The 57,069-nt window shown below is 70.1% G+C and carries 48 protein-coding genes and 1 tRNA gene (2 of these 49 running past the window's edge); 30 read left to right on the plus strand and 19 right to left on the minus strand.

Features of this window, described 5'->3' with window-relative positions; translation table 11 throughout:
- Positions 1–961: the 5' portion of an energy transducer TonB gene (locus tag L3V18_RS07020; RefSeq protein WP_237053968.1), read on the minus strand. It extends 47 nt beyond the left edge of the window; only the first 961 of its 1,008 coding nucleotides appear in the window; it begins with the start codon at positions 959–961; its stop codon lies beyond the left edge, outside the window.
- Between the two features lie 356 nt (positions 962–1,317).
- Here L3V18_RS07020 and L3V18_RS07025 point away from each other — a divergent pair, with 356 nt between their 5' ends.
- From L3V18_RS07025 to L3V18_RS07050, 6 genes are all read left to right on the plus strand, one after another.
- Complete coding sequence (locus tag L3V18_RS07025) at positions 1,318–1,749, plus strand: hypothetical protein (RefSeq protein ID WP_237053969.1); 432 nt, start codon at positions 1,318–1,320, stop codon at positions 1,747–1,749.
- 78 nt (positions 1,750–1,827) lie between these two features.
- The gene (locus L3V18_RS07030) at positions 1,828–3,147 is read left to right on the plus strand and encodes a TolC family protein (protein ID WP_237053970.1); all 1,320 of its coding nucleotides are present in this window, start codon (positions 1,828–1,830) and stop codon (positions 3,145–3,147) included.
- 38 nt (positions 3,148–3,185) lie between these two features.
- The gene (locus L3V18_RS07035; RefSeq protein ID WP_425493490.1) at positions 3,186–4,187 is read left to right on the plus strand and encodes an efflux RND transporter periplasmic adaptor subunit; all 1,002 of its coding nucleotides are present in this window, start codon (positions 3,186–3,188) and stop codon (positions 4,185–4,187) included.
- Between the two features lie 10 nt (positions 4,188–4,197).
- Positions 4,198–7,419 (plus strand): efflux RND transporter permease subunit, encoded by a 3,222-nt coding sequence (locus L3V18_RS07040; protein WP_237053972.1) that lies wholly within the window; start codon positions 4,198–4,200, stop codon positions 7,417–7,419.
- A gap of 247 nt (positions 7,420–7,666) precedes the next feature.
- Positions 7,667–9,028 carry an amidohydrolase family protein gene (locus tag L3V18_RS07045; protein ID WP_237053973.1) on the plus strand — a complete coding sequence of 454 codons (1,362 nt, stop codon included), beginning with the start codon at positions 7,667–7,669 and terminating at the stop codon, positions 9,026–9,028.
- A gap of 115 nt (positions 9,029–9,143) precedes the next feature.
- Positions 9,144–9,380, plus strand: coding sequence for a hypothetical protein (locus L3V18_RS07050; RefSeq protein WP_237053974.1), 237 nt, complete (start codon positions 9,144–9,146; stop codon positions 9,378–9,380).
- Positions 9,381–9,633: 253 nt separating this feature from the next.
- On the opposite strand, the gene L3V18_RS07055 is transcribed toward L3V18_RS07050, so the two are convergent.
- The 3 genes from L3V18_RS07055 to L3V18_RS07065 form a co-directional block, all read right to left on the minus strand.
- Entirely contained in the window at positions 9,634–9,852 is a 219-nt protein-coding gene (locus L3V18_RS07055) for a hypothetical protein (RefSeq protein WP_237053975.1), read from the minus strand.
- Between the two features lie 431 nt (positions 9,853–10,283).
- Positions 10,284–10,359: transfer RNA gene (locus tag L3V18_RS07060), tRNA-Ile, on the minus strand.
- An 89-nt stretch (positions 10,360–10,448) separates the two neighbouring features.
- Complete coding sequence (locus L3V18_RS07065; protein WP_255783802.1) at positions 10,449–12,806, minus strand: GH92 family glycosyl hydrolase; 2,358 nt, start codon at positions 12,804–12,806, stop codon at positions 10,449–10,451.
- Positions 12,807–12,987: 181 nt separating this feature from the next.
- On the opposite strand from L3V18_RS07065, the gene L3V18_RS07070 reads away from it, so the two are divergent.
- Positions 12,988–13,371 (plus strand): SnoaL-like domain-containing protein, encoded by a 384-nt coding sequence (locus L3V18_RS07070; protein WP_237053976.1) that lies wholly within the window; start codon positions 12,988–12,990, stop codon positions 13,369–13,371.
- A gap of 111 nt (positions 13,372–13,482) precedes the next feature.
- Here the strand turns inward: L3V18_RS07070 and L3V18_RS07075 are convergent, their stop codons facing one another.
- From L3V18_RS07075 to dtd, 3 genes are all read right to left on the minus strand, one after another.
- Complete coding sequence (locus tag L3V18_RS07075) at positions 13,483–14,643, minus strand: suppressor of fused domain protein (protein ID WP_237053977.1); 1,161 nt, start codon at positions 14,641–14,643, stop codon at positions 13,483–13,485.
- Positions 14,644–14,756: 113 nt separating this feature from the next.
- A complete protein-coding gene (rpoD, locus tag L3V18_RS07080) occupies positions 14,757–16,631 on the minus strand; it encodes an RNA polymerase sigma factor RpoD (protein ID WP_237053978.1) in 1,875 nt (624 codons plus the stop codon).
- A gap of 94 nt (positions 16,632–16,725) precedes the next feature.
- Positions 16,726–17,166 (minus strand): D-aminoacyl-tRNA deacylase, encoded by a 441-nt coding sequence (gene dtd, locus L3V18_RS07085; RefSeq protein ID WP_237053979.1) that lies wholly within the window; start codon positions 17,164–17,166, stop codon positions 16,726–16,728.
- An 88-nt stretch (positions 17,167–17,254) separates the two neighbouring features.
- Between dtd and L3V18_RS07090 the strand changes: the two genes are divergently transcribed.
- From L3V18_RS07090 to L3V18_RS07105, 4 genes are all read left to right on the plus strand, one after another.
- Entirely contained in the window at positions 17,255–18,172 is a 918-nt protein-coding gene (locus tag L3V18_RS07090) for a lauroyl acyltransferase (protein WP_237053980.1), read from the plus strand.
- Between the two features lie 97 nt (positions 18,173–18,269).
- Positions 18,270–19,790, plus strand: coding sequence for a tetratricopeptide repeat protein (locus L3V18_RS07095; RefSeq protein WP_237053981.1), 1,521 nt, complete (start codon positions 18,270–18,272; stop codon positions 19,788–19,790).
- Positions 19,787–20,320 carry a PH domain-containing protein gene (locus L3V18_RS07100; RefSeq protein WP_425493478.1) on the plus strand — a complete coding sequence of 178 codons (534 nt, stop codon included), beginning with the start codon at positions 19,787–19,789 and terminating at the stop codon, positions 20,318–20,320. Before L3V18_RS07095 ends, L3V18_RS07100 begins: the two co-directional genes overlap by 4 nt.
- A gap of 97 nt (positions 20,321–20,417) precedes the next feature.
- Positions 20,418–21,875, plus strand: a complete 1,458-nt coding sequence (locus L3V18_RS07105; RefSeq protein WP_237054227.1) for a PH domain-containing protein — start codon at positions 20,418–20,420, stop codon at positions 21,873–21,875.
- Between the two features lie 171 nt (positions 21,876–22,046).
- On the opposite strand, the gene L3V18_RS07110 is transcribed toward L3V18_RS07105, so the two are convergent.
- Positions 22,047–23,048 carry a glycosyltransferase gene (locus tag L3V18_RS07110; RefSeq protein WP_237053982.1) on the minus strand — a complete coding sequence of 334 codons (1,002 nt, stop codon included), beginning with the start codon at positions 23,046–23,048 and terminating at the stop codon, positions 22,047–22,049.
- A gap of 148 nt (positions 23,049–23,196) precedes the next feature.
- Here L3V18_RS07110 and L3V18_RS07115 point away from each other — a divergent pair, with 148 nt between their 5' ends.
- Positions 23,197–24,291: a hypothetical protein gene (locus L3V18_RS07115; protein ID WP_237053983.1), complete on the plus strand. Its 1,095-nt coding sequence runs from the start codon at positions 23,197–23,199 to the stop codon at positions 24,289–24,291.
- A gap of 21 nt (positions 24,292–24,312) precedes the next feature.
- Here the strand turns inward: L3V18_RS07115 and L3V18_RS07120 are convergent, their stop codons facing one another.
- The 4 genes from L3V18_RS07120 to def form a co-directional block, all read right to left on the minus strand.
- Positions 24,313–26,055 carry an ArnT family glycosyltransferase gene (locus tag L3V18_RS07120; protein WP_237053984.1) on the minus strand — a complete coding sequence of 581 codons (1,743 nt, stop codon included), beginning with the start codon at positions 26,053–26,055 and terminating at the stop codon, positions 24,313–24,315.
- Positions 26,056–26,353: 298 nt separating this feature from the next.
- Positions 26,354–27,790, minus strand: a complete 1,437-nt coding sequence (rsmB, locus tag L3V18_RS07125; protein ID WP_237053985.1) for a 16S rRNA (cytosine(967)-C(5))-methyltransferase RsmB — start codon at positions 27,788–27,790, stop codon at positions 26,354–26,356.
- Positions 27,791–27,920: 130 nt separating this feature from the next.
- Positions 27,921–28,841 carry a methionyl-tRNA formyltransferase gene (gene fmt, locus L3V18_RS07130; RefSeq protein ID WP_237053986.1) on the minus strand — a complete coding sequence of 307 codons (921 nt, stop codon included), beginning with the start codon at positions 28,839–28,841 and terminating at the stop codon, positions 27,921–27,923.
- Between the two features lie 108 nt (positions 28,842–28,949).
- On the minus strand, positions 28,950–29,462 hold the full coding sequence (gene def / locus L3V18_RS07135; protein ID WP_237053987.1) for a peptide deformylase: 513 nt from the start codon (positions 29,460–29,462) through the stop codon (positions 28,950–28,952).
- 176 nt (positions 29,463–29,638) lie between these two features.
- Between def and L3V18_RS07140 the strand changes: the two genes are divergently transcribed.
- The 14 genes from L3V18_RS07140 to L3V18_RS07205 all read left to right on the plus strand — a co-directional run bounded on the left by L3V18_RS07140 (position 29,639) and on the right by L3V18_RS07205 (position 43,508).
- The gene (locus L3V18_RS07140) at positions 29,639–30,787 is read left to right on the plus strand and encodes a LysM peptidoglycan-binding domain-containing protein (RefSeq protein WP_237053988.1); all 1,149 of its coding nucleotides are present in this window, start codon (positions 29,639–29,641) and stop codon (positions 30,785–30,787) included.
- Between the two features lie 88 nt (positions 30,788–30,875).
- Positions 30,876–32,135: a DNA-processing protein DprA gene (gene dprA / locus L3V18_RS07145; RefSeq protein WP_237053989.1), complete on the plus strand. Its 1,260-nt coding sequence runs from the start codon at positions 30,876–30,878 to the stop codon at positions 32,133–32,135.
- A gap of 89 nt (positions 32,136–32,224) precedes the next feature.
- Entirely contained in the window at positions 32,225–32,713 is a 489-nt protein-coding gene (locus tag L3V18_RS07150; RefSeq protein WP_237053990.1) for a DUF494 family protein, read from the plus strand.
- 128 nt (positions 32,714–32,841) lie between these two features.
- The gene (locus L3V18_RS07155) at positions 32,842–33,537 is read left to right on the plus strand and encodes a pilin (protein WP_237053991.1); all 696 of its coding nucleotides are present in this window, start codon (positions 32,842–32,844) and stop codon (positions 33,535–33,537) included.
- Positions 33,538–33,559: 22 nt separating this feature from the next.
- Positions 33,560–34,540, plus strand: coding sequence for an RDD family protein (locus L3V18_RS07160; protein ID WP_237053992.1), 981 nt, complete (start codon positions 33,560–33,562; stop codon positions 34,538–34,540).
- A 184-nt stretch (positions 34,541–34,724) separates the two neighbouring features.
- Entirely contained in the window at positions 34,725–37,187 is a 2,463-nt protein-coding gene (locus tag L3V18_RS07165; protein WP_237053993.1) for a DNA topoisomerase I, read from the plus strand.
- Positions 37,188–37,589: 402 nt separating this feature from the next.
- Positions 37,590–38,717 (plus strand): lytic polysaccharide monooxygenase, encoded by a 1,128-nt coding sequence (locus tag L3V18_RS07170; RefSeq protein WP_237054228.1) that lies wholly within the window; start codon positions 37,590–37,592, stop codon positions 38,715–38,717.
- 237 nt (positions 38,718–38,954) lie between these two features.
- Positions 38,955–39,518: an L-threonylcarbamoyladenylate synthase type 1 TsaC gene (gene tsaC / locus L3V18_RS07175; protein ID WP_237053994.1), complete on the plus strand. Its 564-nt coding sequence runs from the start codon at positions 38,955–38,957 to the stop codon at positions 39,516–39,518.
- A gap of 110 nt (positions 39,519–39,628) precedes the next feature.
- The gene (locus L3V18_RS07180; RefSeq protein WP_237053995.1) at positions 39,629–40,252 is read left to right on the plus strand and encodes a DUF1579 domain-containing protein; all 624 of its coding nucleotides are present in this window, start codon (positions 39,629–39,631) and stop codon (positions 40,250–40,252) included.
- 67 nt (positions 40,253–40,319) lie between these two features.
- Positions 40,320–41,039, plus strand: a complete 720-nt coding sequence (locus L3V18_RS07185) for a DUF4124 domain-containing protein (protein ID WP_425493481.1) — start codon at positions 40,320–40,322, stop codon at positions 41,037–41,039.
- 3 nt (positions 41,040–41,042) lie between these two features.
- Complete coding sequence (locus tag L3V18_RS07190; protein ID WP_237053996.1) at positions 41,043–41,843, plus strand: DUF4124 domain-containing protein; 801 nt, start codon at positions 41,043–41,045, stop codon at positions 41,841–41,843.
- Positions 41,844–41,850: 7 nt separating this feature from the next.
- Positions 41,851–42,543, plus strand: a complete 693-nt coding sequence (locus tag L3V18_RS07195) for a hypothetical protein (RefSeq protein WP_237053997.1) — start codon at positions 41,851–41,853, stop codon at positions 42,541–42,543.
- Positions 42,544–42,700: 157 nt separating this feature from the next.
- Entirely contained in the window at positions 42,701–43,129 is a 429-nt protein-coding gene (locus L3V18_RS07200; RefSeq protein ID WP_237053998.1) for a MazG nucleotide pyrophosphohydrolase domain-containing protein, read from the plus strand.
- Positions 43,101–43,508: a DUF4259 domain-containing protein gene (locus L3V18_RS07205; RefSeq protein ID WP_237053999.1), complete on the plus strand. Its 408-nt coding sequence runs from the start codon at positions 43,101–43,103 to the stop codon at positions 43,506–43,508. The genes L3V18_RS07200 and L3V18_RS07205 overlap by 29 nt, the downstream gene beginning before the upstream one ends.
- A gap of 104 nt (positions 43,509–43,612) precedes the next feature.
- On the opposite strand, the gene L3V18_RS07210 is transcribed toward L3V18_RS07205, so the two are convergent.
- Entirely contained in the window at positions 43,613–44,389 is a 777-nt protein-coding gene (locus tag L3V18_RS07210) for an SDR family oxidoreductase (RefSeq protein ID WP_237054000.1), read from the minus strand.
- 129 nt (positions 44,390–44,518) lie between these two features.
- Between L3V18_RS07210 and L3V18_RS07215 the strand changes: the two genes are divergently transcribed.
- Complete coding sequence (locus tag L3V18_RS07215; RefSeq protein WP_237054001.1) at positions 44,519–44,785, plus strand: hypothetical protein; 267 nt, start codon at positions 44,519–44,521, stop codon at positions 44,783–44,785.
- Positions 44,786–44,955: 170 nt separating this feature from the next.
- On the opposite strand, the gene sppA is transcribed toward L3V18_RS07215, so the two are convergent.
- Positions 44,956–46,845 (minus strand): signal peptide peptidase SppA, encoded by a 1,890-nt coding sequence (gene sppA, locus L3V18_RS07220; RefSeq protein WP_237054002.1) that lies wholly within the window; start codon positions 46,843–46,845, stop codon positions 44,956–44,958.
- A gap of 84 nt (positions 46,846–46,929) precedes the next feature.
- Complete coding sequence (locus tag L3V18_RS07225; protein WP_237054003.1) at positions 46,930–48,303, minus strand: MATE family efflux transporter; 1,374 nt, start codon at positions 48,301–48,303, stop codon at positions 46,930–46,932.
- A gap of 142 nt (positions 48,304–48,445) precedes the next feature.
- Here L3V18_RS07225 and L3V18_RS07230 point away from each other — a divergent pair, with 142 nt between their 5' ends.
- Both L3V18_RS07230 and L3V18_RS07235 read left to right on the plus strand, forming a co-directional pair.
- Complete coding sequence (locus tag L3V18_RS07230; RefSeq protein ID WP_237054004.1) at positions 48,446–49,708, plus strand: DUF3667 domain-containing protein; 1,263 nt, start codon at positions 48,446–48,448, stop codon at positions 49,706–49,708.
- The gene (locus L3V18_RS07235) at positions 49,705–50,112 is read left to right on the plus strand and encodes a DUF4286 family protein (RefSeq protein ID WP_237054005.1); all 408 of its coding nucleotides are present in this window, start codon (positions 49,705–49,707) and stop codon (positions 50,110–50,112) included. The genes L3V18_RS07230 and L3V18_RS07235 overlap by 4 nt, the downstream gene beginning before the upstream one ends.
- Here L3V18_RS07235 and L3V18_RS07240 read toward each other — a convergent pair.
- A complete protein-coding gene (locus tag L3V18_RS07240) occupies positions 50,089–50,862 on the minus strand; it encodes a DUF3106 domain-containing protein (protein ID WP_237054006.1) in 774 nt (257 codons plus the stop codon). The two genes, L3V18_RS07235 and L3V18_RS07240, sit on opposite strands and share 24 nt — an antisense overlap.
- Positions 50,852–51,880: a hypothetical protein gene (locus L3V18_RS07245; protein ID WP_237054007.1), complete on the minus strand. Its 1,029-nt coding sequence runs from the start codon at positions 51,878–51,880 to the stop codon at positions 50,852–50,854. Before L3V18_RS07245 ends, L3V18_RS07240 begins: the two co-directional genes overlap by 11 nt.
- Before the next feature lie 714 nt (positions 51,881–52,594).
- Here L3V18_RS07245 and L3V18_RS07250 point away from each other — a divergent pair.
- On the plus strand, positions 52,595–54,793 hold the full coding sequence (locus L3V18_RS07250; protein ID WP_237054230.1) for a primosomal protein N': 2,199 nt from the start codon (positions 52,595–52,597) through the stop codon (positions 54,791–54,793).
- Positions 54,794–55,101: 308 nt separating this feature from the next.
- On the opposite strand, the gene L3V18_RS07255 is transcribed toward L3V18_RS07250, so the two are convergent.
- Together L3V18_RS07255 and L3V18_RS07260 are read right to left on the minus strand one after the other, a co-directional pair.
- The gene (locus tag L3V18_RS07255) at positions 55,102–56,889 is read right to left on the minus strand and encodes a YadA-like family protein (RefSeq protein WP_237054008.1); all 1,788 of its coding nucleotides are present in this window, start codon (positions 56,887–56,889) and stop codon (positions 55,102–55,104) included.
- A 178-nt stretch (positions 56,890–57,067) separates the two neighbouring features.
- On the minus strand, positions 57,068–57,069 hold a 2-nt sliver of the coding sequence (locus L3V18_RS07260) for a hypothetical protein (protein WP_237054009.1). Its footprint extends 3,082 nt past the window's final position; a 2-nt sliver of its 3,084-nt coding sequence is all that appears in the window; its start codon lies beyond the right edge, outside the window; only part of the stop codon is in view: it crosses the right edge, with 2 bases visible at positions 57,068–57,069.

A 57,069-nucleotide genomic window follows, 5' to 3' on the forward strand; every position in this document is an offset into this window, starting at 1 on the left:
CGCTCTGCCCACCCGGTTCGAAGCGCCAGCGCCGCGCCGCCTCGATCGCGGCTTCCTCGAACACGCCGGCCGGCTGCGCCGACAGCAGTCGTACCGAGGACACGCTGCCATCGGGCTCGATCGTGAAGCCGACCTTGACCTGGCCCTCGATCCGCCGGCTCATCGCGATCATCGGATAGCGCGGTGGCGCATCGCGAACCAGTCGCGGCACCCGCGGTGGCGATCCCACCGCAGCCTGAACCGCCGACGCCCGGGTTCGCGATGCCGATGCTTCTGCATCCGCAGCGACGCGTGCCGGCGACAGGGACACATCAGCGACTGCCACTGCGGCATCGGACGCGTTCCCGGACCGATCGACGGAGACCGGCAACTCCAGCATCGCCGCCGCTGGCGCGGCGCGTCCGGCCTGCCCCGGCGACCCGGCCGACGCCGTCGGCGCCGACGGGGCCTGTGTCGTTGCGCGCGCCTGCTCGGCCCGCATCCGCGCGGCGGCCGTATCGACGACGGCCTGACTGGCGGCCGCCAGTTCGTTGCGCAGTCGCGGCAATGCGGGCGCGTTCGGGTCGACCCGTCCCATCAATGCCAGCAGGCGCTCGGCCTCGGCGATCTCGCTTCGCGCCAGCGCCTGCTCGGCGGCGATCAGCAGGTAAGGCTGCAGCTCGATCAGTGCGGCACCGACGCTGGCGTCTTCCGGCGCCTTGTCGCGCAGTACCAGGTAGTACTCGACCGCATTGTTCCCAGCCGGGGCATGAATGCGGCGCTCGCGCAGCGCCGCGGTCGCCCGCTCGCGCAGGCCGCCGCGATCCAGCGCCGCGATGCGCGCGTTGGATGCCTCGGCCACCACGGCGGAGTCCGGCACTGCCTGCACTGCCGCGTCTTCGGGTGCGGGCGCACACCCGGCCATCGCCAATGCGGCAGCGATCGACACCCGGACGACGGAACGGCGTTCGCGACGGTCCATGGCCGCATCCCTCACGCCAACGGCCGGGATCCGTCGCCATCCCGGCCGGACACGGCGATCCCTTCGCGATATGAAGAGGCCGCGTTCGAGTGCGCGCGGCGCAGCGTTCCCGCCCGATGAACCATCAACATGGATTTCCCCCGTTCCTGTTTGCTCCGCACGCAGCCAGGAGCGGCCACAGGCCCGGCACGGCGAAGGTGCGCAGGCTACGCAGAGCATGTGACGGCGCCGCGGCAGATTGGCGACACGCGTTGCAACGGCCGGCCCTGCGAACCTGAGCGGAAGCCGACCGCGATCCGGCGGGGGCGCGGCACTGGAATTGTGTAACTCGGGCCCCGCCACGTACCGTGTGCGCCATGCTGCGCCTTCGCCATGCCGTCCGCCCGTTGTCGCTGCAGCGCCTGCTCGTGCTGGCGCTGCTGGTGCTCGGTGTGCTGGCCAAACCGGTGCTGGCCTCGATCGGCGAGGTCCACGAACTGCAGCATGACCCGAGTGGACAGCATCTCCATCTTGGACAGAACGGCGATCACGACATCGCTTCCGACGGTGTCCATGTCGATCACCGTCTCCAGTCGGATGCACCCGCGGACGCTCCGTCCGACGACGGCAACCTGCTGCACGAACTCCTGCATTTCGCCCATTGCTGCGGCCAGTCGCCGCAGAGCGTACCGGCGGCCGCGATGACGGTGCCGGCGATCGCCGGCGACGCCACCGGCCCGGCGAACGCCGCCGCACCCGCTCCCGATCACCGCAGCCAGGACGTCTTCCGCCCTCCGATCACCGGATGAGCCTGGGACCTGTCGGGAAAACAGGTCCTCGCCGGTCATGCGCCGGCATCCGCTTCCATCCCTTCTCGGAGTGACTCCATGTTCCTGCGACTCGCGGCCATCGCCGCTGTCGTCGCTTGTGCCGTGGCAGCGGGCCCGTCCCGCGCCGGCGAGCGACTGAGCCTGGACGATGCATTCGTGCGCGTCCTCAACACCCATCCCGACCTGCGCCTGGCCGACTCCCGGGTCGCCATCCTGGCCGCTGAACGCGAGCGCGCCGCATTGCGACCGCCTTTGACCGCCGGTGCCGAGCTGGAAAATGCGTTCGGCAGCGGCACGGCCGCCGGGCTGGAGGCGGCCGACCTGACCCTCAGCCTGGGCTCGGTGCTCGAACGCGGCGGCAAACCGGCCGCACGGCTCGCGCTCGCCGAGCGTCGGCTGGACGCACTGGCGGTCGAACGCGAGGCGCGCCGGCTCGACCTGCTCGCCGAGACCGCACGCCGCTACCTGGCCGTCGCGGCGGCCGAACAGCGGCGGGCGATCGCCGGGTTCGACATCGCGCAGCGCCGGCAAGCGGTCGACGCCGCGCGCCGGCGACTGCAGGCCGGCGCCTCGCCGCGCTCGGTGCTGTTGAGCGCGCAGGCCGCCCTGGCCCGCGCCGAACTCGAACAGGCACGCGCCGCCCAACAGTCCGGCGCGGCACGCCAGCACCTGGCCGCACTCTGGGGCGTACGCGATCCGCAGTTCACGATCGATGCGAACGGCCTGCAGCGCCTGCCGCGACTGGCCGACCTGGACACGATCGCGGACTGGCTGCAGGACGCACCCGAGCTGCGCCGCTTCGCCGACGAACGCCGCATCCGCGAAGCCCGGCTGCAGCTTGCCCGTAGCGAGGCCGTGACCGACATCGACTGGCAGATCGGCGCGCGCCGGCTCGGCGACGGCGACGACGTGGGACTGGTCGCCGGGATCTCGATACCGCTCGGCAGCCGCTCGCGGGCCGCCCCGGCGATCCGCGGCGCGCAGGCCGAGCTGGCCGCGCTGGAGATCGAGCGCGAGGCCGGCGACCTGTCGCTTTACGCAACCCTGGTCGACGCGCACGGACGCTACCGCAGCGCCCGCCTGGAAGCCGCCCGCCTCGACGACGAGATCGTACCGGCGCTCGAGCGGGCCGCGGCCGCCACCGCGACCGCCTACCGCGCCGGCGCGGCCAGCTACCTGGAATGGAATCAGGCACAGGTCGAGACCATCGCCGCCCGCCGTCAACGCCTCGATGCCGCGGTCGATGCGCTGCGCGCCCTGATCGAGATCCAGCGCCTGACCGGTCGCACGTTCCTGGACGACACGCCGTCCGAGGCACTTCCCGCGAACCCCGACGCCAGCGTCGCGGCAGGCCTGACGCAAGGAGACGCACGATGAACATCCCGATCCGATGCACCACCACACGTGCGGCCACGATGCTGGCGATTGGCCTGCTGATCGCCGCACTCGCCGCCTGCGGAAGCGGCGACGACGTCAACGCCGCGGCCGACGCCGGCGCCACGAAGCCCATCGGCCACGGACAGGGCGGGGATCATGTCGAGGGCGAAGGCCACCGGCGCGAGGCCGGCGGTCACGACGAAGACGGTCACGACGAGGGCAACGACAGCACCCGCATTCCCGCCGACATCGCCGAGGCGTCAGGCATCCGCGTGGCGGCGGTCGGCCCGGGAGAGATCGCCGACGCCCACGAAGTCCAGGGCCTGCTGATTCCGGTGGACGGCCGCGTCGCCGAGGTGATGGCGCGCTATCCCGGACCGATCCGCGCGCTGCATGCACGCGCCGGCGACCGCGTCCGTGCCGGCCAGACGCTGGCGGTGATCGAGAGCAACCTCAGCCTGTCGACCTACACCGTCGCTTCGCCGCTCGGCGGCACGGTGCTGTCGCGCACGGCCACGGTCGGCACGGTCGCCGGCGAAGGCCAGGCGCTGTTCGAAGTCGCCGACCTGTCTGAGCTGTGGGTCGACCTGCACGTGTTCGGCGCCGACGCCGGCCACATCGCCGCCGGCGCCCCGGTAACGGTGACCCGGATCAGCGACGGTGTGCAGGCGCAGACCGTGCTCGAACGGGTCCTCCCGGGCACCGCAACCGCGAGCCAGAGCACGGTCGCGCGGGCGGTGATCGCCAACGGCGACGGCCTCTGGCGCCCCGGCTCGGCGGTACGGGCGCGGGTCGTCGTCGAACGCTTCCAGGCCGAGCGGGTGGTACCGCTGGGCGCGCTGCAACGCGATGGCGAAACCGACGTGGTGTACGTGCGCGAGGGCGAGGACTACCGCGCGCGGCCGGTCCGCATCGGCCGCCGCGATGCCGAGCGCGCCGAGATCCTCGACGGCGTCGCAACCGGCGAGGAAGTCGTGGTCGAGCAGAGCTTCCTGGTCAAGGCGGACATCGGCAAGGCCGCCGCCGAGCACAGCCACTAGGAGCCGCGCCATGCTGGAAAGAATCATCCGCTTCGCGATCGCGCACCGCTGGCTGATGCTGGTGCTGACCCTCGCACTCGCCGCACTCGGTGCCTGGAACTTCACCCGCCTGCCGATCGACGCGACGCCCGACATCACCAACGTGCAGGTGCAGGTGAACACCGAGGCGCCCGGCTACTCGCCGCTGGAGGCCGAACAGCGCGTCACCTTCCCGATCGAGACCGCACTGGCCGGGCTGCCCGCACTCGACCACACCCGCTCGCTGTCGCGCTACGGGCTGTCCCAGGTCACCGTCGTGTTCGATGACGGCACCGATATCTACTTCGCGCGCCAGCAGGTCGCCGAGCGCCTGCAGCAGCTGAAGTCGCAGCTGCCGCCGGGACTGGAACCGCAGATGGGCCCGGTCGCGACCGGCATGGGCGAGATCCTGATGTACACGGTCGAGGCCGCGCCCGATGCGCGCAGGGAGGACGGCAGCGCGTACACGCCGACCGATCTGCGCACGCTGCAGGACTGGGTGATCCGGCCGCAGCTGCGGACCGTGCCCGGCGTCACCGAAGTCAACACGATCGGCGGCTTCGAACGCGAGATCCATGTCACGCCCGATCCGGCGCGACTGGTGGCTCTGGGCTTCACCCTCGCCGACGTCGTCGATGCGCTGGCGGCCAACAACCGCAACGTCGGCGCCGGCTACATCGAGCGCAATGGCGAGCAGTACCTGGTGCGGGTGCCGGGCCAGGTCGACGACCTCGAGGCGATCCGCGACATCGTGCTCGATCGCCGCGAGGGCGTGCCGATCCGGGTCCGCGACGTCGCCGGCGTCGACGAAGGACGCGAACTGCGCACCGGCGCCGCGACCCAGAACGGCCACGAGGTCGTGATCGGCACCGTGGTGATGCTGGTCGGCGCCAACAGCCGCGAGGTCGCGCGCGCGGCGGCCGACAGGCTGGAAGCCGCCAACGCCAGCCTCCCCGATGGCGTTCGCGCCGAGCCCGTCTACGACCGCACCGCCCTGGTCGATCGCACCATCGCCACCGTCTCCAGGAACCTGGTCGAAGGCGCCGTGCTGGTGATCGTGGTGCTGTTCCTGCTGCTGGGAAACGTGCGCGCGGCACTGATCACCGCCGCGGTGATTCCGCTGGCGATGCTGTTCACCATCACCGGCATGGTCCGCGGCGGAGTCTCCGGCAACCTGATGAGCCTGGGTGCGCTCGATTTCGGCCTCATCGTCGACGGCGCGGTGATCATCATCGAGAACTGCCTGCGTCGCTTCGGCGAGGCCCAGCATGCGCTCGGCCGTCCGATGAACGAGCGCGAACGGCTGGACACCGCCGCCAGCGCCACCGTCGAGGTGATCCGGCCCAGCCTGTTCGGCGTCGGCATCATCACCGCGGTGTACCTGCCGATCTTCGCGTTGGACGGGGTCGAGGGAAAGATGTTCCACCCGATGGCGGTCACCGTCGTGCTGGCACTGACCGGCGCGATGCTGCTGTCGCTGACCTTCGTGCCGGCCTCGGTCGCCGCGTTCCTCGGCGGCCGCGTCGACGAGCGCGAGAACCGTCTGATGCGCTGGGCGCGACACGGCTACGCGCCGCTGCTGGCGCGCGCGCTGCGCTGGCGGATGCCGATGATCGCCGCGGCGGCATTGCTGGTGCTCGGCTGCGGCTGGCTGGCGACCCGGCTCGGCGCCGAATTCGTGCCGACCCTCGACGAGGGCGACCTGACCGTGCAGGCGATGCGCATCCCCGGTACCGGATTGTCGCAGTCGGTGGCAATGCAGGAAACGCTGGAGCGCACCCTGGCGGGCTTCCCCGAGGTCGAGCGGGTGTTCGCCAAGATCGGCACCGCCGAGATCGCCAGCGACCCCATGCCGCCGTCGATCGCCGATACCTTCGTGATGCTGAAGCCGCGCGAGGCCTGGCCGGATCCGCGCAAACCCAAGGAGGCGCTGGTCGAGGAGATCGCCGATGCGATCGCGACCCTTCCCGGCAACAACTACGAGCTCACCCAGCCGATCCAGATGCGTACCAACGAGCTGATCTCGGGCGTGCGCGCCGACGTCGCGGTCAAGATCTACGGCGACGATCTGGACATCCTGGTCGCGACCGCCGCGCAGGTGCGCGACGTGCTGGCCATGGTGCCGGGCGCCAGCGACGTGCGCGTCGAACCGGTCGGCGGGCTGCCGCTGCTGACCGTGACCCCGGACCGTCGCGCGCTCGCCCAGTACGGCCTGAATCCGGTCGACGTGCAGGACACCGTCGCCACCGCGGTCGGCGGCGAGGTCGCCGGCCAGCTGTTCGAAGGCGACCGCCGCTTCGACCTGGTCGTACGCCTGCCCGAGGCCACGCGGCAGGATCCGGCCGCGCTGCACGACCTGCCGATTCCGTTGCGCACCCCGCTGCCGGCCGACGGCAGCATCCGCGCCGACGAGTCCAGCCGCAGTGCCGACTGGCGGACGGGCGCGCCAGGCACGGTACCGCTGCGCGAGGTCGCGAAGATCGAATCCCGGCTCGGCCCGAACCAGATCAACCGCGAGAACGGCAAACGCCGGATCGTGGTCACCGCCAACGTGCGCGACCGCGACCTGGCCGGCTTCGTCGGTGAACTTCGCGAACGCATCGATGCGGATGTCAGGCTGCCGACCGGCTACTGGGTCGACTACGGCGGCAGCTTCGAGCAGCTGATATCGGCGAGCCGGCGGTTGGCGATCGTGGTGCCGGTCACGCTGATGCTGATCTTCGCGCTGCTGTTCTGGGCGTTCGGCTCCGCACGCGACGCCGCGATCGTGTTCAGCGGCGTGCCGCTGGCGCTGACCGGCGGCGTGCTGGCGCTGGCGATCCGCGGGATCCCGCTGTCGATCTCGGCCGGCGTCGGCTTCATCGCCCTGTCCGGCGTCGCCGTGCTCAACGGCCTGGTGATGATCAGCTTCATCCGCCGCCTGCGCGAACAGGGCGATCGTCTCGATGACGCGATCGTCGACGGCGCGCTCGGACGGCTGCGACCGGTATTGATGACCGCGCTGGTTGCGTCGCTGGGTTTCGTGCCGATGGCGCTGAACGTCGGCGCCGGTTCCGAGGTGCAACGGCCGCTGGCCACCGTGGTGATCGGCGGCATCGTTTCCTCGACCCTGCTGACCCTGTTGGTGCTGCCGGCGCTGTATCGCTGGCTGCATCGCGGTGGCGATGACGACGGTGATGGCGATCGCGGCAGCGGTTCACCGACGCCGGCGTGAGGATGACGGGCGCGGGTCGTTCGGCGACCCGCGCCCGCTGGGTTAGGCTGGTACCGATGCCATCCAGCGCTGTTTCATGACCCGCCTTCTCCGTCTCCCCCGCCTATCGACCCGCCCGTCCGGCGACGCCGCGCTACCGCGGCCGACCCGGTTGCGCCCCATCCGACGGCTCGCCATCGCCCTCCTCATCGGATCCGCGCTCCCCGCATGCGCGCAGCAGATCGAAACGGCCGACGGCATATCGGCCGTGGTCGCGGACACCGGAGATCGCACCTCCCGTTCCGCGAGCATCCGCGAGTACATCGCCTACGACGACGCCGCGATCGCGCTGGTCGGCGTGGACGTGATCGACGGGACCGGAACGGCGGTCAGGCGCAACCAGACTGTGCTGATCGAGGGCGGTCGGATCGCCGGTGTCGGCGGGGCGGACTCGCTGGCGGTCCCCGCGCATGCCCGGATCCTCGAACTGCGCGGCCACACCGTCGTGCCCGGCCTGGTCGGCATGCACGATCACACGCACATGCCCGGCATCACGTTCATCGGCGGCGCCGCGTCCCGCCTCTGGCTCGCCAGCGGCGTGACCACGGTGCAGACCGCGGGCAGTGCCGAGCCGGAAGCCGAGGCGAAGCTGGCGCGGGCGATCGACGCCGGAGAAGCGGTCGGTCCGACGATCTTCCCGACCGCCCAGTACCTGACCGGCCCCGACGGCAACGGGCCGATGTCGAAACCCGCCAGCGCGGAACAGGCGCGGGAACTCGTACGCGAATGGGCCGCGGACGGCGCGACCTGGTTCAAGCTCTACCGCCACATCCAGCCGGACATCGCGGCCGCGGTGATCGAGGAAGCGCATGCTCAGGGGCGAAAGGTCACCGGGCACCTGTGCTCGCTCACCTTCCGCGAAGCGGCGCTGATGGGAATCGACAGCATCGAGCACGGGTTGATCTCGGCCGCCGACTTCATCGAAGACAAACCCGAGGGCGAGTGCGTGTCGACCCGCCACTCGGTTGCCGCGATCCAGCTGGGCGACCCGCGCGTCGCCGAGCTGATCGGACTGCTGGTGCGCGAACAGGTCACCCTGACCTCGACCCTGGCCATCATCGAGTCGCATTTTCCGCACCGTCCCCAGGGCGACGAACGCAGCCTGGCGCTGCTGTCGCCCGCGTGGCGGCAGGCCTACGACGAGCGCCAGACCCGCCTGGCGGAAACCGCTGCCGATACCTCGATGACTCCGGCGCTGCTGGCCAAGTTCATGGCCTTCGAGCGCATGTTCGCCGACGCGGGCGGACGCCTGGTCATGGGTCCCGACCCGGGACGCCACGTATTGCCCGGATACGGCAACCAGCGCGGCTTCGAACTGCTGGTGGAAGCCGGGTTCACGGTCCCCGAAGCGGTGCGGATCGCCGCCGCCAACGGCGCCGATGCACTGGGCGTCGGCGATGGGAGCGGCCGTATCGCCAACGGCTACGTGGCGGATCTCGTCGTCCTCGACGGCGACCTCGCCGCCGAGCCTTCGGTAATCCGGAACGTCGAGGCGGTGTTCAAGGATGGCGTCGGCTTCGACCCCGGCAGACTCGTGGCCGGCCTGGAAGGCCAGCTTGGCCCGCGATAGCCATCGGCGCCTGGACGGAATCGTCCGCACCGGTCGCGTACGCCGGCACTTCTCGACCGGCGCCGCCGTGCAGTGTCGCGGTGGGCTGCGGCCCCCATTCCTGAAGAGCTGAAACATGCCTGTTGGCGAGATCGTCGGCGAAGTACTCGGGGGCGTCCTGCGCGTCATCGGCCGTTGCCTGGTCGAAATATTCTTCGAACTGCTGGTCAAGGGCGTCGGCTACGCGCTCGTGAAGGCGTTCCGTCCGCGCTCGGACCCCGAAGAAGCCGTCTGCGCAGTGGTCGGGCTGGCCTTCTGGGTGGCCGCCATCGCGACCGCTGTCTTCGTCCACGGGCGTTTCTTCGCGACCTGAGCATCCACTCAGGCGCCGACCGGGCAGGCCGTGCGGCCACCGGCTTCTGCAGGACACCGACAATGCGGAGAACGGCTTTTGCAGCCGGGTAAACACGTCCGCCGGGTGAAGCGCCCTGCACCGGCACCTGGCATGTCGCCAATGCGCGACCGTACTTTCCGTGCGATGCCCCGTCTGAACCGCCCCTTGCAGTCGCGCGGTCGCCACTTCGGAGTCGCGGAGCCCTGCGGTAGCGGCCGGGCAGGCCCGTCCCTCAGGCCGCCGCCGGCCCCGGCCGCCAGCCGAGCAGACGCGCCGGCAGGGTCAGCAGCGCGTGCAGGAACGCGAACAGCGCCGAGAACGTGATGCCCACCAGGCGGAACGGCAGCGAGATCAGCCAGACCAGCGGCCACAGCACCAGCGCCAGCAGCGCGAGCGGCCAGCACAACACCAGCAGCGTGCACCAGATCAGCAGGGCGATCAGGGTTTTCATCGTCGGCCTCCGGGTCGCGGGACGGGAAGCGGGCGTCGGACACCCGGCAGGGGACAGCCTGCGATCCCGAGCGTCCGCCGGCAACCCGGCATGCGACGAATCGCGGAATGGGTCGACGGAATGCGGAAGGCCGCGACCGGGACACACCCCACGGGCGCAATGGGCAATGCAACGGCGGCACACGGAGATGCTCCCGGACACCCCACCAGCGCCTGATCCACCGGCCTTGCCGGAACTGCACGATGAACTCCGGCGCTTTCCTGGCCCCATCACTGCCGCGCTTCTGGCACCGGAAGGCGCCGACGGCCATGGGATCCAAGCGGCCGCATGTGGCGTTAGCCCACTGAAAGAGTCATGGCATGAAGCGCACGACTGCCGAACAGCGGCCAACCCGTGCTCTCCGTGACAGAGGCTGCCAGACGGCGGATGCTTGGTGGGCCCACCAGGATTCGAACCTGGAACCAAAGGATTATGAGTCCTCTGCTCTAACCGTTGAGCTATAGGCCCGGGGCGGGTGCCGACACGCATGGCGGCCGGGGGCGCATCTTAGCAGTCGCGGCCGGCGCCGCGGACGCTGCGATCCGGAACCTCCGCCGTCAGCGGGTCGACATCGAATACGGCCGCTGCTCCGGCGCGGCCGCCCATCCGGTGTTCGGATCGGCCTGCATCGTGAAGCGCAGTTCGCCGCCGGCCATGATCTCTTCGTGGCGGATGAAGCTGCGCTGCAGCGGTTCGCCATTCAGGCTGACCGCGCCGATGTAGCCGTGCCCCTGTTCCAGGCCGTCGGCGACCACGGTGAAGCGGCGGCCGTTGGGCAGGTTGAGGGTCGCCTTCGGCAGGAACGGGCGGCCGATCACGTACTCGTTGCTGGCCGGCGCGACGGGGTAGAAGCCCAGCGCGGTGAACAGGTACCAGGCCGACATCTGGCCGAGGTCGTCGTTGCCGGCCAGGCCGTCGGGCGTCGGCCTGTACTGGGTCGCCATGATCCGCGCCAGCCGCTCCTGGGTGCGCCAGGGCTGGCCCGCATGCGCGTACAGATAGGCGAGATGGTGGCTGGGTTCGTTGCCGTGCGCGTACCAGCCGATCAGGCCGGTGATGTCCTCCATGTGCGCGAACACCGACGGATCGACCTCGGCGTCGAACACCCGGTCGATCCGTTCGACCAGCTTCGCGTCGCCGCCGTGAGCGGCGATCAGCCCGGCCACGTCCTGCGGCACGTACCAGGAGTACTGCCAGGCGTTGCCCTCGGTGTAGTCGGTGCCGTAGCCGCTGGCGGTCGGATCGAACGGGGTGCGGAAGCTGCCGTCGCGGTTGCGCGCGCGCATGAAGCCGGTCTCCGGGTCGAACGCGTTGCGCCAGTTGCCGGCACGCCGGTAGAAATCGCGGGCCACGTCCTCGCGTCCCATCGCCTCGGCCATCCGCGCGATGGTCCAGTCGTCGAACGCGTACTCCAGCGTCTTCGACGCGGCCTCGCCTTCCTCGTCGATCGGCACCCAGCCCAGTTCCATGTACTGGGCGATGCCGTCGTAGGGGCCGTAGCTGGCGCTGGCGACCATCGCGTCGAGCGCGGCGTCGGCATCGTAGCCGCGGATGCCCTTCATGTACGCATCGGCGATCACCGGCACCGCGTGGTAGCCGATCATGCACCAGGTCTCCAGGCCGTGGAACGACCACACCGGCAGGGTGCCGTACGGGCTTTGCCGCTGCGCCGCCAGCAGCGAGCGGATGAAATCGTTGTTGCGCCGCTCCGGCTGCACCAGGGTCAGCAGCGGATGCAGCGCGCGGTAGGTGTCCCACAGCGAGAAGGTCGAGTGGTTGTCGAAGCCGTCGGCGACGTGGATCGCGTTGTCCGGCCCGCGGTAGCGGCCGTCGACGTCCATGAACAGGCTCGGCGCCTGCAGCGCATGGTAGAGCGCGGTGTAGGCGGCGGTGCGGTCGGCGTCGGGCGCATCGATCTCGATCGCCGACAGCGCCTGCTTCCACAGTCCGCGCGCATCGGCGCGGACGCGGTCGAAGTCGTAACCGGGCACCTCGGCGTCGAGGTTGGCGATCGCGCCTTGCTCGCTGACCGGCGAGATCGCGACCTTGACGATCAGTTCACCATCACCGCCATCGGCGGAGCCAGGCGTGCCGAAGTCGAGCGTGGCGACCAGCTGGCGGCCTTCGATCTGCGCGCGCTGGCCGGGATCCTGATGGCCGGGCGGCGGAAAGCCCTTGTAGAACACGTCCTGCTCGGTGTCGTGGAACTCGTGTCCGCGTGGCGCGCGCGAGAAGCGCATCGCGAAGTACAGCTCGCGGCCCGGCGCCCAGCCGCGGGTCTTGCGGTAGCCGGTCACCGTGCCGTCCGGATGCATCCGCAGCCGCGACCACAGCACCTTGCCCGGGTAGTCGTACATCGAGGTGCGCAGGTCGACCAGCAGGTGTGCCGGCCTGCCCTTGGGGAAACGGTAGCGATGCACGCCGACCCGTGCGCTGGCGGTCAGCTCGGCGCGGATGCCGCTGTTGTCGAGGGTGACCGCGTAGTAGCCCGGCTCGGCGACCTCGGTGTCGTGGCTGAAGCTCGCGGTGTAGCCGCTGCCGGGCACGTCGGGATCGCCACGCTCCAGCTTCACGTCGCCACTGATGGGCAAGACCAGCACGTCGCCGAGATCGGAGTGACCGGTGCCTGAGAAGTGCGTATGCGAGAAGCCGACGATGCTGTCGTCGTCATACCGGTACCCTGCAGCCCAGCCGTAGGCATCCTTGCGCGGCTGGATGCGGGTGTCCGGGCTGAGCTGGACCATGCCGAACGGCACCACCGCGCCGGGAAACGTATGGCCCTCGCCGCCGGTGCCGATGAACGGATCGACCGCGGCGTAGGCACGGTCGGCAGTGGCGGGCCCGGCGGCGGCGGTCGTCGCCATCGCGCACAGCAGCAGCGGCAGCCAGGCGGAGGCACGCGGAAGGGTCGGCATCGGCAGGACTCCTGTCGGAAGGGCGAAGCGGGCTTGGATCGCGAATTTGTATCGGTCTAAACGCACCCTAGCATCGACCCGGCACCGGTTTCACGCCGCATCGCCGCACCGGCCGGCCTGCTGACACGATGCTGGCAACAGCCGGGGCTACTCTGGGCTCCCGACCCACAGGAGCCGTCCCATGAGCAAGCCGGAAACGAACACCCAGTCCATCGCCGAGCGACTGGTCGCGCTGTGCCGCGAGGGCAAATACGAGCAGGCCCAGGAAGAGCTGTATGCCGACGACGCCGTCAGCGTCGAGATGGCGGGAGCCTCCGGTTTCCCGGAACGGGTCGAGGGCATGGAGGCGATCCGCGAGAAGGGCCGCCAGTGGGCCGACAACATCGTCGAGATCCATGGCGGCAGCGTCAGCGATCCAGTCGTCGCCGACGGCTGGTTCAGCGTCGCGATGGGCATCGATGCGACCTACAAGGACATGGGCCGCGTCGACATGAAGGAGATCTGCGTCTACCGCGTGCGCGACGGCAGGATCGTACACGAGCAGTTCTTCTACGAGGTCGGCTGAGGCCTGCGCCCCAGCGCAGCATCCGGAAAAGGAAAAGCCCCGCTCATGGGCGGGGCTTTTTTCGCTTGCGCGACAAATGAGTCGCCATCTTCGGTTACCGCGGCACCGGCATCACACCGACAACCGACCCGCACCGATCCTGGCGAGGTATGCCCCGGGACCGTGCGCCCGCAGTTCCATGCGTGCCTCGGCGTCGAGAAAATAGAGACACAGGAAGCGCACCCTGCGGCCATCGCTCAGCGTTGTACGCTGGAAGCCTTCGGGAAGCGCCTGTGGTGCAGCCAGCAGCACGCTGTCGTAGCCGCAGGATGGGTCGATCGGCGAAGGCTCGGCACCGTGGGTCAGCACGTGACCTTCGCCCAGCCAGCGACCGGTCTCGTAATGGAAGCGGGCCACTCGCTTGAGCCAGCGAAACGGCCAATAATGACTTTCGTCGTTCCACGCCTCCTGCTCCAGTGGCCAAGCCGGCGGCAACAGCAACACCAGCTCGACCCACTCATCCGCCCGGCTCTCCTCCATCAATTGCATCGGCTTTTCCGCCATGCCGGTGGTGGCGACCACGTGGAAAGGCCGCTGCGCGGTAGCCGGATATGGATAGAGATCGACGTGGGCGCTTGGCGAGACGATCTCGTGGAACACCCGTGCGATCTTTCCGAAGTGGCGCTCGAGGTGACTGCCTACGCCCTCCATCAGCACGCTGTCGCCGTGACTGATGTCATCCGGCAACGGCCTCCCCGGCATTACCGCGTCTTCCGGCCAGGGCTGATGGACCAGTTCGAGCGTATCCCAGCGGGTCTCGAGCATCTGCCGCGCCTGCTCGCGCTGCGCGCCCGGCATCCGCGGCAGCATCGCGCGCAGGGTGAAGTTGCCCTGCATGAGGCCATACTCGAAGAAGCTCCAGTCGGTGAGTTGCGCCAAGGTGCCGCGCCAACGGTCACCGGCTTTGTACGGCACCCATTGCGGATCGTTATCTATCTCGCCTTCGAAACCATCGTCATCGACGCTGACGCCGGACAGCCAGATGTGCTCGACATGGCCCTCGTGCTCGATCCCCGCCTTGATTGCGAATCCCTCGTCGCACTCGCGCGGATGACGCAAACGGCCGACGAAGAACTGGAAGTTCTCGCGCGCCTGTGCGATCGCCTTTTCCATGTCGCGATCGCCGGTGGGAACGTAGTTGATGCCGCCCTCCGACTGGATCATCCGGCGCCGGCGCCACAGCCACAGGCCCACCAGCAGCACGACCGCCGCCGCCAACAGTTTCATTGCCATACGCGCCTTCCTTCCGTGTCCAGGCGGACATCATACGATCGCCAACCTGGCCAGGCGCGGGCAAAAAGAAGGCCCGCTCGGAGGCGGGCCTTCTTCACCAGAAGCGGCTTGGCTCAGTCGATGTCGAGGAAGCTGCGCAGCTGTTCCGAACGGCTCGGGTGGCGCAGCTTGCGCAGCGCCTTGGCCTCGATCTGGCGGATGCGCTCGCGGGTGACGTCGAACTGCTTGCCGACCTCCTCGAGGGTGTGGTCGGTGTTCATGTCGATGCCGAAGCGCATGCGCAGGACCTTGGCCTCCCGCGGGGTCAGCCCGGCGAGCACGTCGCGGACGGTCTCGGACAGGTTGATGTTGGTGGTCGCGTCGATCGGGGACTCGGCGTTGGTGTCCTCGATGAAGTCGCCCAGATGGCTGTCCTCGTCGTCGCCGATCGGGGTCTCCATCGAGATCGGCTCCTTGGCGATCTTCATCACCTTGCGGATCTTGTCCTCGGGCATGTCCATCTCCTTGGCCAGCTCCTCCGGCGTGGCCTCGCGGCCGTACTGCTGGAGCATCTGGCGGGAGATGCGGTTGAGCTTGTTGATCGTCTCGATCATGTGCACCGGGATGCGGATGGTGCGCGCCTGGTCGGCGATCGAGCGGGTGATCGCCTGGCGGATCCACCAGGTCGCGTAGGTCGAGAACTTGAAGCCGCGGCGGTGCTCGAACTTGTCGACCGCCTTCATCAGGCCGATGTTGCCCTCCTGGATCAGGTCCAGGAACTGCAGGCCGCGGTTGGTGTACTTCTTGGCGATCGAGATCACCAGGCGCAGGTTGGCCTCGACCATTTCCTTCTTGGCCTTGCGCGCCTTGGCTTCGCCGTAGGCCATCGCGCGGCTGATCTCCTTCAGATCGGCCAGGGTCAGGCGCATCGACTTCTCGAGGTCGAGGGTCGCCTGCTGCTCGGCGATGATCTGGTCCTTGACCTCGCGCAGGCCCGAGGCCCACTTCTGCTTGCGCTTGAGCAGCTCGTCGACCCAGCCCAGGTTGGTCTGGTTGCCTTCCCAAGCGCGGATGAAATCCTTGCGCGGCATCTTGGCGACACGGGTGGCCAGCTCGAGGATGCGGCGCTCGTGCTGCTTCACCTGCATGACCACGTCGCGCAGGTTGTTGACCAGCACGTCGGTCAGCGGCAGCGGCAGCTTGAGGGTAATGAAGGTCGCCGCCATGTCCTCGCGCAGCTTGATCACGGTCTTGTGGCTGGGGCCGTGCTTGGCGTACGCCTTCTCGAACCTGGCGTAGTTCTCGATGATCGACCCCATGCGCGCGTCGACCTCGGCCGGATCGGGTCCGCTCGGGGCATCCTCGCTCGAATCGCCATCGTCGTCCTCGTCGATGTCGTCCTCGTCGCCCTCCTCGTCGGCGACAGCGTCGGCGACTTCCTCGCCGTTGCGCAGCGCTTCTTCCTGCTGCTGCTCCTCGAGCAGCTCGTCGTTGAAGCCGACCACGATCTCGGCCAGACGCTTGCGGCTTTCCTTGTATTCGGCGTAGTCGGCCAGCAACAGCTCGATCGTCGACGGGAACAGGCCGAGCGAGGCCTGGACCTGCGACAGACCGTCCTCGATGCGCTTGGCGATCGCGATCTCGCCCTCGCGGGTCAGCAGCTCGACCGTACCCATCTCGCGCATGTACATGCGCACCGGATCGGTGGTGCGGCCGCCCTCGGTGTCGAGACCGGTCAGCGCCGCGGCGGCCTCTTCGGCCGCGGTGTCGTCGACGTCGCGGTTGCTGCCCTCGCCAGTGATCAGCAGGGTCTCGGCATCCGGCGCAACCTCGTGCACCTCGATGCCCATGCCGTTGATCATGCCGATGATGTCTTCGATCTGCTCCGGATCGACGATGTCGTCGGGCAGGTGATCGTTGACCTCGGCATAGGTCAGGTAGCCCTGTTCCAGGCCCTTGCTGATCAGCTGCTTGATGTCGGACTGAGGGGCCTGACGTTCGTTGGCCATAGGGCTCGCCACCGCGGAAGAAGGAGAATAGGGAACGCTCCAGTATACCAGCCTGCGGGCTCGACTGCCGCTGGCGGCCCCGTTCGGGACCGTCTCAGGCTCTGAGGAGGAACGTCACCGGGCCGTCGTTGACCAGGCTGACCTTCATATGGGCACCGAACCGCCCGGTTTCCACCCCCCCGGCGTGCTTTTCCCGGCAGGTCGTGACCAGCTCGCTGAATATCCGTTCAGCCTCGTCCGGCGGCGCGGCGGTCGAGAAACCCGGACGCAGGCCGCTGCGGGTATCGGCGGCGAGGGTGAACTGGCTCACCAGCAGCAGTCCGCCACCGGTCTGGGCCAGGCCGAGGTTCATCCTGCCATCGGCATCGGCGAACACCCGGTAGTTGAGCAGACGGTCGGCGATGCGCCGGACCTGGGGGTCGCCGTCGCCCGGCTCGACCCCGACCAGGGCGAGCAGGCCGGCGCCGATCGCACCGATGGTCGCGCCATCGACGGTGACGCGGGCCTCGGTGACCCTCTGTATCAACGCGATCATCGGCAGCGGGCGTGGTCGGGCGCAGGGAAGGCGCGCGATCGCAGTGTTCTAGACTCTTTTCCCATCCCTCTCCGTCTCCGTTGGCTCGATGGCCCGATTCGCCGCCGCCCTACTGTACTTGCTCGCCGCTGCGCTCGGGCGCCTGCCGTGGCCGTGGCTGATGCGGCTCGGCGATGGCGTGGGCGCGCTGTGGCGACGGCTCGACGCGCGCGAAAGCCGGGTCGCGCGTCGCAACCTCGAACTGGCCTACCCCGACCTGCTGCCCGCCGAGCGTGCGCAATGGCATCGCGAGATCCTGCGCACCACCGCGCGCCAGGCGCTGGAGACGCTGCGGCTGTGGACGCATCCGCATGCGCGCAACCTGCGCAGCATCCGCGAAACACACGGTACCGCGCTGTTCGATGCGGCGATCGCCGCCGGCCGCGGCGTCATCGTCGCCGCGCCGCATCACGGCAACTGGGAACTGCTGAACCAGTGGCTGGCCGAACGCACCGCGCTGGCGATCCTGTACCGGCCGCCGGAGTCGGCGATCGGCGAGGCCTTCCTCAACCGCGTCCGCGCGACCCGCGGCGCGCGGGTCACCCAGATCCGCGCGGAAGGACCGGCGGTACGCCAGCTGTTCAAGCGGCTGGGCGCCGGCGGCGTGGTCGGCATCCTGCCCGACCAGCAGCCCAAGGCCGGTGACGGCGAGTTCGCGCCGTTCTTCGGCGTGCAGGCGTTCACGATGACCCTGCTGGGCCGGCTCGCGCACCGTACCGGCGCCACCGTGCTGTTCGCGTGGTGCGAGCGCGTCGACACCCACGCCGATGGCCCAGGCTTCGCGCTGCACATCGAAGCCGCGCCTGCGGATATCGCCGCGGCCGACCCGAAGATCGCGGTCGCCGCGCTCAATCGCGCGGTCGAGCACATCGCCCGCCGTGACCCGGCCCAATACCAGTGGACCTACAAACGCTATACCCTCAGGCCGCCGGGCTCGGCGGAGAAGAATCCGTACGCCGAAGGCTGAGGACGCGGCAAACGCGCACGACGGCCCGGACCTGCCGGGAACCGCAGGGAGAAACATGGAACGAAGCACAGGGATCGACACGGGGGAGATCGGCTTGATGAATCGGAAATTTGCGTTGCCGGCATTGCTCTGGCTGGCGATGGGGTCGTCCCCTGCGATCGCCGGCGGAGCCGAGGGCCCGGCCGACACCAGGAAGGCCGCGGCGACGGCCACCCGGGCGGGTACCGAGGCAGGGGAGCTGGCGATGATGAACGGGGTCAGCACGGCCTGGGATCGTTACGTCGAAGCCAGCAACGGCGACCCGGCGGAGGCCGTGTCGCTGATGTCGCGCTCGGCGTTGCGGGACAGCGCGTTCACCCGCGATGCGGCGTTGTACGGCTCGATCGAGCAGGTGCGCCGGCTGCCGTTGAGCAAGCAGTTCGAGGTCTATGTGCTACGGGCGCTGTACGACGCCGACCGCCTGCAGGCGATGGACGCCGGACAGGTGGCCCGCGCGTGCATCGAGGCCGAGGTATGCGGGATCGCCTCGCCGGACGAGGGCGAAGCACCGCCACGGCTGACCCATGTGACCCTGGTCGGCGAGGGCCGCGCGATCGGCGAGCTGGCGCCGCCGACCGGCGAGCAGTACCAGTTCGGCCCCGAGTTCGCATACGAGGACGGCGCGTGGAAGGTGAGCATCGAGACCCAGACGGTCAACGAGTCGATGCTCCTGAAGCAGCTCGCCACGCAGGCCGGACTGACGGAGCCGCAACTGGTCGAAGCGGCGATCGCCACGATGCTCGAAACCAGAGGCCCGCCGCCGGCGCTGGCCCTGCTGGAACGGCCGCTGATCGACGACCCGGCGGCACGCACGCGACTGACCGAGAACTGGCCGGACTATTCGGCCACGTTCAAGGCCCGGGTCCTCGCGGTGGAGAAGAAGGCCGAGCGCGGCGAGGACATGGCGATGTTCCTGTACGGCAGCATGCTGTACCTCGGCAACAGCCCGGAGTTCGTCGACAAGGATGTGGAACGCGGCCTCGCCCTGCTCGAACGCGCCAGCGAGGCCGGCAACGACAAGGCGGCGCTGCTGGTCGGCGGCCATCTCATGTACGGCGACGATCTGCCGGAGGATGCGCCCCCGCCCGCCGAGCGGCTCGCGCGCGCGGCACGGCACATGCGCCGTGCCGCCAACGGCGGCCATGCACAGGCAATGGTCGCGCTCGGCCTGTTGTACGCCAACGGCGCCGGTGACCTGCCGCGCGACTGCCGCACCGCCGAGAGCTGGCTCGCCCGGGCCGAGGAAGCCGGGATCGAGCACGCGCGCAACAATCGCGTCTGGGTACTGGCGACATGTCCGATCCCGGAGCAGCGCGATCCGCAGCGTGCGCTGGAACTGGCCGACTTCATGATCCGCAATGCCGGGACCCTGGCGGCCGGCGAGCTCGACACGGTGGCGGCGGCCTATGCCGCCAATGCCCACTACGACGATGCCGTCGACTACCAGACCCGCGCGATCGCCGAGCTCGACGACGACCAGACCGAGACGACACGCAAGGAGATGCAGGAGCGCCTCGCCCGCTATGTCCGCCACGAGGACTGGGTGCAGGCCTACAACGTCTACGAGACCGCCCGATGATCGACATCCCGCCCAGCGACGTCGCCCCGATCGACAGGCCGCCGGCGGACTGGAACCCGTTGCCCGCCCGTGCCCGCCCGCTGTTCCTGCTCGGCGGCGCGCTGTCGATGGGCGTGATCGGCGCCGTCGGCGGGGTGGTCGCCGGGCTGGTCGCCAGCAGCGAGATCCACACGTTCGGCCGGCTGCCGTTGACGGTCGCGATCGCCGCGACACTCACGCTGCTGACGTCGTCGTTCGGGCTCTGGATCGGTTACAAGAGCCACCGCTACACCCGGTGGCGGCTCGACGAGGAAGGCCTGGCGGTGCATCGCGGCAAGCTGTGGCAGCGCGAGACGCGGGTGCCCGCCACTCGAGTGCAGCACCTCGACCTCCGCCGCGGCCCGCTGCAGCGCCGGCGTGACCTCGCCACTCTGATCGTGCATACCGCCGGCACCGCGCACAGCTCGGTCAGCATCCCCAACCTCGACCTCGGCGACGCCGAGATCCTGCGCGACCGCCTCGGCCGCCAGATCGATCGCGATGACGACTGAACAGACGCCGCCGCCAGGCCCGGATGCGCACCCGGACACCAGTACGGAAGCGACCGCGCCCGCCACCGCGCAGGACGCCGACCGCCGCCTGCATCCGATGTCGTGGCTGTTCGTGCTGGCGCAGCAACTGAAATCGTTCGTGCTGCCGATCATCGCCCTGCTGATCTTCGGCCGGCGCGGCGACAGCACCTACGAACTGTGGGGACTGGTCGGCGTCGGTGCGCTGGTGCTGGTGTCGCTGTGGCAGTACTTCACCTACCGCTACGGCGTGATCGACGACGCGCTGGTCGTGCGCAGCGGCCGGCTCGAACGCAGCCTGCGTGTGATCCCGTTCGCGCGCATCCACAACGTCGCCCTGCAGCAGACCCTGCTGCACCGCCTGTTCGGCGTTGCCGAGGTGCGGCTGGAATCCGCCGGAGGACAGAAGCCGGAGGCGGAGATGCGGGTGCTCAAGCTCGACGATGCGCTGGCGCTGGAGGCGCTGATCCGCCGCCGCGGACGCGCTGCCGAGCCCGGTGCCGAGGCGGGCGAGCCGCAGGCGCCGCCGCTGCTGGCGCTGCCGCCCGGCGAACTGGTGCGTCTGGGCCTGATCTCCAACCGCGGGATGGTCGTGGTCGCCGCGGCGGCAGCGGCGATGACCCAGTTCGGTCCCGGCGATGCGCTGGAGAATTACCTGGAGCGACAGGCCGAACAGGACCTGCGGCTGGCCGCCGGCTGGGCCGACAACCATCACCTGGGCCCGGCCGAGTACGCGGTCGGTGCGATCGCACTGCTGCTCGCGCTGCTGGTACTGGTGCGGCTGCTGTCGGTGGCCCTGTCGCTGTTGCAGTTCTACGGCTTCACCCTCAGCGAACAGGGCCGACGGCTGACCGTCGAGCGCGGCCTGCTGGCGCGCTGGCGCACCAGCGCGTCGCGTCGCCGCATCCAGGCCTGGACGCTGCGCGAGGGACTGCTGCACCGCCTGTTCCGCCGCCGCAGCCTGGATGTCGACACCGCGGTGTCGGAGAACGGACAGCAACAGCGCGCGCTGCGCGAACTGGCGCCGGTCGCGACACCGGCCACCTGCGATGCGCTGATCGATCACCTGCTGCCGAAGGCGGGGTGGACCTCGCTGAGCTGGCAGCCGGTGCCGGGGGTGGCATGGTGGCGGCTGTTCCTGCCCGGGCTGCCGGTCACCCTGGTGCTGGCCGCGATCGCCTACTGGCGCTTCGGCCCCTGGGGGCTGCTGGTCCTGCTGTGGCTGCCCTGGGCCGCGTTCAAGGCGCGCCAGCGCGCGCGACGGATCGGCTATGCCGTCAGCGATGAACTGGTCGCGGTACGCGAGGGCTGGTGGAGCCGGCACTGGCGTTTCGCCGAGATCGACAAGCTGCAGGCGCTGCGCCTGGTGCGTACGCCGCTGGACCGCCATTTCGGTACCGCGATGCTGAAACTGGACACCGCCGGGGCCGGGGCGATGGCGCCGCCGCTGCGGATCCGCTTCCTGCCCGAAGACGACGCCCGCGCACTGTACGAACGGCTGGCGCGGGCCCTCGCGCGGCGTCCGCTTCGCTGGTAGCCGCGCCGGAGGCCGTGGCCGGCTTCGTTCCGTGCCGGCCTCGGAATCGTGGAGACGATCGGAGCGACGGGGCTTCCGGCCGTGGCTTTTTCAGCGGATCCGCAGGGCGACAGCGGCACCCTGCTCTCCCCGGCCCGTGGTGAAGAAACGGTCCAGACCTTCCGACCTGTCTCAGTCCTTGCCCCGCAGCGCGCGCCGCAACCGCGTCCGCAGGTCGCGGGCGCGGCGACGCCAGGCCGGTACCGGCCGTACCGCGATCGCGTGCGCGCGCGGCACGAGCACCTCGTCGATCAGCGAGCGCCAGCGGGCGACGGTCGCCGCATCGGCGAACGCGGCACCACGCCCGAGGCCGTTGTCGACCATCGCCCGGTACAGCTCCGGCTCGTCGAGCAGGCGCCCGATCGCGGCGACCGCGGCCTCCGGGCCGTCCACCTCGATGAAATCCAGCGGTCCCTCGCGCAGCTCGCGGTAGCCCGACTCCGGTCCGAGCAGCGCGGGCACTCCGGCCAGCCAGGCATTGAACAGCTTCCAGGCCGGCTTGTTGCGCACCAGCCGGGCGCCGCTGGGGCGGATCGCCAGCAGCAGGTCGACGCTGCGGAAGTCGTGGTAGTCCGGCGCCGCCCCGTTCCCGTCATGCACGTGACAGCGGAATTCCAGGCCGTGGCGGGCCAGAAATTCCTGCCATGCCGCATCGCCGAAGCCCGGGTGCAGGTTCTGCGGTGTGCCCGGATACAGGATCGTGCGCGGGCGCTGACCACGGGACGGATCGCGCGGACGCAGGCCCGGCTGCGACCAGTGCGGAATGTGCAGCGCGCGCCGGCCGTCCGCCGATCCGGCGTTCTGCACCACCTCGATGTCGGCGAAGCCGACCGGGTGACGGTCGCTGCGCACCGCCACCAGCAGTGCGCGGCTGCCCCGCTGCCGGCATCGGCGCCAGAGCGCGCGTTTGTCGCCGGCATAGAACAGCACCGGTCCGGTCGCGGGCACGTCGTTGTCGAGCCGCACGTCGAGTCCGGCCGCACGCAGTCGCAGGAAGCTCAGCACGATCCAGTAGTGTTCGCCGAGCACCAGTCGCTGCGGATGCGCATCCGGGTCGAGCGCACGCCAGGCAGCGAGCGCCGCGTCCGGCACGTCGAGGAAGAAGGTCGTCGGGAACGTGTCGGCGGTCGGCATCGGAATGCGGGAAGTGGGACGCAGCCACGGATTCACGGCGGCGATGCCATGCCGGCTGCAATGTTTGCGTGGATGATAGCGGGCTGGCGACGCGGCATGCCCGCCGCCACGGACGACAGCGGACAGAACACAGGAGACCGTCACCCTCATGCCGACCCCCACGCCGACGTCCGGCCGCGCGGCGCCGGCCCGCGACGACAGCGATGCCCGCGGCGAAGGCGCTACCGGCCGCATCGTCTTCGTGCCGGTGTCCGGCGGCCCCGGCAGCGGCGAGGTGCAGCGCTGCCGGCTGCTGGCCGATGCGTTGGCCAGCGCACATCCCGGACTCGAGCCGCACTTCCTGCTCGCCGAGGGCACTCCGCCGCTGCCGTGGCCGACCACCGTGCTCGGCGCGTCGCCGACGCGGGCGGTCGCCGAGGTCGTGGCGGCGATCGCCACGCTGCAGCCGGCTGTCGTCGTGTTCGACGGCAACACCCGGGTCGCCGCACTCGAGGCCGCACGCCGTGCCGGTGCCCGCGTGGTGCTGGTCAGCTCGCGTCCGAGCGCGCGCGATCGCGGCTTCCGCTGGCGACGGATGGCGCGCCTCGACGAGCATTGGCTGGTCGGCGCCGACCTGATGAATGAACGCGGCCTGCGCGAGCGGCTCGGCCGCTGGCGCCATCCGCAGGTCGAGGTGCGGCGGTTCGCCACCCTGTTCACGCCGCCGGCGGCGCTGGAACCGGTGCTGCACCGGCTTGGCCTGGCCCAGCCCTACGCGGTCGTCTGCCACGGTGGCGGCCGCCACCTGCTCGGCGGACGCAGCGCGGCCGGGCTGTTCGCCGAGATCGCCTCCGCCAGCGCCCATGCCGGCCTGGCGACGCTGGCGGTGGCGGCGCCGGCGCGATCGCCCGCGCTGCAGGTCGATGCGCTGCCCAACGCCGAGCTGATGGCGGTGCTGGCCGGTGCCGAGGCCGCCCTGCTCGGCGGCGGCAGCCTGCTGGTGCAGGCGCTGGCGTTGGGCACCCCGGTGCTGGCGCTGCCGCTGCAGGCCGAGCAGGCCGCACGCGTCGGCTGGCTGGAGGACGCCGGCGCGGTGATGCGCGCCGACCCCACGGCCGACGCCGGCGAACTCGCCGCCGCGCTGCGCGCGCTGGCCGACAGCGACTCGACGCGTGCGCGCCTGCGCGACAACGCCCGCGGTCTCGGCCTGGGCAACGGCCTGCCGGCCGCGGTCGAGGCGCTGGCCACGCTGGCGGTACGCTGAAGCGCCGCCGCCCGGCGCCCGTCAGTCCTCCAGCTCGTCCTCGCCGCCGCGCCAGGTCGCCGGGTCGAGCTCGGGCGGGGTACAGCCCGGCACCACCGCCGAGGCGTCGATCAGCCACCAACTGCGCCGGTTCGCGGTACCGACCTCGATCGCCCGGCTGGCGTCGACGCACGGCCCCATCACCGCCTGCAGGATCAGCACCCTGCGCGAGGTATCCGCCTGCAACCAGTCGATCGCGCCGGCCAACTGCACGTGCGGCGGCTGGGTGAAGCCCCAGTCCACCGCCGGACGGTCGGCCTGCAGGAGGTTTTGCTCCTTCCAGCCCACCAGGCCGAGCTCGGCATCCGGGCCGATCATCGCTCCAGCCTTCGTCATCACCTCGCTCGCCGAAGACGATGGATTCATCAACGGATAGCCGAGCACGCCGTACAGCACCCACAGCCCGGCCAGGCCGGCCACCGTGCCGTGCGCGCCACGGCGCGGCCCGAACCACAGCAGCGTGCCGGCGAACCAGACGCCGATCGCCAGCAACAGCCAGGTCGCCTGCGTCACGGCGACGGCGTCGAAGCCGCGATCCTCGACCAGCCTGCGCTCGAACCCGGGCTCGCCCAGCCACATCGCAATGCCGGCCCCGAGCGTGGCCAGCGCCAGCAGCGCGCCGAAGGCGAACGCCAGCCGCGGCGGCCACAGCTTCCTCAGCAGACCCGGCAGCAGCGGCGCCAGCGCCAGGCAGGCCATCGGCAACGCCGGCATGATGTAGACATCGCGCTTGCCCTGCGGAATCGAGAAGAACACCAGGATCAGCAGCCACCACGCCAGCGGCAGCAGGTAGCGCGCATCGCGCCGCTTCAGCCGCCGCCACCAGGCCGGCAGCGCCCACGGCAACGCCAGCATCGGCGGCAGCCACATCGTCAGGACCACGCCGAGGTGGTACCACGGCGGCTGGTGGTGGTCCCAGCTCTTCGCGTAGCGGTTCGCGGTCTGGTTGAACAGGATGTCGTCGAGATAGGCGCGATAGGCGGGGTCGGGATGCCCGAGCGCGGCGGTCACCATCGGCCCCAGCCACAACGAGGCGGCGGCCGCGAACGCGACCGGCCCCAGCCACCAGCGCGGATCGCGGACCTGCTGACGCACCCGCGGCCAGCCGGCCAGCGCCGCCGCGGCCGCCGGCAGCAGCATCAGCAGCGCGAGCGCGCCGACGCCCTTGGTGATCGTGCCCAGGCCGGCGGCGAACCAGCCGAGCCACCACCAGCGCCAGCCGTCGCCCAGCAGGACATGGCGCAGCAGGCCGTAGTTGGCCAGGGTGATGTAGAAGGTGACCAGCGGGTCGATCTGGGCCTTCTTGGCCTGGTAGGTGAACTGCACCGCGAACAGCAGCGCCCAGCCCGCATAGAGGCCGACCTTGCGTGTCCACAACCGCTTGCCGAGATCGGTCACGCACCACAGCGTGCCCAGCGCCGCCAGCAGCGACGGCAGCAGGAAGGCCAGCCGCCAGTTGCCGAAGACGCTGTAGAACGCCGCCTGCAACCACATCAGCATCGGCGGCTTGTCCGAGTACAGCTCGCTGCCGCGATGCGGGAACAGCCAGTCGCCGCTCTCGACCATCTGCTTGGCGACCAGGGCGAAGCGCGGCTCGTCGGCAGGCCATGGATCACGCAGGCCGAGGCCGGCGCCGAGCACCAGCACGGCGGTGATCCAGAACAGGGTGGTGGCGTTGAACCAGGGCGCGCGGCGGAAGCCGCTGGAACGGGCGAGCGTCGTCATGGCCGGCATGATACGGGCAGACGTCACGCTGTTTGTCGGAGAACCGTTGCCGTGCAGCCGTTCTACGGACTTTTTGACCCGGTCCCCGCAGGAGCGGCGTAAGCCGCGATCCCCGGGCTGCGCCCGGGAACCCCCAAAGTTTGCTTCGCAAACCATGGGCCCCGCCGTTGCGCCTCCACACCCCCCATTCGCACCTTCGGTGCGAATCGCCCCCTGACTCAGGGGGCATGACCCCATGACCACATGCCGCAGGAGCGGCTTGCGCCGCTGCTACCGGCTCATGCCGTTCGACAAGCCTTCAACCGGTCTTGCGCAACCGCGCGTAGAAAAACCCGTCACCGCCGTCCTCGCCCGGCAGGCGCTGGCGACCGGGGCCGCTGGCATGCCCCAGATGCGCCGGCAGCGGCTCGGCCCGCGCATCCGGCGTGCGGGCAAGAAAAGCCTCGACCTGGCTCGCGTTCTCGGCCTTGAGGATCGAGCAGGTCGCGTAGACCAGCACGCCGCCAGGCCGCAACGTGGTCCACAGCGCGTCCAGCAGCTGGGCCTGCACCGCCACCAGCGCATCGACATCGGCCGCGCGCCGGTGCAGGCGCACGTCCGGCTGGCGACGGACGATGCCGGTGGCCGAGCACGGCGCATCGAGCAGAACCGCGTCGAACGGTACGCCGTCCCACCAGTCGGCGACCGCGGTCGCGTCGGCGGCGAGCAGGCGCACGTCCGGGCCGGTCTCCAGGTCCGGATGCAGACGCCGCAGGGTCTCGCGGACCCGCTCCAGGCGGCGGGCGTCGACATCGAGCGCGGTCAGCCGCAGCGACGGCTCGCGCTCGAGCAGGTGCGCGGCCTTGCCGCCCGGGGCAGCGCAGGCATCGAGCACGCGGGCACCGGCGGCAGGGGCCAGCACGTCGGCCACGCATTGCGCGGACAGGTCCTGCACCGATACCGCACCATCGGCGAATCCCGGCAACGCGGCGACCGGCATCGAGGTCTCCAGGTGCAGCGCATCGGCCGCGTGCGGGTCGGCGACGGCCGCGATACCGGCCTCGTGCAGGCGCCCGATGCAGGCCTCGCGCGTGAGACGCCGACAGTTGACCCGCAGCCACATCGGCGGCTCGGCAACACTGGCCGCGAACACCGCATCGGCCTGCTCCGGCCAGTCGTCGCGGATGCGCGCGCGCAGCCAGTCGGGCCAGTCCGCGTCCGGGTCGACAGCGGGCAGGCCCTCGCGCTGGGCGCGCCTCAACAGCGCGTTGACCATTCCGGCCTGATGGCGTCGGCCGAGCATCCGTGCCGCCTCGACGGTCGCCGCGACCGCGGCATGCGCGGGCAGCCTCAACGGATCGAGCTGGGCAAAGCCCAGGTACAGCAGCGTGCGCAGTTCTCCGTCGCGCCGTCCCGGCGGCTTCGGCATCCAGGCCGTCAGCGCCGCGGCATAGCGACCCGGCTGGCGCAGCACCGCGAAGCAGAGCGCCTCGACGAGCGCGCGGTCGCGCGGGTCGGCGAGCATCGGCAGCGCCTCGACCAGTTCGGCCCGCAGCGACCGGCCGCGGTGCAGCACCGCGTCGAGCACCCGTGCAGCGCAGGCGCGCGGCGCGGCGCCGCTGGCGGCCGGGGCCGGAGTGGAAGAAGCGGACTGCCTGCGCCGCTCCGGGCTGCGCCCGGCCGACCGCCGCCGCTCAGCGGCGGTACCGCGCGCATCCGGCGCGGAGGGTGGCTTGTGCGGTGGCGTCTTCGTCATCTTCGGCTCGCGAAAGCGGTTGCGGTGGCACTTCTCCGGCAGATCATGCGGCCCTCCTGCTCTTGGCCGTCTCGGCCCGAAGGCGATCGGGACGCCGCCGCCACATGCCGTTGCCGCCGCAATTCGGCAGTCAGGCGCGCATCAGCTCCTGCCGCGCGTTGAGGAAGTCCGCCGCGGTGATCGCCTTGCCGCCGTCGCGCTGCAGGGTGCGGATGCGCAGCACGCCCTCGCCGCAGGCCACGTCCAACCCGTCTCGGCCGGCATGCAGCAGCGTGCCCGGCTCCGCATCGTGGACGCGTTCGAGCGCGACCGCGCCGTGGATGCGCAGGCGCTCTCCAGCCAATCGGCACTCGGCCACCGGCCAGGGATTGAACGCGCGCACGGTATTGGCCAGCTCGCTCGCGGGACGCTTCCAGTCGAGCTTCGCCTCGCCCTTGTCGAGCTTGTGCGCGTAGGTGACGCCCTCGTCGGGCTGCGGCTGCGGGACCGGCAGGATTCCCGCGCGCAGCAGGCCCAGCCCATCGGCCAGCACCTGCGCGCCGAGCAGGGCCAGGCGATCGTGCAGCTGTCCGCCGGTCTCGTCGGCGCCGATCGCCAGCGACTGCGACAACAGCACCGGGCCGGTATCCAGGCCCTTCTCCATCCGCATCAGGCAGACCCCGCTCTCGCGGTCGCCGGCCTGGATCGAACGCTGGATCGGCGCCGCGCCGCGCCAGCGCGGCAGCAGCGAGGCATGCACGTTCCAGCAGCCGTGGACCGGAATGTCGAGCACCGACTGCGGCAGGATCAGGCCATAGGCGACCACCACCATCAGGTCCGGCTGCAGCGCGCGCAGCTCGGCCTTCGACGCCGCGCTGCGGAAGTTTTCCGGCTGCCGCACCTCGATGCCCAGTTCCAGCGCGACCCGCTTGACCGGCGCCGGCGCCAGTCCGCGGCCGCGGCCGGCCGGGCGATCGGGCTGGGTGTAGACCGCCACCACCTCGCCGTGCCGGGCGGCGGCGCGCAGGCAGGGCACGGCGAAGTCGGGGGTACCGGCGAAGACGATTCTCATGCGGGACGACCAGGAAGAAAGACGAAGGAGCGGATGGGCGGCCGCCGGAACGGGCATGCACCCGCCCCGACGGGTTCCGGCGCCTCCCTTCCCGATCCCGGGCCGCCGTCAGGCGGCGTTGCGGCGGGCCTTGGCCAGCTTCTTGCGGACCATCTCGCGCTTGAGCGGCGACAGATAGTCGACGAACAACTTGCCGAGCAGGTGGTCCATCTCGTGCTGGATGCAGACCGCCAGCACCCCGTCGGCCTCCAGCGTCTGCGGCCGCGCGTCGCGGTCGAGATAGCGGACGGTGATGCGATCGGCGCGGGTCACGTCGGCGAAGATGCCCGGCACCGACAGGCAGCCTTCCTGATAGACCTGTTCGCCGTCGCGGGCAGTGATCTCGGGATTGATGAAGACCATCGGCCGGTCCCGTTCCTCGCTGACGTCTATCACCATGAAGCGCTGGTGCACGTCGACCTGGCTCGCCGCCAGGCCGATGCCGGGCGCCTCGTACATGGTCTCGAACATGTCGTCGAGCAGTTGCTGGAACTCCGGCGTGGTCACGCGGGCAGGATCGACCGGCGCGGCGACGGTGCGCAGACGCGGGTCGGGAAATTCGAGAATCGGGAGCTGTGCCATGACCAAGGAAAAATGGGGGCGCCTGTCACAGAGGCAAGCAGGACACTAGATTGTAACGCCGATATTGGGCGCCAGGGCTTGCAACCGTGCGCGACTTCTGGGCTATAGTGCCGATGGCCCTCGCCGGAGACCGGCTCAGGGGCGAACCTGCAAGGGGAATCAGGTAGATGGCTGCCATGTTTAAACCGATTCGCGCGGTATTTGCCGCCGCGTTGTTCACGATCGCCACCTACGGCCTGGCGGCCGAGATGCGCGGCGACCACCCCGACACTTATGTCGTGAAGCGCGGCGACACCCTCTGGGACATCGCCGGCAAGTTCCTGCAGAAACCGTGGCTGTGGCCGGAGATCTGGCAGGCCAATCCGCAGATCAGCAACCCGCACCTGATCTATCCGGGCGACGTGATCTCGCTGGCCTACCTGAACCGCGTCGGCGTCGAGCCGGGGCCGCGCGAGGAAGCCCCGATCAATGCGATCCCGCTGGCCGACGTGGAAGCGTTCCTGAAGGATCTCAGTGTCGTCGACAGCGTCGAAGGCATGCCCTACGTGGTCGGCCTGGAGGAAGACCGCCTGCGCGGCGCCCAGGGCCAGGCGATCTACGCCGCCGGCCTCGACAGTGCCCAGCCCGGCGAGCGCTACACGGTGGTGCGTCCGATGCAGCGCTACACCCGGCTGGACCGCACCAACTGCTGCGACCTGTTCCACAGCGACGACCTCGACTTCCGCGGCAAGCGCCATCACATCGATTTCGAGAACGCGTGGACCAACGCGGTCACCCCGGACAACGGCAGCGAGCTGCTCGGCTACGAGCTGGTCAAGCTGACCAACGCCACGGTCAGCCGCGGCGTGGTCGATGGCGTCGAGGTGGTGACCCTGGTGGTCGACGATGCCGGCCGCGAGATCCGCGTCGGCGACCGCCTGGTGCCGGTGCAGGCCCAGCCCTACGACCTGCAGTTCTTCCCGCATGCACCGGCGCAGACGCTCGAGTACGGCCGCGCCCGCATCCTCGCGGTGGCCGACACCCTGAAGCACGGCGGCCGCCGCGACGTGGTCGCGCTGTCGGTCGGCGCCCGCGACGGCGTCGACAACGGCACCGTGTTCTCCAGCTGGCGTGAAGGCAGCAACGCCGTCGACCGGGTCAAGGTCGGCGACGACCGCAGCGAGTACCTCGTCGGCGATGCCAGCCGTGCGCGCCTGCCGGACGAGTTCGCCGGTCACATCATGGTGTTCCGTACCTTCGACAAGGTCAGCTACGGCCTGGTGATGGACGGCATCCGCCCGATCAAGGTCGGCCACCACCTCAAGCACCCGGACGCGGCGTACTGAGTGCACCGCGACAGGGTCGGAAATTTCCGACCCTTCCACACGACGGCGCCCGAGGGCGCCGTCTTCGTTCGTGGCGGACGATATCCGCATGGACGCAAACGACGCTCTCCCGCCCCGGCCCGGTCGCAACACGGCCGTGCCGCCATCGCCGGACGACCTCCACGCACTGCTGCGGCTGGCGACCTGCGGCGGCCGCGTGGCGCCCAGGCGCGCACTGCTCGAGCGAGCAGGAAGCCCGCAGGCCGCGTTGGCCGGCGGGACGTCGCTGTGGCGTGCCTGCGGGCTGAGCGGCGAACAGGTCGCGGTGCTGCGTGGAACCGGAACCGCGGGACTGGCCACCGCGATCGACTGGCTGCAACGCCCAGGCCATCACCTGATCGGCTGGCACGACCCCGACTATCCGCCGCTGCTGCGACGGATCGCCTCGCCGCCGCTGGCGCTGTTCGTCGCCGGCGACCCGGGCCTGCTCTGGTACCCGGCGGTGGCGATCGTCGGCAGCCGGCGCCCGACTCCGGCCGGCCGCGACAACGCCCGCTCGTTCGCCGGCGCCCTGGCCCGGTCGGGACTGGTGATCGCAAGCGGCCTGGCCAGCGGCACCGACACCGCCGCGCATGCCGCCGCACTGGATGCCGGAACGGACGGGTGCGCGGCCACCGTCGCCGTGCTCGGCACCGGGCCGGACGTTCCCTACCCTCGCTCCAACACCGACCTGCATGCCCGCATCGCCGCCAACGGCGCGATCGTCAGCGAGCATCCGCCCGGCACCGGACCGCGCAAGGAACACTTCCCGAGCCGCAACCGCATCCTGGCCGGGCTCGCTCTCGGCACATTGGTGATCGAGGCCGCATGGCGCTCGGGGGCGCTGATCACCGCGCGGCTGGCGGCCGAAGCCGGCCGCGAGGTGTTCGCGCTGCCCGGCTCGATCCACAATCCGATGGCGCGTGGCTGCCATAGACTGATCCGCGACGGCGCGGCACTGGTGGAGAGCCCTGCCGAGGTGGCGGACACGCTCGGCCCGCTGGCGACGGCGCTCGCCGGGGATCTGCGTCGACGCCTTGAACGGACGGACGCCGCCCCCAGATCGGGGGACCGTGACGGCGTCCATGCGGCTGTCACGGCCCCGGGCGATGATGCCCGGCGGACCGTTTCGCGACAGGATCTCAACCATCCGTGCGACGACCCGCACCACAATAAATTGTGGGCCGCATTGGGCCACGACCCCACCGATATGGATCAACTGGTCGAGCGCAGCGGATTGACGACCGCCCAAGTGTCCTCCATGCTGCTGCTCATGGAGCTTGATGGACGCGTGACGGTGCAGCATGGCCGGTACTTCCGAAGCCACTGAACGGACACGGTCGGCACCCCGCCGCGCCGGAGAACACACCGGCGATTCATCCTGACCCAACGCGCCGCATGCGGCGCAGGCCGAGGGAAATGAAAGAGAGCATCCTGGACGTCCTGCTGTACCTGTTCGAGCACTACTTCACCCACGAGGCGGACCTGGTCCGCGACCGCGACTCCCTCACCGGCGGGCCCCTGTTCGAGGAACTCGGCCAGGCCGGCTTCAGCCCCGCCGAGATCAACAAGGCCTTCGAGTGGCTCGATGCGCTGGCCCGGCAGCGGCCCAGCGCCTCGGTCGCGCGTGCCGACGGCCCGACCCGCGTGTATGCCGGTCCCGAGCTCGACCGCCTCGACACCGACTGCCGCGGCTTCCTCCTGTTCCTCGAACAGCACGGGATCCTCGACGCAGGCCAGCGCGAGCTGGTGCTCGACCGGGCGATGGCGCTGGACCAGGACGAACTGGACCTGGACGACCTCAAGTGGGTCGTGCTGATGGTGCTGTTCAACCAGCCCGGCGCCGAGGCCGCCTATGCCTGGATGGAAACGCAGATCTTCGCCGACGAGCCCGAACCGGTGCACTGAACGACACCGCATCGGGCGGGGGTCCAGGTGTCGTGGGGACGGCATCCGGACACGCGATCCGCGCGTGACGGCATGATGTGGCGGCAGCCGCCCCCGGGAGCGGCCTGCCGCGAAAAGCAGGGGAACAGATGACGCATTGGCACTACCACGACCCGGCCAGGGGACCACTCGGCCCGGTCGACGCCGACCGGCTCCGGCAGGCCTGGAACCGACGCGAACTGGCCGCCGATACCCTCGCCTGGCGCGAAGGGCTGGATGGGTGGCGGCCATTGTCGCAGCTGGTCGATGAGCTCGGGCTCGATGTCCGAGGAGGCGCCGCGGTGCCGCCGCCGCTGCCCAGCGCCGTCCCCGCGCCGCGCAAGGGGCTGTCCGGCTGCGCGATCGTCGCGATCGTCGGTGCGGTCCTGTTCGTTCCGGTACTGGGCGTCCTCGCCGCGATCGCGCTGCCGGCCTACCAGGACTACACGATCCGTGCCGGAGTCACGCAGGCGTTGGCCGCCGCCGAACCGGTGAAGGCCGGGGTGGCCGGATTCGCCGCCGCCGAGGGCCGCTGTCCGGTCAACGGCGAGGGCGGCCTGGGCGAGGCGGAGGACTATGCCGGCCCGGGGCTGGCCGCGATCCGCATCGGCACGCTGGAGAACGGCCATTGCGCGCTCGAGCTGGAACTGGCCGGTGCCGGGGAAGCGGTCGCCGGGGCCACCCTGTTGCTGGAGGCGCAACCGGCCGCGGACGGCGCCTGGAGCTGGCGTTGCGACGGCAGCGGCCTGTCGGCCAGCCGCCTGCCGAGACATTGCCGTCCCGGCGCCGACCCGGACGCCCCCTGAGACGGATCACCTACGACACGGAATGGATACGACGACAATGAGCCAGTGGTACTACAGCGACACGATGAACCGCCGGCAGGGGCCGGTCGGCGCCGACGCCCTCGCCGGGTTGCACCGCGAAGGCCGGATCGGCCCCGAGACCCTGGTCTGGCGCGACGGCATGGCGAACTGGCAGCCCTGGCACACGGTCTCTGCCGAAATCCTGTCCGGCCCGCCGACGGATCCCGCGCCCATTGCCGCCGCCGCGGCAGGCACGCTCGCCGCGGGCACGAACCCGTACGAAGTCGTGCCCGCCACCGCCACGCAGGCAGCCGCACCGGCCTCGCCGTATGCGCCACCGGGCTCGCAGCTGTCCGATCAGGGCGACTTCCAGGCCGGTGGCGAGATCGTCTATGCCGGCTTCTGGAAACGCTTCGCCGCACTGGCGATCGACAATTTCCTGATCGGCATCGCCTACTACGCACTGATCATCGTGGCGATGATCGCGCTCGGCATCGGCGCGGGTGCGTTCGGTGACCTCGACGCCGGCAGCGGCGCGGCGATGGGCGGGTTCATCGGCCTGATGGCGGTGATCTATCTCGCCTACCCGGTCCTCAGCGCGTTGTACTACGTCAGCTTCGAGTCCTCCTCCAAGCAGGCCACGCTGGGCAAGATGGCGGTCGGCATCAAGGTCACCGACGACACCGGGCACCGGCTCTCGCGTGGCCGCGCCCTGGGTCGCTGGGCCTCGCACCTGCTGTGTTACCTGACCCTCTACATCGGCTACCTGATGGCCGCCTTCACCGACCGCAAGCGTGGTCTGCACGACATGGTGGCCGGCACCCTCGTGGTCGACCGTTGGGCCTACACCGCATCGCCGCAACTGCAGCGACGCGACCTGGGCGCGGTGACCATCGTGATCATCGTGCTCGCGGCGCTGGTCGTGGTCGCCTACGCGGCGATCATGCTGGCGATCGCGATCCCGGCCTACCAGGGGTACCTGGAGCGTGCCGGCGGCGCCTGACCATCCCCCGGCCCGATGGTCGCCGCCGGAGCCGCCGCGCTTGACAGCGCCGGCCCCGGCATGATTCCACTATATATAAGGAACACCCCCAGCGCCCGCGGCCTTGCCGCGGGCGTCGCCTTCTTTGCTGTATACACGTGCGGGGCCCGACCGCCGTCCTGATACCGCCCCGTGGAGTCGCCGCATGGCCAAAAACCTTCTCATTGTCGAATCCCCCGCCAAGGCCAAGACGATCAACAAGTACCTAGGCAAGGACTTCACCGTCCTGGCCTCCTACGGCCATGTCCGGGACCTGGTGCCGAAGGAGGGCGCGGTCGACCCGGATCGCGATTTCGCGATGCGCTACGACCTGATCGACAAGAACGAGAAGCACGTGGCCGCGATCGCCAAGGCCGCGAGGACCGCCGATGCGCTGTACCTGGCGACCGACCCGGATCGCGAGGGCGAGGCGATCAGCTGGCACATCGCCGAAATCCTGGCCGAACGCGGCCTGCTCAAGGGCAAGACCCTGCAGCGGGTGGTGTTCACCGAGATCACTCCGCGCGCGATCAAGGAGGCGATGAACCGCCCGCGCGACATCTCCGCGCCGCTGGTCGACGCCCAGCAGGCGCGCCGCGCGCTCGACTACCTGGTCGGCTTCAACCTGTCGCCGGTGCTGTGGCGCAAGGTCCAGGCCGGGCTCTCCGCCGGCCGCGTGCAGTCGCCGGCGCTGCGGATGATCGTCGAGCGCGAGGAGGAGATCGAGGCGTTCAAGGCGCGCGAGTACTGGACGGTCGAGGCCGAATGCCGGCACCCCAAGCAGGAATTCACCGCACGCCTGATCAAGCTCGATGGCAGGAAGTTCGAGCAGTTCACCCTGACCAACGCCGACGATGCCGAGGCCGCGCGCCAGCGCCTGGTCAAGGCCGCCGGTGGCGTGCTGCAGGTCACCGACGTCAGCTCGAAGGAGCGCAAGCGCCGGCCGGCGCCGCCGTTCACCACCTCGACGCTGCAGCAGGAAGCCTCGCGCAAGCTCGGCTTCACCACCAAACGGACGATGCAGGTGGCCCAGAAGCTGTACGAGGGCGTCGCACTCGGCGACGAGGGCACCGTCGGCCTGATCACCTACATGCGTACCGATTCGGTCAACCTGTCGGCCGAGGCGCTGACCGAACTGCGCGACGTGATCGCACGCGACTTCGGCACCCGCGCGCTGCCGGACAAGCCCAACACCTACCAGACCAAGTCGAAGAACGCGCAGGAGGCCCATGAGGCGATCCGCCCCAGCTCGGCGCTGCGCACGCCGGCACAGGTCGCGCGTTTCCTCGACGACGACGGCCGCCGTCTCTACGAGCTGATCTGGAAACGCGCGGTCGCCTGCCAGATGGTCCCGGCCACGCTGAACACCGTGTCGGTCGACATGGCCGCCGGCAGCGAGCATGCGTTCCGCGTCTCGGGCACCACCGTGGTCGATCCCGGCTTCCTTGCCGTCTACGAGGAGGGCAAGGACGCGAAAGGCAAGGACGACGACGATGAGGGCCGCAAGCTGCCGCCGATGCAGCCCGGCGACCGGGTGCCGCTGGACCGCATCCATGCCGACCAGCACTTCACCGAGCCGCCGCCGCGCTATTCGGAAGCCTCGCTGGTCAAGGCGCTGGAGGAATACGGTATCGGCCGGCCTTCGACCTACGCATCGATCATCGCGACGCTGCTGTTCCGCAAGTACGTCGAACTGGAGAGCCGGCGCTTCCGTCCGACCGACGTCGGCCGCGCGGTCAGCAAGTTCCTCTCGACCCATTTCACCCGCTACGTCGACTACGACTTCACCGCGCGGATGGAGGACGAACTCGACGCGGTCAGCCGGGGTGAGGAGGAATGGATCCCGCTGATGGAGAAGTTCTGGGGCCCGTTCAAGGAGATGGTCGCCGACAAGATGGAATCGGTCGACCGCAGCGAGGCCACCGGCGCTCGCGAGCTGGGCACGGACCCGAAGACCGGCAAGCCGGTCAGCGTGCGGCTGGGCCGGTTCGGCCCATACGCGGCGCTCGGCAGCACCGCGGAGGATGCCGAGGAGAAGCCCAAGTTCTCCTCGCTGCGCCCCGGCCAGAGCATGCACACGATCACGCTGGAGGAGGCGCTGGAGCTGTTCAAGATGCCGCGCATGCTCGGCGAGTCCAACGGCGAGACGGTCAGCGTCGGCATCGGCCGCTTCGGTCCGTTCGCCAAGCGCGGCAGCACCTATGCCTCGCTGAAGAAGGAGGACGACCCGTACACGATCGACCTCGCACGCGCGGTGTTCCTGGTCGAGGAGAAGGAGGAGATCGCGCGAAACCGGATCATCAAGGAGTGGGAGGGCCATGACGTCCAGGTCCTCAACGGCCGCTTCGGTCCGTATATCAGCGACGGCAAGCTCAACGGCAAGATCCCGAAGGACCGGGAGCCGGCCTCGCTGAGCCTGGAGGAGGCGCAGCAATTGCTCGCCGAGACCGGCAAGCCGGTGCGCGGCCGCTTCGCCAAGAAGGCGGCCAAGAAAGCGGCGCCGGCGAAGAAGACCGCCGCGAAGGCTCCGGCGAAGAAGGCGGCCAAGAAGGCTCCGGCGAAGAAGACCGCCAGGAAAGCCACCAAGAAGGCGGCGAAGAAGACCGTCGCCCGAAAAACCGCGAGCTGAGCCTCGCCGGCGGGCGTCGCCGCGCCCGCATCGACGCCGAAGAAGGGCCGCCATCGTGCGGCCCTGTTCATGCCGGGCGCTCCCGGGGAACCGCTGCGGGCCCATTTGATGACAAGAATGTCCTGAAAGTGTCGTTTCGGACATTCGGCCATGACCCCGGAAAAGTCGAGGATCAACAACCCGTAGCCTGCCTCATATCGGTGGAAGCTGCGGAATTTCCGGCCCAGTCACAGTTTTGAATGACATCGTTGTCTAACGTTCGCTCGAGGGGGATCCGTCCGGACAGGACATCCAGTCGAGGGAGACCGCGTCATGAAGACCTACCCTGCACCCCGCCCGCCGGCCCCGCTGCGGCCGCGGGCTTCCATCCGCCCATCCATCGTCCACCTGCTCGTGATCGGCATGCTCGCCGCGGCACTGCCGACACCGCGCGCCCACGCCCACGGCACCATGGTCAAGCCGGTCAGCCGCATCTATGCGTGCGCCCAGGGCAACCGCGAGAACCCGACCGATCCCGCCTGCCGCGCCGCCTGGCAGGTCGCCGGCCCGCAGCTGTTCTACGACTGGATGGGCATCAACCAGGCCAATGCCGATGGCAATCATCAAGCCGTGGTGCCGGACGGCACGCTGTGCAGCGGCAACAATCCGACCTTCCGCGGCCTCGACCTGGTCCGCGACGACTGGCAGGCCAGCGACGTCGCGCCGGAAGCCGACGGCCGCTACACGTTCCAGTTCAAGGGCACCGCTCCGCACGCGACCCGCGACTGGGTGTTCTATGTGACCCGCGACGGCTGGGATCCGAACACCGCGCTGAAGTGGTCGGACCTGGAGGAGTTCTGCCGGGTCGGCAACACGCCGCTGTCGGCCGACGGCAGCTATCACCTGACCTGCACCCTGCCGCAACGCAGCGGCCGTCACGTGATCTACAACACCTGGCAGCGCTCGGACTCGACCGAAGCGTTCTACACCTGCATCGACGTGAAGTTCGCCGGCGGCGAGCCGCCGCCACCGCCGCAGTGGCGCGACGCCGGTGCGCTGGTCGCGCAGAACCCGTTGCCGGTCGGCACCACGGTGATCCTGCGCGTGTTCAACGCCGACGGCAGCGACGCCGAGCGGATCGAGACGACGATCGACACCACCGGCCAGGGCACGACCACCGGCTGGCCCCGGCACATCGGCGAACAGGTTAATGCGCGCGCCGGCTTTGCCCGGATCGGCGTGCTGGAGAACGGCGTGATCACGCCGATCGAGTCGGCCACCGGAAATCGCGTCTACCTCAGCGGCGACGGCCGCAGCCACCAGCTCGACATCCAGCTGCCGTCCGATCCGCCCCCACCGGGCGAGTACGACTACGTCTACCCGGACGGCCTCGGTCAGTACGTGCCCGGACAGACCGTGGTCAAGGGCAGCGACGGCCGGCTGTACGCCTGCCGTCCGTTCCCGCAGGGCGGCTGGTGCAACATCAACAGCCCGGCCCACTACGCACCCGGCACCGGCTCGAACTGGCAGGACGCCTGGATCGAGTACTGAGGACGGCCAGCGGCAATCCGTCGCCGACCCGCCCCGGCGTCGTCGGCCCAGGCCACGCCGGGGCCGGCTCCCTAGGACCGGCCATCGCTTGCATCCGCGTGCATGGCCCCTTCTGCGGACGTGCCAGCTCCGCCACGACGCAGCGGCCGTCCGCCGCGGCCTGGCATGCCGGAGATTCGCGGTCGCAACGACGCCTCCACATGACATCGACCACCCGATCCTGACAGACTGGACGGCATGTCCGTATTGCCCGAGCTCACCGCCGCCGTGAACGCGCTGCGCCGCGGCGGTGTCATCGCCTACCCGACCGAGGCCGTCTGGGGTCTTGGCTGTGACCCGTTCGACGAGGCCGCGGTCGCACGCCTGCTCGAGATCAAGCAGCGACCGGTCGACAAGGGCCTGATCCTGATCGCCTCCACGGTCGCCCAGCTCGACGGCCTGATCGATTGGAATGCGCTGTCGCCGGAACGCCGGGACGCGGTCCGCGCCAGTTGGCCCGGCCCGAACACCTGGGTGGTCCCGGCGACCTCGCGCGTGCCGCGCTGGATCACCGGCGATCATGACGGCGTCGCCGTGCGGGTCAGCGCGCACCTGTCGGTGATCGGGCTGTGCGATGAATTCGGCGCCGCGCTGGTCTCCACCAGCGCCAATCTCGCCGGGGCGCCGCCGGCGTTCCTGCGCGAGTCGCTGGACCCGGCGCTGCTGCGGCGGATCGATGCGATCGCACCGGGCGAGACCGGCGGCATGGCCGCGCCGACCTCGATCCGCGACGCCCGCGACAATCGCCTGCTGCGCGCCTGAGCGCGCGCCGCGTCGTCTGCGGCGGCGCGTCATGCCCGCTGCGGACGATCGGCGTAGCCTCGAAGGCGGCCGCCGGCCCGGCGGCGATCGACCCGCACAGGAGCACGACGATGAAGCCGACCCGCCTTGCGATGCTGGGCTGCGTACTCGCCATCGCCACCATATCGATCCCGGTCTCCGCCCAGGATCCGGCCGCCGATCCCACCGCCACGATGAGCGCGGAACAGAAGGCGATGATGGAAGCGTGGGCCAGGGCCGCCGCGCCCGGCCCCCAGCACGCCCGGCTGGCGCAGCAGTTCGTCGGCGACTGGACGACGACCACCCAGTTCTGGACCGACCCGTCCGCGCCGCCGATGACCGAAACCGCCAGCGCAACCGCCCGCCCCTTGTTCGGCGGCCGCCAGGTGCGCATGGACTACAGCGGCCAGATGATGGGTGCACCGTTCGAGGGCATGAGCCTGACCGGCTACGACAACGTCTCCGGCCGCTACAACGCGGTATGGATGGACAACATGTCGACCGGTACCTACCTGCTCAGCGGCGACTACGACGAAGCCAGCCGGACCTACACCTACACCGGCGAGTGGCCCGATCCGATGCGGGCCGGGAAGATGGTCCAGGTGCGCGAGACGGTGCAGATCGTCGATCCCGACCATCACGTGATCGAGATGTTCGAGAGTCACGACGGCGTCGAGCGACGGACGATGCGGATCGAGATGCGGCGCGCCGAATAGCCGGCAAGGCGCGCATTTCCCGGACCCGCCCCTTCCGTCGCAGCGGCCACGGGCGCAAGATGGCGGCATGCAACGGGCATGTCGCCATCGTGTTCGCGTCGTCCTGCCCGCGGTGATCGCCGCCGCGGCCGCCGGCATGCCGTGCCTGGCGATCGCCGACGACGTCACCATCTACCGTTGCACCGATGCGCAGGGCCGCCTGAGCCTGCGCGACACGCCCTGCGTGGCCGGCGAGAAGCAGCAGGTGCAGACGATGCAGCGTCCGGTCGATCCACCGCCGCGGCCGCAACCGGCGCCACCGGCCCCGCCACCGCCGGCAACCACGCCGCCGGTCGTGCAGACCGTGGTGCTGCAACCGCCGCGGCCGATGTACGAGTGCGTGACCCCGGATGGCGAGACCTACACCAGCGAAACACCGGAAGGAAACCCGCGCTGGGTGCCGCTGTGGACGCTCGGCTATCCGGTGGTCGTCCCGCACCGGCGCCATGGCGGCGGTTTCCGCGCCGACGTCGGGGTCCACGACGGCCGGATCGACGGCAGGATCACGATCGACCACTCGATCGGAGGCGGACACCGGCCGCCGATCGCGGTCGGCTACCCGGCAGGCACCTGGATACGCGATGCCTGCCATCCGCTGCCGCAGCAGGAGGTCTGCGACCGCCTCCGCGATCGTCGCAGCGAGCTCGGCCGACGCTACAACAGCGCACTGCAGAGCGAACGCCAGCAGATCACCCGCGAGCGGCGCGGCATCGATGCCCGCCTGGCCAACGACTGCCGGAACCACTGATCGATGAAACCGAGTCCGATCCGCGCCGTGACCGCCGCGTGGCTGGCAGCCGTCGCGCTGGCACCGGCTGCCGCGCCCGCGCAGACGGTGCTGTACCGCTGCACCGATGCCGAAGGCAACCTCACCATCCAGAACGACACACCATGCCCGCCCGGCAGCCAGCAGCGCACCCAGGTGGTCGGCGAACTGCCCAGCTCGCCGGCGCAGCCTCCGCCGCCGCAGCGCCCGCTGCCGGAACCGGAATGGCAACTGCCGCCGCCACAACCGCGTCCGTCTCCACCGCCCTCGGCGCCTGCTGCACCGGTCGCACAGGGCCTGCCGGAACCCGGCCAGCCGCTGCTGCGGCCGGTCCCGCTGACCGTGCTCACCGACGGCGCCGGGACGGACACCGGCGCTCCCCAGTTCAAGCTGCTCGACTCCGGCACCCCGCCCGCCGAGCGCGAGCCGGCATCCGAAGACAGCGCCTCCGCCTCGCCCGACGTGCCGCCCTTGCCGCCATTGCAGGCCTGCCGGACATGGGACAACGAATTCCACTACAGCGAATCTGAGGAGCCGCCGAGCCGCTGCGCGCCGCTGCGCACGGTCGGCATCGGCGGCCGGCCCGAATTCGGTGCAGGCTCCGCATGCGAGATGGTCACCGATACCTGCGCGGCGGTACCTGCCGAACAGCTGTGCGAAGCCTGGTTGCGCCGCCTGCGCGACGAACAGGCCAAACTGGTGTTCGCCCGCAGCGACAACCCCGCCGCGACCCGCGCCGAAGTCGCGCGGATCGAGGGCGTGCTCAAGGACAGCGCCTGCCGGTAGGCCGCCCATGCGCTCGACCCGGCCCCGCGAGCCGACAGGAAACGACGCCCGCTTCGCCCCCGTGCTGCGGATTGCGGCGTTCGTGCTGGCGGCACTGGTTCTGGGCCTGCTCGTCCTGTTCGGCGCGGTCTGGCTGGAATCGCAGCGCTTGAAGCCACCGCGCGATTACTTTCCCGAGGGCGCCCTCGAGGCAGCGGACGAGATGCGCATCGGACGCCTGCTCGCCGAGATGGACGAGCCGGTGCTGGCCGCGTCCGATGACGACGGGCAGTTCGCGCTGCGGATGCTGTACGCCCCCTCCTGGGGCGACCCGGTCGCGGTCCGCTACCAGGCGACCCGGGACGGCGCGCTGCGACGCAGCGTCGTGCTCGACGACCCGGCGACGGACACGGCCCGGCAACGCATTGCGGTCGCGCGTGAAACCAGCGTTTCCTCCGATGAACTGCAGAACCTCCGGCATCGGCTCGAGCAGAGCGGCTTCTGGCACCTCCCGCCGACCGATGAAGCGAACATCAAGGATGGCTATGCGTTGCTGGTCGAAGCTGTCGACGGCGACCGGCACTGGTTGTTGACGCGATCGGCACCGAATTCACAATCCTCGGAACGCGGACTCGATGCGCTTGTCGGGCTCATGGCCGACGAGTTGAATCGCGATGATGAGACCGTGCTCATGCGGGACGCGGACGATTGGAGCCCCTAGTCGCCACTGCAGGCGCCACATGCGCCCGAAGTGGCGCGAAGGGTTGCGCCCGCGGCAGGTCCGCACAAGAATGCCGCTGAGCCAAAGCCTGGCATCACGCCCCCCTTGTTCCGCACCACTGTGGTGCGGCTCGACTCAGGCACTGTTTGCAATCGACATGGACTTCAAAGATATTGAAGAATCTGCCCTAAGGCTCAACGAGCTCTACGAACAGCTTGAAATCAAGATGTACGGGCGCGTCTGGACGACGGAAGAACTTACGCTCGGCTTCGTAGGGGATGTGGGCGATCTGGCAAAGCTGATCCAGGCGAATGAAGGCGTCAGAAAAATTGACGACTGCAAAGAGAAGCTTGGACACGAACTATCGGACTGCCTTTGGTCAGTACTGGTTCTTGCGAATAAATGCGGTATTGATCTGGAGACGGTGTTCGCCCGGAACACCAACGAACTGATCGACCATGTGTCTCGCCAGTTGGACACATCAAGGGGCGTTCAAGAGCCCCCGGACGAAGACGTACGCGGCTTGACGACAGCGCTGGATCAGCGGGGAGAACGTGATGGGAGCTTGGGGGACCGGGTCTTTTGACGACGACGATGCCGCGGACTTCCTCTCGGATGTGATGGCGGGTGCGGACTTGGGGCCGGTTCGGGAAGTCTTGGCTGCCGCTTTGGACGCTGGCGAGTACCTTGAAGCTCCGGATGCGAGTCAGGCCATTGCTGCGGCAGAGATCGTGATGGCGGCACTGGGACGCCCCACTGACGCTGCACAGCAAGAAGATGAGCTCATGGAATGGATTGCCCGGGTAAAACCGTCAGCGGACGCTGCACTTGCCTCGCAAGCTGTGAAGGCTCTCGATAGGATTCTTGCTCCGAACTCCGAGCTGCGTGAGCTGTGGGAGGAGACCGAAGAGTTCGCCGAGTGGCAAGCGACCGTTGTCGCCCTGCGCTCGCAACTGCAGGTCTAGGAGTTCATTCGAGCCGCCGCGCTGGGCATGTGCAGACCTTTGTGCTGCCGAAGTTTGGCTGCACCTGAGGGAGACGGTCCACAACCGGGCCGAGCGCACAGGCCCTAGAAGCCATACCGCAAGAACCCGCCGTCCACCGCGATGCACTCGCCGGTGATGTAGGCGGCGGCGGGCAGGCACAGGAAGGCGACCGCGGCGGCGACTTCCTCGGGTTCGCCGATCCGGCCCAGCGGGGTGCGCAGCAGCACGTCGTCGAGGTAGTCCGGGTCGGTCAGCTTGCCGGAGGTGCGGCGGGTGCGGATGTACCACGGCGCGACCGCGTTGACGCGGATGCCGTCCTCGGCCCATTCGACCGCCAGATTGCGGGTCATCTGGTGCAGCGCGGCCTTGCTCATCCCGTACGGCGCGCCGGTGCGCACGTGGGTCGCACCGGAGACACTGCCGATGTTGACGATGCTGGCGGCGCCGTGGCGGGCCAGCATCGGATGCAGGTAGCGCGACAGCTCGAAGGCGGAGAACAGGTTGACCTCGAAGATCGCCCGCCATTCATCGTCGGCGTATTCGGTCGCCGGGCGGGTCAGATTGCCGCCGGCGTTGTTGACCAGGATGTGCAGACCGTCGCCGAAGTCCTCGACCCAGTCCAGCAGCGCGCGGCGCTGTTCATCGTCGGCGACGTCGGCGACGAAACCCGCGACCTCGCGCTCGGGGAAATCCTCGACCAGCTCCTCGCGGGCGGCATCAAGCGCGGTGGCGTCGCGGGCGGCGATCAGCACGTCGGCACCGAAACCGAGCAGTTCGCGCGCGATCGAGCGGCCGATCCCGGCGCTGCCGCCGGTCACCAGCGCGAGTTGTCCGTCCAGCCGCCAGCGTCGAGGATCCATGCGTTCGTCCCGTGGTCGAGGAATCGTGGAAACGTGAAGCGGATGCCGGCGCCACTACGACCCACGGCGCCTGCTGGCGTAGCATAGCGCCGACACCGCCACCAGCCCGTACCGGGGAAGGAGGGCATGATGCGAATACCCGCAACCGTCGCCCGAGCGGCCGCCGCGCTGGCGGCGTCGCTAGTGGTCGCACTGACGTGTGCGTGCAGTCCGCCGCAGCCGCCCGACAAGGAGCGCCCGCCCGAACCGCAGGCAAGTACGACGCCGGCAAGCGACCGGGCCACCGGGTTGCGCGATGCGATGCAGGCGCCGATCGACCGCGCCAGGGACGCCGAGCAGGCGATCCAGGATGCCGCCGAGGCGCAGCGCGAAACGATCGAAGCGGCGGCGGACTGAGGGACGCACGACCCGTAGGCCGGGTGGGGCGCAGCAATACCCGTCAACCCCGCCGGGACGTCGGCTACGCCTGTAGGAGCGACTAGCCGCGATCGGGCTTCCCCATGAAAGCCTCATCGCGGCTTACGCCGCTCCTATGGCAGCTCCTACGGCTGTTCCTCCTGCGGACTTCAGAGCCCGCAGAAGCAGTGCGCGATCGACTTCACCGGCACGCCCGCGGTCGGCCGGGCGGCCTGTTCGAGGAAACGCAGATCGTCGACCACCTGCGGCAGGTGGCTGGCCAGCAGCCCCTTCGCCAGCTGCGAATCCCTCAGCAGCGCCTGGCCGATCCGTGCCTGCGCGAGGTCGATGAAGAAGCGTTCGAACGGCGTCGCCACCTTCTCGATGTAGCGCACGCCATAGTCGTCGCGCTCACCGAGTTCCGCGCGCTTGGCCACGTCGGCGATCGCATCCTGCAGGCCGCCGAAATCGTCGACCAGCCCCCGCTCCTTTGCCTGCGCGCCGCTCCAGACGCGGCCGCGGGCGACCTCGTCGACCTGTTCGACCGGCTTGTTGCGCGCCTCGGCGACGCGGCCGGTGAAGTCACGGTAGCCCTTGTCGATCACCGCCTGCACCACTTCGCCGACGCCCGGCGCCAGCTCGCGTGTGACGTCGAACGCGCCGGCGAAGCGGGTCGTACCGACGCCGTCGCTGTGCACGCCGATCTTGTCCAGCGCGCGCGGAATCGTCGGGAAGACGCCGAAGATGCCGATCGAGCCGGTGATCGTCGACGGATCGGCATAGATGCGGTCGGCGTTCATGCTGATCCAGTAGCCGCCGGACGCGGCGAGATCGCCCATCGACACCACCACCGGCTTGCCGGCCTCCTTCAGCGCGACCACCTCGCGGCGGATCTGCTCGGACGCGAACACCTCGCCGCCGGGCGAATCCACCCGCAGCACCACCGCTTTCACCTTCTCGTCGTCGCGCGCCTGGCGCAGCAGCGCCGAGGTCGACTCGCCGCCGATCTGTCCGGGCGGCTGCTCGCCGCCGCTGATCTCGCCCTCGGCGACGACCACCGCCACCTGCGGGCGCGGATCGACCGCAGCCAGCGCGCTGCGATCGACGCGCGCGAGGTAGTCGGCCATCGAGATCTGACGGAATCCGCCTTCGGCGTCCTCGTCGACGACACCGCGTTCGACCAGCAGATCGTCGAACTGTTCGCGTGTCTTCAGGCCATCGACGAGCTTCTGCTCGACCGCGTAACGGGCGAGATCGCCGCCGACGGCCTGGATGCCCGCGTCCATCTGGTCGATGCCCCGGGCGATCGCCGCCGCGTCGAGCTTGCGCGCCTTGGCGATGTCGGCCAGGTAACGCTGCCAGAGATCGTTCATCCAGTACAGGTCGGCTTCCTTGGCCTCCGGCGACGCCGCGTCGAGGACGTACGGCTCGGCCGCCGACTTGTACTCGCCGACCTTGAACAGATGCATGTCGACGCCCAGCTTGTCCTGCAGCAGCTCACGGTAGTAGGTGCGGTAGCGGCCCAGGCCCTCGAGCATCGTCGCGCCCATCGGGTCGAGGTAGAGCTCACCGGCCTCGGCGGCGATCCGGTACTGCGCCTGGCCCATGCCCTCGCCGAAGGCGAGCACTTCCTTGCCGCTCTCGCGCACCTGCGCGATCGCGCGCGCCAGCTCGCGCCGCGACGCCATGCCACCGCCGCCGAGCCCGTCCAGGCGCAGCACGACGCGTTCGATATGCTTGTCTTTCGCCGCCGAATCCAGCACCAGCAGCAGATCGCGCAGCTGCACTTCGCCCTGGTCCTGGCCCATCGCCTGCGCCATCGCACGCGAGAACGGGTCGGCGCTGTACTGCTCGACCAGCTCGCCCTCCGGCGCGATCACCAGCGCGGTGCGCTCGAGCAGCGGAATCTGGCGGTCGCCGGTGCCCAGCGCGATCAGCAGCACCAGCAGGAAACCGAAGAACACGATGTTGAAGATCAGCCGGCGGGTGAAGTTCATCGCGTCCCAGAGACCGATGAAGAAACGCACGACGGGACTTTGACGGGGTGGTGCCTGGTTCATGGTGACGCGACTCCTGAGTCAGGGCTCCAGCCTACCCGACCGGGGCCAGCGGATCATCCGCCTAACGTCACCCCGACTGCCGGCTCAACCGTCCGCCGGCAGGCGCAGCCGCTGCGGCGCGCTGGCGCGCAGGAAGCGGGTCGACAGCAGCAGCGCGGCGAAGCTGAGGCCGGCGATCAGGCCGATCCACATCCCTTTCGGCCCCCATCCCAGGCCCAGGCCGAGGCCGGCGCCCAGCGGCATGCCGATGCCCCAGTACGCGATCGCGGCCAGGATCATCGGCAACCGGGTGTCCTTGAGTCCGCGCAGCGCGCCGGCCGACAGCACCTGGACGCCGTCGGGAAACTGGAACGTGGCCGCGTACAGCAGCAGGCTGGCCGCGAGCGCGGCAACCGCGGCATCGGCGGTGTAGAAGCCGACCACGAAGTCGTTGCCGAACAACAGCAGCAGCGCCGAGGCCAGCTGGGTACCGAGCATGATCGTGTAGCCGGCGAATGCAGCGCGGCGGACACCAACCGCATCGCCGCGGCCCAGCGCGTGCCCGACCCGCACCGTGGTCGCCTCGGCCAGCCCCATCGGGATCATGAAGCACAGGGCCGCGACGTTGATCGCGATCTGGTGCGCGGCCGCCGGGACCTCGCCGAGCCGGCCGATCAGCAGTGCGGTGGCGATGAACAGCCCCCCTTCCATCGCCACGGTCACCCCGATCGGCAGGCCGGTCGCGAGCAGGCCACGGATCGCCGGCCCCTGCGGCCGGTCGAATCGTTCGAACAGGCGCAGTTGCGCGAACCGCGGCGAGCGCCACAGGTACGCCGCGAACGCCAGCGCCTGGGCCCACATCATCGCCGCCGAAGCGAAACCCAGGCCGCCGGCGCCCAGCTCCGGCAGCCCGAACACCCCCCAGGTCAGCGCATAGCCGACCGGCACCAGCAGCAGCAGGCCGCCGAAACCGAACAGCATCGTCGGCAGGGTCCAGTGCAGGCCATCGCACAGATAGCGCATGCACAGGTACAGCGTCAGCGCCGGCACGCCCCAGCGGATGCCGCGCAGGAAGTCCTCGGCGCCGGGGCGGATCTCCGCGGCGATGCCCATCGGTTCCAGCGCCAGCGTCGCCAGCGACATGAACGCGAACAGCAGCAGGCCGAGCCCGGCCGACAGCCACAGCGCCTGCCGGAACAGCGCACCGATCTCGTGCCGGCGCGCGCCGCCGTCGAGCTGCGAGACCGCAGCCGGCAGCGCCATCAGGGTGCCCATCGGGATCATCACCGGCAGCCAGAACATCGCGGTGCCGACCGACACCGAAGCCAGCGTGTCGGTGCCATGGTGGCCGGCGATCACACTGTCGACGAAGCTGATCAGGCCGGTGGCGAGATGACCGAGCACCAGCGGCGCAGCCAGGACGGCGGAAGCGCGCACTTCCCGGCCGAACGGCGGGGGCGAAAACGGGGCGGAGGACATCGGAGACGGGGGACCGCGCGACTTCGGCCGGCAGCGATCGGTTGTCGCGCGCTGGCGCCGGGTCACGGCAGGCGGCTATCTTAGGGTCTGCCGACCCTGACCACAATTTCCCGATCCGGTGCGCGGGGAGCGCGCTGTCGCCATGACCGAACAAACCGCCGGCGTCCTCGCCGATGCCGTCCCGCCCCCCGCCGAACACGGCCGCTGCGAGAACTGCGGCACGCCGCTGCAGGGCCATTACTGCCATGCCTGCGGCCAATCCATGCACAGTCCGGTGCGTCATGTCGGCCACGCGATCGAGGAGGTGTTCGAATCGTTCTGGCACCTGGATGGCCGCGTGTTCCGCACCCTGCGCGACCTGCTCGTGCCGGGGCGCACCGCGATCGAGTATCTCGCCGGCCATCGCGTGCGGTACATCGCGCCGCTGCGGATGTTCGTGATTCTCAGCCTGCTGACCTTCTTCCTCGGCAAGCTGATGGTGCACTTCGACGTCGAGATGCGCACCGAGGCCGCCGACATCGATGCGATCACCCGGGCGGGCAGTGTCGAGGAGGTCGAGCGCGAGCGCGACCGGCTGCTGCAGGAGCTGGCCGAAGGACGCCGTGAGATCGCACAGAACGCGCCGATTCCCGGGCTGGACGCGGTGATGATCAAGGAGGAGATCCGCATCCGCGGCGAAGCCGACAACCGCATCGCACAGCTGCGCCGGCGCACCGCGGCCGGAGGTACGACGGCGACGGAGCCGGTCGATGGTTCGACGGACGCTCCACCCTCGTCCGCCACAGCTGGCGTCGAACCCTCGCCCGGGGATGCGGCCGTGCAGCCGGAGTGGGAGGGGCCGCTGTTCACTTCCGATTCCGAGGCCTGGGACCCGGAGAAGCACCCGGTCCGGATCGGCTGGCTGCCGCAGTTCGCGAACGACTGGCTGAACCGCAGGCTCGGCTACGCCCGCGCCAATGTCGAACGGATCGGCAGTCGTCCGGAGCTGTGGTTCCAGGCGTTCATGACCTCGCTGCCGTCGGCGCTGTTCCTGCTGGTACCGGTGTTCGCGCTGCTGCTGAAGGTCGCCTACCTGTTCAAGCGCCGCCTGTACCTGGAGCACCTGACGATCGCGCTGTACAGCCATTGTTTCCTGCTGATCGCGCTCACCGTGATCTTCCTGCTGATCGGTCTGGGAGAAGCGACAGCCACCGCGCTGCCGTGGCTGTCGTGGCTGACCGGAACGGCGATCCTGGCGATATGCATGTGGATGCCGCTGTACCTGCTGCTGATGCAGAAGCGGGTCTACCGGCAGGGCTGGGCGATGACGCTGCTCAAGTACCTGGTGATCGGCTATGTCTACTTCTTCATGCTGGCGCTGGCCGCGTCGCTGATGTTCATCGCCACCCTGGCCAAGCCGATATGACCGGCGATCGCGGCGCGCCCGACGGCGACAACTCTCCGGCCCCGCGCCCGGCGACGGTCGTTTACGAGGTCAACCTGGACGTCGAAGCCGGCGTCATCGACGCCTATCTGGTCTGGCTGCAGGCGCATGTGGCGGAGATCCGTGCATTGCCGGGCTTCACCGGCGCCGAGGTGTTCGAGGTCGTCGATCCGGTCGCGTCCGCCGGCCGGGTCGCGCTGTGCGTGCAATACCGGTTGCAGGACGCGACGGCGCTGGAGCGCTACCTGCGCGATCATGCGCCGCGGCTGCGTGCCGACGGCGAAACCCGCTTCGGCGGGCGCTTCAATGCCTCGCGAAGGGTGCTGGCATCGTTGGCATGCGGGGGGCACGACCGCCGGCACTCAGCGTCCGAGCCGGTCCCATAGCCACTGCTGACGCCGATCCGCCGGAGTCGCGATCAGTTCCAGGCGCAGTGCATCGCGCGCCTGCGGTGGAGTGCGCTGGACCAGCACGCCCAGTTGCCGGCGCTGGGCGGCGGTCATCGAACGGAGTACGTCCAGCAACGGGCGCTGCTGTTCGGCCGGCAACTGCGCGAGCAACGGGTGCAGCGCGGGATAGTCGGCACCCAGCATCGGCCCCAGCAGCCAGCCGCGACGCTGCTCCTGCGGCAGGGCCGCGAACCGCATGCGCAGATCGTCCTGCTCGGCTTTCGGCCGCTGCGCGAATCCGTCCGCGATCCCGCGCACCCGTTCACGCTGCTCGTCCGGCAGCGCCTGCCAGGCCTGCCAGGCCTCGCGGCGGCGCGCGCGCTGCTCCCACGTCAACGCGTCCCAGGCGGCGGCCCGCTCGGCGAACGCCGCGTGCGCCTGGGGCGGCCAGGCCTGCCAGCGGGTCGCGCGCCGGCGCAGACGCATCGCATCGGGCTCGGGCATTTGCGGCAGCAGCCGGGCCAGTGGCTCGGGCAGCGCGTCCAGCGACACCGGCGCGACCGCCGTCGTGGCGGTGTCCGGATGCCCGCTTTCGGCGCCCTCGACATGCTCGGCGACCGCGGTCGGCATCGGCGATGGGCTCGGCGGCGTCGCCATCGCCATTGCACTGGCGACGGCCAGGGCCAGCGTCGCCAGCGCGGTGGCCGCTCGCGTCGGGCGGGTCGATATCCGCCTGTCACAGCGCATCGCCGGCCTCGGTCTCGGGTGCGGCGGAGGTCTCCGGCGCCTGCGATGGCGGGCGATCGTCGAGCGCCGGCAGCATCGGATCGGGCGGACCGTCGGCCTGTGCCGCCAGCCAGCTGTAGAACGCCAGGTCGTCGGCGACCGCTGCGGCCTCCGGATCGGCGAGGCGTTCGAAATCCGGATGGGTGATCAGCGCGCTGACCGGGTCGTAACGCTGGGCGGGGGACTCGGCGTCCGGCAGCGGCTCGATCCGTACCGGGGATGTCCCGTTGGCTCCCGGCAGCCGGTTTCCGAACGGCGACGCGCCCGGAAACGGCCACCAGAACGTCGCCGCGAGCGCCACCAGGCACAGCACCAGCAGCAGCCACAACAGCACGAGCAGGCCGCGGCGACGTCCCGGCGGTTTCGTCGTCCGGCCGCCCGTACGCTCTGGCACAGGCGCCGCTCCGGACGCCGGGCCGGACTCCGCCGTGCCCCCGCCGAGCGCCGCCTCCCGGGCATGCGCCAAGCGCGCCAGGCGCGGTGCGGAGAGGGTTCGTATGCGTCGCTGCACCTGCTCGCGCATCTGCAGCCAGGCCTGCTGCTCGGACAGCCTCCCGGTCGGGTCGGCGAGCGCCTGGCGCACTGCGAGCCGGTAGCTGGCCGCGCCGATCCCGAGGATCGCCGCCGCATCTTCTTCGCCGAGGCCGGCCGCCAGGTGCAGCAGGAGTGCCGCACGCGGCCCGTGACCCAGCTCGGCCAGGCGGTCGGTGGCTTCCAGCGGGATCGCCACGCCGGCATGCCGCTGCAGGGTCGGCTGCGCCAGCAGCATCGCCCAGAAACGCTGCGGCCATTCGTTCATCGACAGGTCGTCGGATCCGGAGCGGAACGCGGACAAGGCCGCCTCGACCGCGGCATCGCCGACCGCGGCATCGCCGGCCTGCAGTTCGGCCAGCACCGCCGCCCGCCGCTCGACGCCCCGCATGAACGCGGCCAGCGCGGCGGAAGCAGGTCGGGGTTCGCGGCGCGCGCGGTCGGACACGGGTCGGGCGGGAAAGGGCGATCGGAGGAAAGAGGCGACGGCTCACGACCGTCGTCAGCGGATGATAGCCACGCCCGCCTGAACACGTCCGTCCGAGCACACCCTTCCGGACACGCCTGCCTGAATCGGGATCGGCGTGCCCGGGGGGCGGCGCGTACCGCAGGACGCCTTCAGGGCAGGTGATCGACGCACCGGTTCAGGCTTGACATCGGCGTAAACCCTGCTCCGCAAGGCGGGGCGCGGTTTGCGTCGTCGATGCGGTTGTGCACAGCAGTAAAAAAACCGTCACCGATGCCTCCGGGACGAAGCCCCACCCGTTGATGTCGGCAATGTTTCACGGACAACTCATTGATGCATAAAGAAAATGTAGCAGTGGCTATTTTTTAGCCAAGCTGGCGGGAAGGCTTGTTGCACCGACGTTACGCCCATCTGCCGACACGGCATGCACAGAGTTATCCACAGTCGGTGTGGATAAGGAAATTTCTCCTTTGGGTCCGGCAACTTGCGTGACGTTCATCACGCAGCAAGAAACAATGACCTGCAACTGAAACATGGTCGTGCCGTTCGCCCCGACCACAGTCGCTGCGCGCCGACGTAGTGCCGTCGCCAGCGGGCGCGCACCTGTCGCGATCGCAGCGGCGGACCTAGACTGACCCGATGCCTGCGGTCCCCTCTACCGACCTCCCCGCCTCCTCGCCTGCCCCCGCCACGGCGATGCGGCCGGTATGGCGGATCGCCCTGCCGGTACCGCTGCCGAAGCTGTTCGATTACCTGCCGCCGGCCGATGACACTGGCGAAGACCCGGTCGGCTGCCGGGTCCGGGTGCCGTTCGGACGAAGCGGCGACCGGATCGGGGTGGTCGCGGCGACCGGGCTGGCCGATCCCGCGGCCGGGGAACTGAAAGCCGTCGTCGCCCGCCTCGACGAGGCCCCGCTGCTGCACGGCGAGCTGCTCGACTCGCTGCGCTGGCTGGCCCGCTACACCCACGCCCCCCTAGGCGAGGTGCTCGCGACCGCGCTGCCCGGGCCGCTGCGGCATGGCGAACCCCTGCCGGATACCCGCGACTGGTGCTGGCGGCTGACCGAAGCCGGCGCCACCGCTCTGGCTGGAATGCGTGGCGGCCGTCCGCGCGAGCTCGCCGGGCGGCTCGCCGCCGGCCCCCTCGGGGAAGAAGCTCTTGCACAGATCGAGGGCGGGCGCGCGGCCGCGCGGAGCCTGGAAAAGCGCGGGCTGGCCGAACGTGTCGCGCTGCCGCCGTCGCGCGAGCCGATCGCAGCCGCCACGGGACCGATGCTCAACGACGAGCAGCGGGCCGCCGTCGACACCGTGCTGGCCGCGCGCGATGGCTTCGCAGCGCTGCTGCTGGACGGCGTCACCGGCAGCGGCAAGACCGAGGTCTACCTGCACGCGATCGCCGATTGTCTGGCACGCGGGCGCCAGGCGCTGGTGCTGGTGCCGGAGATCGGCCTCACGCCGCAGACTCTGGCCCGTTTCCGCGCCCGCCTCGGCGTACCGGTGCATGCGCTGCACTCCGGACTGGCCGACGGCGAGCGCGCGCGGGTCTGGGCAGCGGCGGCGCGTGGCGAGGCGCGGGTCGTGGTCGGCACCCGTTCGGCGGTGTTCCTGCCGCTGCCGGAGCCGGGGCTGATCGTGGTCGACGAGGAGCACGATGGCAGCTTCAAGCAGCTCGACGGGATCCGCTATCACGCCCGCGACTTCGCCCTGGTCCGCGGCAAGGCGCTGGCGGTGCCGGTCGTGCTCGGCAGCGCGACGCCGTCGCTGGAGTCGCTGCGCAATGCCGGGGCCGGCCGTTATGCCCACCTGCGGCTGAACCGCCGCGCCGGCGATGCGAAACCGCCGCAGGTGCGGGTGATCGACGTGCGCAAGCGCCCGCTCGAAGCCGGCCTGTCGCCGGAACTGCTGGATGCGATCGGACGCGCGCTCGCCGATCGCGGCCAGGTGCTGGTGTTCAAGAACCGCCGCGGCTATGCGCCGGTACTGCTGTGCCACGACTGCGGCTGGTCGGCGCAGTGTCCGCGCTGCAGCACCGAGCTTCATGGCACCCCGATGACCGTGCACGCCGGCGGCCGCCGGCTGCAGTGCCACCACTGCGGCGCGCGCCAGCGCGTGCCCGATGCCTGTCCGGACTGCGGCAGCCTGGCGCTGCAGCCGCAGGGTGCCGGGACCGAACGGATCGAGGATGCGCTGAAGGCGCGCTTCCCCGATACCCGGATATTGCGGATCGACCGCGGCAGCACCCAGCGGCGCGACGCGATGGAGCGGTTGCTGGCCGAGTTCGGCGACGAGCCCGGGATCCTGGTCGGCACCCAGATGCTGGCCAAGGGCCACGATCTGGCCGGGCTGACCCTGGTCGCCGTGGTCGGCATCGACGAAGGACTGTTCAGCGCCGACTTCCGCGCACCGGAAAAGCTCGCCCAGTTGCTGATCCAGGTCGCCGGCCGTGCCGGCCGCGCGCTCAAGCCCGGCGAGGTGCTGCTGCAGACCCACCATCCCGGACACCCGCTGCTGGCGACCCTGCTGGCCGGCGGCTATCACGCCTTCGCCGACGCCGAGCTGCCGCTGCGCGAGGCCGCGGGCTTCCCGCCATTCGCGCACATGGCGATGCTGCGGGCCGAAGCCCGGCAGGTGGAAATGGCCGAGGCGTTCCTGCGCGCCGCCCGCGACGCGCTGCGTGCGGCGCCCGCGGCCGATGCGGCGATCGAGGTCAATGGGCCGCTGCCGGCGCCGATGCCGCGCCGCGCCGGCTACCAGCGCGCGCAGCTGCTGCTGGGTTCGCCCGACCGGCGCGCCCTGCATGCGGCGCTGGACGCGGCGCTGCCGGCGATCCACGCATCGCCGGAATCGCGCAGGGTCCGCTGGTCGCTCGACATCGACCCGGTCGATCTGTACTGAGCCAGGGCGGGGACGGAGGGCGTGGCCCGGGTCAGCCTGCAAGGCGCACCCGGGGCAGACCGCGCTCATACCGGGTGCGCCGCGCTCGGCCGGGTTACGGGGGCGGGGGGCGGCAGAGACCCGCCCAAGCCCTCAATGGGAGCGGCCCCGACCGGTCTTCGCGGGAGAGCTTCATCGCGGCTTGCATCGCTTCTATGGTCGGGTCGGGGAAGCGATCGTGTCCGCCGTGGCTGAAGGGTTCTCGTCTCCTGGAAGCCTGATCGCTACCGTCGGTGCCCGTGTCGATGCCGGAACGTGCAGCACCCCGGTTACCAGCTGAAGCCGGCGCCGGCGGCGACGCTGCTCTCGTCACCCGAGAACCCGGCCGACAGCGAGAAGCTCATCCGCTCGCCGATCACGCGCTGGTAGCCCATCGCCAGTGCGTTCTCGCCACCCTGCGAGCCCACGCCGACGCCCACGCGATTGCGTCCCGACAGGCCGGCGGTGTTGAGCGCGGCCGCGGCCATCGCGCCACCCATCGCTCCGATCCGGTCCAGGCGCCGGTCGTAGCCGCGCAGACGCTGATCCACTCCCCTGGCCAACATGTCGAAGCGATCGTTGAGCACTGCCACCTGGGAGTCGGTGTACGCATTGGCCGACTGCAACGCCCCGCCCGCGGCCGATCGCGCGTGGCTCCGTGCCGCCTGCAGGGTGGCGGCATCGGCGGCGGCCATGTCGCTGCGCACCGTGGTTTCGCGCGCGTCGGTGTAGTCCCCGGCCGACGCCAGCGTCGCCGCATCGCCGGCATCCATCTGGCGCTTGTTCACGGCATCGCCGGCCGCCGTGCCATCGGCGACGTTGGAAATCACCGTGCCATCCGCGCCCCCCAGAGTGATCGATCCCGAATCGCTGCCGTCGTATTCGACCGCCAGCTCGCTGCCTGGCCCCGCCGGGCCCTGTGGCCCTGCCGGTCCTTGCGGTCCCACCGGTCCTTGTGGCCCTGTCGGTCCTGCCGGTCCCTGCGGTCCTGCCGGTCCCTGCGGCCCTTCTGGCCCCTGCGGCCCTTCTGGCCCCTGCGGGCCAGGCGTGGCCGCGATGCCATCGATGCTCGTCTGCAGCTGACTCAGCCGCACGTCCACCGCCGCGAACGCGGATCCGACATCGGAGTAGTTCGCGCCCTGGATGCCGTAGGCAGGCGGAGCGAACACGCCGCCGGCGTAGCTCGCGCCCGCGCCCAGCGCGCTTGCCAGCGGATGCAACTGCGACAGGTTGACCGCGTCGGTGTCTGCCGTGCCGGCGCCGACGTGGATCAGCCGGCGCGTCTGTTCGGTATCGAAGGTGATGGTGTTGCCGCTGCCCGGCAGGAATGCCGAGTCCCCCGCGGCATGCCCGAACGACACCACGCCGGCTTCGTTGGCGACCGCGTACAGGCCGAGCGCGACCGACCCGAACGCGGAGGTGCCGGTGGTCGCCATTGGCCCGATCGCGACGGAACTGTAGCCCTGCGCCTGGCTGGCCGCACCGATGGCGATGCCGTAATTGTTCCCGGAGGTGTTCGCCATCGCGTTGCTGCCGATCGCGATCGAGCCCAGCCGCGCCGCCTGCGCATCGGCGGTGCCGATGTCGCTGGCTGCGGCATTGACGGCCACGTAGGGCGACCCGGCATCGGCCATCGCTGCGTTCAACTGGCGCACATTGACCGCATCGGTCGCGTCGATGCCGTCGGCGAGGTGGCTCAGGCGGCGGTCGAGGTCGCTGCCGAACGGATTGCCGAAGACATCGAGGTCGTCCGCGCCGTGGCCCAGCGAAACCGTATCGGCGGCGTTGGCTACCGAACTCGAGCCCAGCGCGACGCTGCGCGAACCGAGCGCCTGGCTGGCGTCGCCGAGTGCGGTGGCTGCGGGCCAGGTGGCCGCCGCGTCGCGCCCGCACGCCATGGCGTCGGACTGCTCGCCGGTGTCGTTGCCGGCATCGGCACCGCCATCGCCGATCGGGCTGCCCGCGGCGTCGAGCAGTTCGCAGGTGGCACCGGCCATCGCCGGCAGGGACGCGGCGGCCGCCAGCAGGGCAACGGCGAGCGCAAGCGGGCGCAGCGCCCGGGCAGATGGGTTCGACATGGAGGTCCTCGCTCTGGGCAGGTGCCGGGAGGCCTCGGGATGCCGTTCCGCCCCCCAGGCGGAATGTGACCAGTGTCGCGCTCGCCATCGACCTGCACATCCCCGAGATCAGGTAGTGCCAGCCACGGCCCCGCCCGCCGTGGACTTCTCCGGCACTGCCACGATGGCCGCGACCGGGCT

Origin of the sequence: Marilutibacter chinensis, assembly GCF_021725675.1 — a bacterium.
GTDB classification, from domain to species: domain Bacteria; phylum Pseudomonadota; class Gammaproteobacteria; order Xanthomonadales; family Xanthomonadaceae; genus Marilutibacter; species Marilutibacter chinensis.

What these genes read in the sequence shown, in the direction of transcription:
- L3V18_RS07035 (WP_425493490.1), top strand. Translation starts at nt 3,186, where the DNA reads ATGCTGGCGATTGGCCTGCTGATCGCCGCACTCGCCGCCTGCGGAAGC.
- L3V18_RS07155 (WP_237053991.1), top strand. Translation starts at nt 32,842, where the DNA reads ATGACGCATTGGCACTACCACGACCCGGCCAGGGGACCACTCGGCCCG.
- L3V18_RS07120 (WP_237053984.1), bottom strand. Translation starts at nt 26,055, where the DNA reads ATGACGACGCTCGCCCGTTCCAGCGGCTTCCGCCGCGCGCCCTGGTTC.
- L3V18_RS07235 (WP_237054005.1), top strand. Translation starts at nt 49,705, where the DNA reads ATGACCGGCGATCGCGGCGCGCCCGACGGCGACAACTCTCCGGCCCCG.
- L3V18_RS07055 (WP_237053975.1), bottom strand. Translation starts at nt 9,852, where the DNA reads ATGAAAACCCTGATCGCCCTGCTGATCTGGTGCACGCTGCTGGTGTTG.
- L3V18_RS07105 (WP_237054227.1), top strand. Translation starts at nt 20,418, where the DNA reads ATGTCGTGGCTGTTCGTGCTGGCGCAGCAACTGAAATCGTTCGTGCTG.
- L3V18_RS07025 (WP_237053969.1), top strand. Translation starts at nt 1,318, where the DNA reads ATGCTGCGCCTTCGCCATGCCGTCCGCCCGTTGTCGCTGCAGCGCCTG.
- L3V18_RS07065 (WP_255783802.1), bottom strand. Translation starts at nt 12,806, where the DNA reads ATGCCGACCCTTCCGCGTGCCTCCGCCTGGCTGCCGCTGCTGCTGTGC.
- sppA (WP_237054002.1), bottom strand. Translation starts at nt 46,845, where the DNA reads ATGAACCAGGCACCACCCCGTCAAAGTCCCGTCGTGCGTTTCTTCATC.
- tsaC (WP_237053994.1), top strand. Translation starts at nt 38,955, where the DNA reads ATGTCCGTATTGCCCGAGCTCACCGCCGCCGTGAACGCGCTGCGCCGC.
- L3V18_RS07225 (WP_237054003.1), bottom strand. Translation starts at nt 48,303, where the DNA reads ATGTCCTCCGCCCCGTTTTCGCCCCCGCCGTTCGGCCGGGAAGTGCGC.
- rpoD (WP_237053978.1), bottom strand. Translation starts at nt 16,631, where the DNA reads ATGGCCAACGAACGTCAGGCCCCTCAGTCCGACATCAAGCAGCTGATC.
- L3V18_RS07150 (WP_237053990.1), top strand. Translation starts at nt 32,225, where the DNA reads ATGAAAGAGAGCATCCTGGACGTCCTGCTGTACCTGTTCGAGCACTAC.
- L3V18_RS07170 (WP_237054228.1), top strand. Translation starts at nt 37,590, where the DNA reads ATGCTCGCCGCGGCACTGCCGACACCGCGCGCCCACGCCCACGGCACC.
- L3V18_RS07160 (WP_237053992.1), top strand. Translation starts at nt 33,560, where the DNA reads ATGGATACGACGACAATGAGCCAGTGGTACTACAGCGACACGATGAAC.
- L3V18_RS07210 (WP_237054000.1), bottom strand. Translation starts at nt 44,389, where the DNA reads ATGGATCCTCGACGCTGGCGGCTGGACGGACAACTCGCGCTGGTGACC.
- L3V18_RS07215 (WP_237054001.1), top strand. Translation starts at nt 44,519, where the DNA reads ATGCGAATACCCGCAACCGTCGCCCGAGCGGCCGCCGCGCTGGCGGCG.
- L3V18_RS07200 (WP_237053998.1), top strand. Translation starts at nt 42,701, where the DNA reads ATGGACTTCAAAGATATTGAAGAATCTGCCCTAAGGCTCAACGAGCTC.
- def (WP_237053987.1), bottom strand. Translation starts at nt 29,462, where the DNA reads ATGGCACAGCTCCCGATTCTCGAATTTCCCGACCCGCGTCTGCGCACC.
- fmt (WP_237053986.1), bottom strand. Translation starts at nt 28,841, where the DNA reads ATGAGAATCGTCTTCGCCGGTACCCCCGACTTCGCCGTGCCCTGCCTG.
- L3V18_RS07095 (WP_237053981.1), top strand. Translation starts at nt 18,270, where the DNA reads ATGAATCGGAAATTTGCGTTGCCGGCATTGCTCTGGCTGGCGATGGGG.
- L3V18_RS07050 (WP_237053974.1), top strand. Translation starts at nt 9,144, where the DNA reads ATGCCTGTTGGCGAGATCGTCGGCGAAGTACTCGGGGGCGTCCTGCGC.
- L3V18_RS07240 (WP_237054006.1), bottom strand. Translation starts at nt 50,862, where the DNA reads ATGCGCTGTGACAGGCGGATATCGACCCGCCCGACGCGAGCGGCCACC.
- L3V18_RS07190 (WP_237053996.1), top strand. Translation starts at nt 41,043, where the DNA reads ATGAAACCGAGTCCGATCCGCGCCGTGACCGCCGCGTGGCTGGCAGCC.
- L3V18_RS07255 (WP_237054008.1), bottom strand. Translation starts at nt 56,889, where the DNA reads ATGTCGAACCCATCTGCCCGGGCGCTGCGCCCGCTTGCGCTCGCCGTT.
- L3V18_RS07195 (WP_237053997.1), top strand. Translation starts at nt 41,851, where the DNA reads ATGCGCTCGACCCGGCCCCGCGAGCCGACAGGAAACGACGCCCGCTTC.
- L3V18_RS07180 (WP_237053995.1), top strand. Translation starts at nt 39,629, where the DNA reads ATGAAGCCGACCCGCCTTGCGATGCTGGGCTGCGTACTCGCCATCGCC.
- L3V18_RS07165 (WP_237053993.1), top strand. Translation starts at nt 34,725, where the DNA reads ATGGCCAAAAACCTTCTCATTGTCGAATCCCCCGCCAAGGCCAAGACG.
- L3V18_RS07140 (WP_237053988.1), top strand. Translation starts at nt 29,639, where the DNA reads ATGTTTAAACCGATTCGCGCGGTATTTGCCGCCGCGTTGTTCACGATC.
- dtd (WP_237053979.1), bottom strand. Translation starts at nt 17,166, where the DNA reads ATGATCGCGTTGATACAGAGGGTCACCGAGGCCCGCGTCACCGTCGAT.
- L3V18_RS07100 (WP_425493478.1), top strand. Translation starts at nt 19,787, where the DNA reads ATGATCGACATCCCGCCCAGCGACGTCGCCCCGATCGACAGGCCGCCG.
- L3V18_RS07205 (WP_237053999.1), top strand. Translation starts at nt 43,101, where the DNA reads ATGGGAGCTTGGGGGACCGGGTCTTTTGACGACGACGATGCCGCGGAC.
- L3V18_RS07110 (WP_237053982.1), bottom strand. Translation starts at nt 23,048, where the DNA reads ATGCCGACCGCCGACACGTTCCCGACGACCTTCTTCCTCGACGTGCCG.
- L3V18_RS07070 (WP_237053976.1), top strand. Translation starts at nt 12,988, where the DNA reads ATGAGCAAGCCGGAAACGAACACCCAGTCCATCGCCGAGCGACTGGTC.
- L3V18_RS07230 (WP_237054004.1), top strand. Translation starts at nt 48,446, where the DNA reads ATGACCGAACAAACCGCCGGCGTCCTCGCCGATGCCGTCCCGCCCCCC.
- L3V18_RS07250 (WP_237054230.1), top strand. Translation starts at nt 52,595, where the DNA reads ATGCGGCCGGTATGGCGGATCGCCCTGCCGGTACCGCTGCCGAAGCTG.
- L3V18_RS07075 (WP_237053977.1), bottom strand. Translation starts at nt 14,643, where the DNA reads ATGGCAATGAAACTGTTGGCGGCGGCGGTCGTGCTGCTGGTGGGCCTG.
- L3V18_RS07040 (WP_237053972.1), top strand. Translation starts at nt 4,198, where the DNA reads ATGCTGGAAAGAATCATCCGCTTCGCGATCGCGCACCGCTGGCTGATG.
- dprA (WP_237053989.1), top strand. Translation starts at nt 30,876, where the DNA reads ATGGACGCAAACGACGCTCTCCCGCCCCGGCCCGGTCGCAACACGGCC.
- L3V18_RS07115 (WP_237053983.1), top strand. Translation starts at nt 23,197, where the DNA reads ATGCCGACCCCCACGCCGACGTCCGGCCGCGCGGCGCCGGCCCGCGAC.
- L3V18_RS07090 (WP_237053980.1), top strand. Translation starts at nt 17,255, where the DNA reads ATGGCCCGATTCGCCGCCGCCCTACTGTACTTGCTCGCCGCTGCGCTC.
- rsmB (WP_237053985.1), bottom strand. Translation starts at nt 27,790, where the DNA reads ATGACGAAGACGCCACCGCACAAGCCACCCTCCGCGCCGGATGCGCGC.
- L3V18_RS07030 (WP_237053970.1), top strand. Translation starts at nt 1,828, where the DNA reads ATGTTCCTGCGACTCGCGGCCATCGCCGCTGTCGTCGCTTGTGCCGTG.
- L3V18_RS07185 (WP_425493481.1), top strand. Translation starts at nt 40,320, where the DNA reads ATGCAACGGGCATGTCGCCATCGTGTTCGCGTCGTCCTGCCCGCGGTG.